The following is a 53,261-nucleotide window of genomic DNA, read 5'->3' as shown; positions in this document are numbered from 1 at the left end:
GTGCGCGCAGCAGACTGGTGAAGGAATCCGACAGGCGCTTGCGGGTGCGGGCGCCGCTCGAATTGGCCAACTCGAACTGGGCCAGGTCCCAGGCCGATTGCAGCGCCTGCAAACGACGCTGTCCGATTTGCAGCAGTGTGACACTGCGCTTGAACAACTGTTCGGCCAACGCCGCCACCGCCGGTTCGGCCACGATGGCACGCGTTTCGGGCCAATTCAAAAGCGCCACCGATGCCTTCGACAGAGGCCACAGGGTAACGCCGCCGGCGCTGCTGAAGACCAGTTGCGCCTGCTCGCTCTCACCCATGACGTAGAGCGCATCGCCAAGCGTGTCGGGCGCAAACTCCGGCACGATCCGGCTGACCGGCCGGCCGGCTTGCTCCAGCACCTGCAAGGCCGCGCGCAACCAGGCCTGGTCGCACACCGCCACCCAGACCGGCGCCGCGTCACTGGCCTGCGGCTCCAGCGCAAAATGCAGTTGCGCCGTCTCGTCCAGCAGTTGTTCTTCCAGCAGACCCTCCAGCACGGAGCGCAAACGCGGCGGTCCGCCGTCCTGAAAAAGACGCTTGCCCAGGCTGCCCTTGGGCAACTGGACCCGGTGCCAGGACAACTTGTGCGCTGGCACCAGCACCACCACCTCGCCGCTATTGCCGACCTGCGGCAATAGCGCCAGCGGGGCGCGCGACTGATCGGCCACACTGTTGCCGTCAACGGTCAACAGATAGTCGTACAAGGCCGTCGCATCGGCCGGCTCTGAAGAAAGGGTGACGATTAAGGTGGTCATGCGCGGGTCTATTTACTCATTGTAAAGGGCTGCCAGACGGCGCCACGCCGCGTTTGCGCCAAAGCGTTTTCACCACCATGGCGTCGCGCTGCACCACCGATTGCTCCTGCACCGTGGTGGTGTCGACCTGCAGGCTGCCGCGCACTTCGAAGAAGCGCGTCTTCACGTCGTGCTGCGCCTCATTGAAGCGCGCCGCCGCGCCGCCGGCCGCTTTGCTGGCATCATTCAACGAGCTCAGGTGCGACAGGTTACGGGCACGCACAAAGTTGGCGGCGTCAGCCAGCTCGAAGGCCTCGACACAGGCATAGATCACCTCGACCGGGGCGGTATTGAGATTGACCGGTGTGCGTACCGGCAAAATAGTGACGTAGGGGCGCAGTTGGACGATGCTGGGCGCCGACAGGCCCAGCCAGGCCAACTCATCGAGTTCCTGCGGCCACAGCGGTACCGCCTTGTTGGCGCGACCCTCGGCGCTGCTGTCCTGCATCAGGCGCAAATTGTCGACCAGCGCCGCCAGTTCGCTGGCCGGCAGATCCAGCAGTTCGAACAGCCGCGTAAAAGCCAGCCGGCTCGGCTCATCGATCTTTCCGCTCTGCACCAGGTTGGTCACGTTCAGCCTGGATTGCAGATCAATGATCTGCCCTGACAGAAAAGCGTCCTGGGCATCGTCGGCAGCCAGCGCGTCGCTGCGGTCGGCGGCCAGAAAAGTCGACAGGCGCGCCTGCTCCAGAGGCACCGCCCAGGGTTCCGCCAAATGGTCCACGCCGCCCTGGTTGCGTCCGTCTTCGCGCAAAATCAGGCGCGCCCAATCGAGTGCGCCGCTGAGCACCCAGCCGGACTGCGTGCGGCCGCGCTCGGCCGCCTCGACCTCCACGCCGCGCCATTGCTGCCACAGCGTGCTGGCGGCCAGGCTGGCCACCAGCACCACGGTGAGCATGGCGGTCAGGAGGGCGGCGCCGCGTTGCGTCCGATCAACGAGGTGGCTTGCCGGTGGCCTCATTTGCCGCCTCCGACGGTGGGCCGGACCCAGTCGCGCGTCACGACGCCGCTGATGGCCTGGCCGGCCGACAGTGTCAGCACCAGACGGACACCGTCCGGAATGACGGCCGTGCTGGGTGCCTGCCCGGCGCCGGCGGCACCTTCGCTGGACAGCGGGTTGCTCCAGGCGTCGCCGCGGTAATAAAAAATTTGCCACTGATCGAGCGGCGCAATGCGAACCTCGCGCTGGCGCTCCTCGTCGCCCGGATTCTGCGCCCAGGCGGCGGCTGTTTGCCACGCCAACTCCAATTCGCCCCGCGTGCGCAGGGGCGGCGACTGCCAGCGCAGCCACTGGCCGACGCCGTCGACATTGCGCCGCGACCAGGCCACCACGCTCAAGCCGGCGCCGGGCGTTGCCGTGCCACGGCGCAGGATGCGCAGGGCGCGCCCGTCCCAGTCCAGACTGGGCGTATTGGGTTGCAGCGCCAGCGCATCCAGGTCGGCGCCCCACTGCGCCAGCCCGGCCTGCAAGGCCAGCACTTCGTCGGAATGCTGGCGCATCTGTGCCTGGGCCCGCGTCATGCCGTCCAGACCGCGCCAACTCAAGGCCGCCATCAGCGCCAGCAGGCCGATCGCCACCAGCAGTTCGATCAGGGTGAAACCGCGCAGCCGGGCGCGCATCAGTAACGCCCCACCACGGTGGACAGACGCAGCACCGAGGCCTCGTCCCGGCTCACCTGGGCATCGATGCGCAGAAAGTTGGGATTGGGCGTGGGCCGCACCGCCAGCGCCACGTCAAAGACCAACCCAGCTTGTTCGCAACGGATGCTGGCATCACCGACGCCGGGCATCTGCTTGGCCAGGCGCACTTTGATGAGTTCGTTTTCGGCACACATCTGGGCCAGCAAGACATCCGACTGGCGCTGTGCATTGCGCGTCAGGGCGGCCGTGGCCTGCAAACCGGCGGTCAGGGCAATCGCCACAATGCCCAGCGCCACCAGCACCTCGATCAGGGTAAAACCGCGCTGCTTCGGAAGCCACTTCACGGCGCTGCTGCCAGTACGGAAAAAGGACGCACGCCATCGGTCGCCAGGCGCAGGTTTTTATCCGGGTGACTGCGCGACACCAGCAGCAGTTGCTGCGGCTCGATGATCGGCTCCGGCCCCAGCAGCAGCGTTACCGTGTCGCTGGCGCCGTCGGCGCCGGCGACGCTGGTATCGGGGTCCAGCCACTGCTCCGGCAGGTCGGACGCCGCCAGTCCTTCAAAGTGAAAGCCCTGCGCGCTGGCCTGCCAGCGCACCGGCACCCCACTGACCCTGGAGCGGGCCCGGGCGGCCTCCAGCAGGGCGGCCAGGCGCTGGGCGTCACGCTCGAGTTGCACCATGGAGGAGTCGCGCATGGCAAAACCGACGCCGACCGAGGCCATGGCCACAATGGCGAGCACCACCAGCAACTCCAGTAAGGTGAACCCGACGCTGCGGCGGCTAGCAGCCTGTCGGGCTTGGAACGTGGGTGCGCGTTCCAAGCCCGACAGGCTGCTAGGGCTGCCAGCTACCGATATCTGCATTTTTACCCTCGCCACCGGCCTGACCGTCGGCACCGAAGGACATCACATCGACTTCCCCCTTGACGCCGGGATTGAGGTAGACATAGGGCTTGCCCCAGGGGTCGTTGGGCAGCAGGTCAAGATAAGACTTCCAGTTGGGCGGTACCGGGGCGGTGGTCGGCTTGGTCAACAAGGCCTGCAAGCCCTGCTCGGCGGTCGGATAGCGCTGGTTGTCGAGCTTATAGAGCTTGAGCGCCTGCATCAGGTTGTTGACGTCGGTCTTGGCCGCCGTGACGCGCGCGTCATCGGCCCGGTCCAGCACGTTGGGCACAATCAGGGCCGCCAACACGCCTATGATCAGCAGCACCACCATCAGTTCGATCAGCGTGAAGCCATCCTGAATTCGGTGGCGCATTGTTGCGGGAATTGCTTTCATGGGCTTGCATCACTTTAAAATCGTTACCGCTTCAATGATAATCGTTCTATGAAGACACACTCGTTAAGCCTCTGGTGGCTGCGGATCGCTACCTTTTTGCTGGCCGCCCTGGCCGCCGCCAGTGCCGCCTATTGGGTGCTGAAGTGGAGCGCCGCAGTCCCATCGGCACCTGCGCCGACGGCCGCACCCTCTTTCTCGCGCCAGGTCCAGACCGACCCGCAAGTGGTGGCGCGGCTGCTGGGTGGCGGTCAAAAAGCCATCACAGCCACCTTGGTTGACAGCGCCGCCAGCCACTTCAAGTTGATCGGGGTGGTGGCCAACCGGGCCAAAAGCGGCTATGCCCTGATTTCGATCGACGGCAAGCCGGCCAAACCGTACCGGGTCGGCAGCGCGGTCAACGACAGCCTGCTGCTGCACTCGGTCGCCGCCCGCAGCGCGGCCCTGGCCGCCAGTGCCGACGGACCGGTATCTTTTACGCTGGAACTGCCAGCGCTGGTGTCCAGTGAAGGCAAGCCGATCCGAACCAAGTCAAGTTCTGAATGACGGCTCCAGGCGTCTTGTTGTGCGGTGGCCCGCACCCCACAACCGGCAGCGCCGCTAGGGCGTGAGTTCAGCCCGCATCGCCGCCACCACCGCCCGGTAATCGGGCTTGCCGAAAATGGCGCTGCCGGCGACAAAGGTGTCGGCCCCGGCATCGGCGACGCGGCGGATGTTGTCGACCTTGATGCCGCCATCGACTTCCAGCCGGATGTCCTTGCCACAAGCAGTGATGCGGCGGCGCGCGTCCTCGATCTTGCGCAGCGCCGAGTCAATGAAACTCTGGCCGCCAAAGCCGGGGTTGACGCTCATGATGAGGATCAGGTCGAGGTCCTCGATCACCCAGTCCAGAACGTCCAGCGGCGCGGCCGGGTTGAACACCAGCCCGGCCTTGCAACCCCTGGCCTTGATGGCCTGAATGCTGCGGTGCACGTGGCCCGAGGCATCGGGGTGAAAGCTGATCAGGTCGGCGCCGGCGTCGGCAAAAGCGCTGGCCAGGGCATCGACCGGCTGCACCATCAAATGCACGTCGATCGGCACCGCCACGCCGGCCGCCGTCTTGGCGTGCGGCTTGAGCGCGCTGCAAATCATCGGGCCGAAGGTCAGATTCGGGACGTAGTGGTTGTCCATCACGTCGAAATGAATCCAGTCGCAGCCGGCGGCAATGACGTTTTTCAGTTCCTCGCCCAGGCGGGCAAAGTCGGCCGAGAGAAGGGAGGGAGCAATGCGGTAGGTCATGACGGGAGTTTAATCAGTTGTTCTGCACCGTTGGGAACAGGGCTTGCTCCTTGAACAGTTGAGGACAGAGCTTGCCCACTGCGTGTGGCTGCGGCCTGTCCCGCAATGTTTCAGTATAGGATGACGCCATGTCCAAGTACCAATTTCGAGTTCAGGTTTCGCCCCAGTATCTGGCCGGGCAATCGGACCCGCAGCAGGAGCTGTATGTGTTTGCCTACACCATCACCATCACCAATGTGGGTGAAGTCAGCGCTCAGCTGATCTCGCGCACCTGGAACGTCAATGACGCCAAGGGCCACACCGAGCGCGTCAAGGGCCTGGGCGTGGTCGGCCAGCAGCCGCTGCTGAAACCCGGCGAAGCCTTCGAATACACCAGCGGCACGCGCCTGCGCACGCCCACCGGCACCATGCACGGCAGTTTCTTTTGTGTCGCCGAGGACGGTGAAAAATTTGACACCGACATCCCCATGTTTGTGCTGGACGCCTTGAGCGCCAGCGGCGGCACCCGCACTTTGCATTGATGTCGCGCCGCATGAAACCGCTGCACGATCTGCCAGAACTGCTGGAAGCCCTGAACCCGCAAGCCGAATTGGTGCACCGACACCTGTGGCTGATCGCACTGTTTGAATGGCTGCGCGGCGACTGTGGTTCAGTGCCGACCACGCTGGCACGAATTGAACTGTTGCTGGACGCCGTGCAAGCCCGTCCCGAGCTGGAGGCGCGCTGGCGGGCCTGGTGGCGGACACTGGTTGACACCATCGATTGCACGCCCCTGCTGGCCGACTACGGATTTTCCTCGCTCAGTTCCTTTATCACCGAGTTTTTTGAACGTGTTCGTCAAAAACTGCTGCCGGGCACACCCGAAACCGCGGACGCCTCCGCGCTGTTTGATCTGGTGCTGTTCCATGGTTTCGATGCCCAGTGGCTGGCGGCGCTCGATGAGCCCACGCTGGGCCGGATCGCGGTTTTACTACAGCCGCCGACAACGCCGCAAGCTGATGCTTCACGACCGGTCATCTCGCAATGGCAGGCCACGGTGGTGGAGGCCATCACGTTTTGCACCAGCCAGGTCCGTGCCACCGGCTTTTCGCCCGAATTGCGCCTGCGCATGAGTACGCCGGCGCGCGAGGCGGCACCTTTTCATTGCCTGGTGCAGGACTTTGAAACCCTGCGTGACGTCTATCTGGCAGCACCCACCCAGGACAGCGAGCAACGCCAGGCCGCACTGCAACAATTTCGTGAGCGATTGGAGGCCTGCCGCAGTGCGGCAGCCACTGTCTACACCCATCTGGACGCGCATGGCATTTCAGTCAACCTGGTGTTCCAACTACGCCAGTTGCGCGTGCGGGTGCTGCGCATTCGTGCCCTGATGGACTGTCTGCTCTCCGGCCACCCGGGGACCAGCACGGCCCGGCTGCTGTCGCATCTGGTCACCGTGGGCCAGGAGCGACGCAGCCTGCGCGCACTGCTGACCTCCAGCACTTCGCTGCTGGCGGCCAAGGTGGCCGAGCGCAGTTCCGAGACCGGCGAGCACTACATCACCCGCACCGTCGCGGAATACCGCGACATGCTGCGCCAGGCGGCCGGTGGCGGTGCCATCACCGCGCTGACCACCTGGTTGAAATTTTCAGTGCTGGCGATCGGACTGTCGGCGTTCTGGAGCGGTTTCTGGGCTGGCGCGGTCTATGCGGTGAGCTTTGTCGTCATCCAGTTGCTGCACTTCACGCTGGCCACCAAGCAACCGGCCATGACGGCACCGGCGATGGCGGCCAAACTCAAGGATCTCGGCGAGCCCTCTGCGCTGGACGCTTTTGCCGACGAAGTCACGCATCTGGTGCGCTCACAGGTGGCGGCGGTGCTGGGCAATGTCCTGCTGGTGTTCCCGGTAGTGCTGCTGATTTCCGCCGCCCTGCAACTGGCCATCGGCCACACCATGATTGACGCCAAGCAAGCCGAGCACGTTTTCCAATCACTCACCCTGCTGGGGCCGACCGCCTTCTTTGCCGCAGTCACCGGCGTGCTGCTATTTGCCTCCAGCATCATCGCCGGCTGGGCCGAGAACTGGTTTGTGCTGCACCGGCTCGACTCCGCCATGCGCTACAACCCACGCATCACGACCCTGTTGGGGCCCAAGCGTGCACAGCACTGGGCGAGCTTCACACGGACCCATATTTCGGGCTTTGCCGCCAATATTTCACTGGGCTTCATGCTGGGGCTGATTCCTTCCTTTACCGGTTTTTTTGGACTGGAACTGGAGGTGCGCCACGTCACCCTGTCGGCTGGACAACTGGCCGCGGCCTGCGCGGCGCTGGGCTGGGACGTGCTGCGCGAGCCCGCCCTGTGGTGGTGCGTGGCGGCCCTGCCGGTGATGGCGGCGATGAACCTGGGGGTGAGTTTTTACCTGGCCTTTCTGCTCGCATTGCGCGCCCACAACGTCAGCGGCGTCGACCGGGTGCACGTCAGCGAGGTTATTGGGCGGCGCTGGCGCCATGCACCCTTGAGCTTTTTCTGGCCACCGCGAAACGCTATTTCACCGACCAGCAAACAGGACTGACCAAAGTGGGCGAATTTGACTTGATAGAGCGCTATTTCAAGCGGCCGGCACGCCAGGCCGTGCTGGGTGTCGGCGACGACTGCGCGCTGTTGCAGCCGGCCCCCGGCACGCAGTTGGCGATCTCCTGCGACATGCTGGTCGAGGGGCGCCATTTCCTCTCGACGGTGGACCCCTTGCGGCTGGGCCACAAGGCGCTGGCCGTGAACCTGAGCGACCTGGCCGCCTGTGGCGCCAAGCCGCTGGCCTTTACCCTGGCGCTGGCGCTGCCGCGCGCCGAAGAATCCTGGGCGGCGCCGTTTGCGCAAGGCCTGTTCGCGCTGGCCGACGCGCATGGTTGCGAGCTGATCGGCGGCGACACGACGCGCGGACCGCTCAACATCTGCATCACGGTGTTTGGCGAGGTGCCGGTGCTGGCCGGGCGCTCGCAAGCCTTGCTGCGCTCCGGCGCACAAGCCGGCGACGAGCTCTATGTCAGCGGCAACCTGGGCGATGCCCGCCTGGCCCTGGAAGTGTTTCGCGGCACCTTGTCGGTGCCGGCGCCGGTATTCGAGGCGGCCCGCTTGCGCATGGAAATGCCGACCCCGCGCGTCGCGCTGGGCCTGGCCTTGCGCGGCATCGCGACGGCGGCGATCGATGTCAGCGACGGCCTGCTGGGCGATCTGGGCCACATCCTGAAGCAGTCCGGCATCGGCGCCACGGTCAATGCCGATATCTGCGCCACGCTGGTTGCGGCCCGCGCCGGTTGCGCGCCGGAGCCGGGCCAGCCCGGCGCCGAAATAGGCCCCGACCAGTGGCGCAGCCTGGCCCTGGCCGGCGGCGACGACTACGAATTGCTGTTCACGGCGCCGGCATCCCAACGCGAGGCCGTGGCCGCCGCCGCCCGAAACAGCCAGACGCCGGTCACCCGGATCGGCCAGATTGATCAGCAGCTGGGCCTGCGGCTGATTAATGGCAAGGGCCAGACACTGCCCAACAACTACACCTCGTTTGACCACTTCGTCTGACGCGGCGACCTTATCACGACATAAAGCGAACCATTTATCCTTGCATATTGATCGTACAACAGGCAAAATGCAAGGATGATAGCCAACAAACCAGCCCCCCCTGAAAGACCGGAATTTCCTCGCGTGCTGCTTCAAGCAGCGCAGGAGCAGTTGGCTTTTTCACCCGCCGTGGTACTGCTGGGTCCACGGCAAGTTGGCAAGACAACTCTCGCACGCATGATTGCATCGACCTACCCGGGCGCCATCAGCCTTGACCTGCAATTGGCGGGCGACCGCGAAAAACTCGCCAGCGGCAGTGGCTTTTTGCAAGCCAACCGGGACCAACTGATGGTGTTGGACGAGGTGCAGTATGTACCCGAGGTATTTGCCCAATTGCGACCGGAAATTGACGCACAGCGCCGACCGGGGCGATTTCTGTTGCTGGGCTCGGCATCCGGCAAGTTGCTGCAGCAAAGCTCTGAATCATTGGCCGGGCGCGTCAGCTACCTGGAACTGACGCCCTTGCAGGTGCGAGAGGTGATGGCACCAGACACCGATCCGCAGGCGGCTTTGCTCACATTGCAAAAGCTCTGGTTGCGCGGCGGCTTTCCGGTGAGCTACACAGCCCCCACCGATGCCTATTCTTTCAGTTGGCGCAGCGATTTCATTGCCACTTTTTTGAATCGCGACATCCGTGAATTCGGGGTCAATGTGCCGGCCCAGACCTTGCACCGCTTTTGGCGCATGACGGCGCATTTGCACGGGCAATTGTTCAATGCGTCAAACATTGCCGCGTCACTGGGTGGCATCTCGCACACCACGGTGGCGCGCTACCTCGACTCGCTGGTGGACACCATGATGCTGCGCCGTCTGGAACCGCATTTCGTCAACGTCGGGAAACGGCTGGTGAAATCCCCCAAGGTGTATGTGCGCGATTGTGGCTTGCTGCACGCCTTGCTGAACCTGCCCGATGTCAACAGTTTGATCGGGCACCCGATGGCGGGCCCTTCGTGGGAAGGTCTGATGGTGGAACAAATTTGCGCCCTCGTCCCCAAGGGCGCCGATGTGAGTTTTTATCGCACGGCGGCGGGTGCCGAATTGGACGTGGTGGTGGAGCTGGGCAGCAAGAAGTATGGTTTCGAAATCAAATTTTCCGGCGCTCCCACCGTCACCAAGGGCTTTTGGCAGGCCTGCCAGGATGTGGGCGTGCAGCACGCCTACGTGGTAGCACCCGTGCAACAGGGTTGGCCCATGAAGTCGACGGCAGCGCACACGGTGGATGTGATTTCGCCCCTGCAGCTGCCTTGGGCTCTGGCGCGGTAGATGCAAAACAACGGCTACCCAATTTGCCTGACTTTTTTATACAAACTGCCATTTGCTTCTTCAGATTGTATAAATTCAACTCCTCTGGACTTGCTTTGACGAGGCACAGCAGAGGTAGGGCGCGTCGCTCGGCGCCCATCACCCGGCGAGCCTTCGGCAAAGCGCTGCCAGACGCGCCGGAAATCGCGCGCCGAGGCAAAGCCGCATTGCTCCGCCACCTGTTCCACCGTCCTGGGCGGCAGCGCCGCCAGCAATTCCTTGGCCCGCGCAATCCGCAATTGCTGCTGGTAGGCCAGCACGCCAATGCCGGCGTGCTGGGCAAACAAGCGGCTCAGGTGGCGCGGGCTTACATGCGCCGCCTTGGCCAGCGCGGCCAGCGTCCAGAGCCGCGCCGGATCGCGGGCGATGGCGTCCTGGGCCCGGTGCACCGCCGGGTGCATGTGGTTGCGCCAGGCCAGCCAGGGCGAGGTTTGCGGGTCAAGCGGACCGCGCCGCTGGTACATCACCAGGCGGCGGGCGACGCGCGAGGCCAGTTCGGGCCCGGCGTGCTGCTCCACGATGTAGAGCGCCAGGTCGATGCCGGTGCTGATGCCGGCACTGGTCAGCACCCGGCCATCGTCGACAAAAATGCGGTCGTCGGCCACCGCGGCGCTGGGCTCCATGGCCTGCAGCATTTCAAGCAGGCTGTGGTGGGTGGTGCAGTGGCGCCCGGCCAGCCAACCGGCTTGCGCCAGCAGCAAGGCGCCGGAACAAATACTGGCCAGCCGGGTATCGGCCCGCGGTGCCGTCCGCAGCCAGCGCACCACTTGCCGCGCCGCCGGCGTGGCGTAATCCTTGGCGTCATTGCTGTTGCCCACCACCAGCACCAGGCTGTGGGGCGGCAGGGTTTCGGGCAAGGGTTCCAGCCCGCCCAGGCTGGGACCCAGCGAGGTGGCGACCGACGGCTGCGGTGCGCAGCTGTGCAGCACCAGTGCGGCGCCCATGTCGCGTGCCATGCGCAGCGTCTCGGCCGGGCCGGCGTAGTCCAGCAACAGCACGTTGGGCGTCAGCACCAACCAGACCGAGAGCTTCAGCTCTTCCATTGCAGGCGGGTCAACAAGGGGGCGCCGAACAGGTTGACCAGCAGCCCCAGCATGAGCAAGGCGCCGCCAGCGAAGTGAATTGGTTTGAGCGACTCGCCGAACACCAGCCAGCCGGTGCAGAGGCCCACCAGCGGCACCAGCAGGGTAAATGGGGCGACGCGGTTGACCGGATAGCGCGACAGCAGAAAGTTCCACACCGCGTAGCCCAGCAGCGTCGAGGCCCAGGCGATGTAGGCCACCGCGGCGAAGGTCTGGAGACTGAAGTTCTGTAGCGCAGTGGTCATGGCGGCCGGGCCTTCGATCAGCCAGGATAGCGCCAGAAACGGCAGCGGCGGCACCAGGCTGGCCCACACTACGAAGGCCAACTGGTTCATCGGGCCGTGGCGGCCGACGGCCCGGCTGACGATATTGCCGCAGGCCCACATGGCGGCCGCTGCCACGGTCAGCAGGAAGCCGGTCAAGGGCATGGCGGCGCCGTGCGCGCTGCCGATCAGCGTCAGCCCGCCGGCGGCCAGCAGCAGGCCGGCCAGTTGGTTGGCGTGCCACTTTTCCTTCAGCCACAAGGCGGTGAACAGCAGCGTGAAAATGGACTGCGATTGCAGCACCAGCGAGGCCAGCCCGGACGGCATGCCGACATGAATCGCCGTGAACAAAAACGCAAACTGCCCGACCGACATCGTCAAGCCAAACGCCAGGTACAGGCGCAGCGGCACCTTGGGCGGTCGCAGAAACAGCAGGGCCGGAAACGCCGCCAACATGAAGCGCAGCGCCGCCAGCAGCAGCGGCGGCAGCCCCACCAGCCCGATCTTGATGACCGCAAAGTTGACGCCCCAGACCACGATCACCAGCAGTGCCAACGCCAGGTCGCGCGGGCGCATGGCGGCCCAGGTCATGCCTGCGGGCTCAGGCTGGCCAGGCAGGTGGCTACATCGACGATGCGGGCAAAGCGGTCGGCCAGCACCAGCTCGGTTCTGGCCTTGATCTCCTCGGCCGAATAGCTGCGGCCGCTGCCGGCGTGGGTCATGGGGAAAGTCAGCGTCGCCTCGGAGACGAAGTCGACGGCGTAACCGATGTCGGAGCCGACGCGCGCCGTGGTCTCGCAGCACTGCTCGGTGCGCATGCCGGTGATGATCAGCTTGCCAATGCCGCGCCGGCGCAACCACAGATCCAGCCCGGTGTCGGTGAAAGCGTTGTGCGTGTGCTTGTCGAAGCGCACCGCGGGCGCGCCGGTGAGCCAGGGCAGAGGCTTGACGAAGCCCGACTCCAGCGTGAACGGCCCGCCCTGCCCCACGTGGAAGATATGCACCACCGGCACCCCCTTGGCCCGGCAACCCGCCTCCAGGCGCAGCAAGGCGCTCTGGAACGCCGGCAGATCATCCTGCGCCCAGAACGGCATCTGGGCAAAAGACTGTTGCACATCGATGATGACGAGGGCCGCTTTGGCTGGTGTCGTGGGGGACATTTTGTGTTTCCATGAAAAAGAAGATGCCTCATCTTATCGCTGGAAAAATATCCGCACCAGAGCCATTCAAGACAGCAATGGGACAAAACACGCCATTCATGAGGAACCTCTGTCAGAGCGCCGGCGGCAGTCCGCCAACGCCGAACCCGGCTAGCGCCCGGCGCGGCAGGCCGCAGTGTTGGCGACCGCTTTGAGGTAGGCAATCAAATCGCGCCGCTCGCTGGCCAGCGGCACGCCGTCGTAGGTCATGCTGCTGCCCGGCACCAAGTCCAGCGGTTTGCGCAAAAACCGGTCCAGCGTTTTTTCATCCCACACCAGGCCGGACTTCTTCATGGCGGCCGAATAGTCGAACCCCGCCACGCTGCCGGCGCGCCGGCCCAGCAGGCCGCAATGCCGGGGGCCGACCCGGTCAGTGGCCAGCGCGTGACAGGCGAGGCAGCGCCCATACAGTTGCTCGCCGCGCAACGCATCCGCGCTCGCCGCCAGACCGGCGCCGGCGGCAGCCCAGAGCGCGCAAGCTGCCAGCAGCGCGGCACGACGGCGCAGTTTCATGCCACGAAGGCCTGCGGCACGGGCGCCTCGCCGATGGCCTGGCGCAGGATCGCCCAGTGCATCGCCTCATCGCCCAAAATGCTGGCCGCCGCCTTCGAGAGATCGCGGTTGCTAAACAGCGGCACGGCCCCCAGGTAGGCGCTCACGGCGCCCTGCTCCAGTTGCGCGGCGAACTTGAGCACGTCGAGCTGCGCCTTCAGTTGCGCCACCGGAAAGTCGTATCTGGCCTTGGCCGTGACGGCTTTGCCGCCCAGCTTTTCCACCGTTCCGGCAAGCAGTGCGACATGCTCTTTGTGGTGCGCCTGGAAAGTCAGCGCCAGCTCCAGCACCGGTTTGCTGAGCAAGTTGCTTTCGGCGCCCAATTGGTAGGCGGCGATGGCCTCCAGCTCGGCGCCGATGGCGGTATTGAGGATTTGCACGTCACCGGCTTTGGTGTCGCCGGATTGGGCGGCCAGCGCGTCCTTGCCGGCCAGCAGCGCCACGGCGGCGCCCGACAACAGCAGGCCGCCGGAGCGGCCCAGAAACAGGCGCCGGGCGGCCAGCGGTGTGGACATTTGAAAAAACGACATGGCAATCTCCATTCAAGAACACAGGGGACCTCACAGATCACGGGCGGGAGGACTCCCGCTCGTGGACAATCCTTGCCAGCACCGCCTCGACAATCCGGTCGCAGCGCGGGCCGGCAAATGAGAACGCGTCACCGATCGCCAGGTCGATGTCACGCGACAAGCCCTCGCGCAAAATGGCGCGCGCCCGAAAAAAACGGGACCGCACCGTGGCCGGCGGGATACCCAGCGCCGCCGCCACCTCTTCCACGCTCAATTCCTCCACCCCGCGCAGCATGAACACGCTACGAAACGAATCGGGCAAGGTGTCGATGCGGGCCTCGATCTGCCGGCGCACCTGCGAGCGCATGGCCAGGTGATCCGGCTGCTGGTCGGGATGGGCGTGCATTTGCAACTCCGGGGTTTCGTCATCGGCATCGACAGAGGCATTCAGCGGCAGCACCTGGGCGCCGCTGCGGCGCAGCCGCCCCAGCGCTTCGTTGACCACGATGCGGGCCAGCCAGGTCGACAGTTTGGCGTCCGCACGAAACGTGGCCAGCGCACGCCAAGCACGCAGGTAGGCTTCCTGCAGTGCCTCCTGCGTGTCGTCGTCGTTTTTGAGAATGCTGCGCGCCGTGCGAAACAGCAGCCGGTTGTAGCGTCGCATGATCTGCGCAAACGCGCCGTCGTTACCGCCCAGCGCCAGAGTGACCAGTTCGGCATCCGGGCTGGCATCCGACGGCTTGGCAACAATTGTTTTCAGGGTGTTCATGGGTAGTCCTGTCCATTAGATGGTCCGTCCGGTGCCGGCGTTCCGGATTTTTTTCGAATCGCTGCCGCAAGCGCGTACCGCAGCGCAAAAAAGGAAGCCGTGGCCCTACAACTCGCTCCACCAGGTCGCCGGCACACCGGGCGGCAACATCGCACGAAAATAGTCGGCCAGGGTTTTGCCGGGCTCGTCCCGAAACTGACCGGCCGGGCCTTCGACCAGTTGCACCTTGTCCATCCGATCGAGGCGGAAGTTTCTGAAATCGCTGCGGCTCTCGCACCAAGCCGCCAGGGTCCAGACCTTGCCCCAGTAAAAACAACCCAGCGGCCGCAAGGTGCGCTGCGTCAGTTGGTCGCCGGCATCGCGGTAGTCCAGCCGCAGCTTGCGCCGTGCCGGCACCGCCTCGCGCAGGGTTTGCAGGGTGGCCTGCAGTGTCGGCGCCAAACCGATGGGCGGCGCATAGACCGCCATGCTTTGCGCCGCCGCCCGCGCCGCCGTCGGCAGCACCGACAGGATTTTCCCCAGCGCCACGTTGGAGGCCTGCGCCAGCGCCGGGTCTTGCCAGACCTGCGCCATGCGCACCGAGGCCACCAGAGCCCGCGCTTCGTCGTGGCTGAACATCAGCGGCGGCAAGTCGAAGCCGGCGCCCAGCCGGTAGCCGACGCCGGCCTCGCCCTCGATCGGCACCCCCTGGTGTTGCAGGTCGGCGATGTCGCGGTAGATGGTGCGCTCCGACACTTCAAGGCGCTGCGCCAGATGCGCCGCCGTGGTCAGGCGCCGCCCGCGAATCAGCTGGACGATTTGAAACAGGCGGTCGGCGCGGCGCATGCCGGTTTATACCAGTGCGTGCAGCCCCACCCGGTTGCCGTCCAGGTCGATGAAGTGGGCAAAGAAGCCCAGGCCGGGCGGCAGCGCCTGGCGCGGCAGCGCAATGGCGCCACCGGCCGCCACCACGCGCGCCAGGGCCGCGTCCAGCGACGGCGAGGCATCCAGATAGACCAGCGTGCCGCTGCCGCCAGGTGCCGTTGCAGTGGGGCCCATCATCAGGGCGCCGCCGACGCCGTCACTCGCCTTGTCGTAGGCAAAGATAGCCCCTTCGGACGGCCCCATCGACTCGCGGCGCATTTTGCTGCCCAGCACGGCCTCGTAAAAAGCTTGCGCGCGATCGAGTTGGGTGGTGGAGATTTCGAACCAGTTGATGGCATTTTTCATGGATATTTCCTGAGTTGTTGAAGAAGCCCTGATGCTGCGCCAGGGCTACTGACAACGGGGTGTCAGGAGGCTTGCGCCTGCTCAGCGCGGGCCAATTTGCGCGCCGCCTGGGTCTGGCCGCCATAGCCCCAGTCGGAGGCCGGGTGTTCGCACCGGGGAGTCGGGCAGACCTTTCAGTTGCAATGCGAGCAGAGTGCGGTTTCTGAGACAGAAGCGGCACGCGTGCTGCGGTCCCGCGCACGGCGGGCCAGCCTGTAGGCCAGGCGCTGCGCACTGCGGCGCGCATGGTCTGCCGTGGTCCCCAGCACGGCATCGGCGCCGCGCCAGAAGTCACCGACCGCTTCGCCGCGCAAGCGAACGGCCTCGCATTTGGCCAGGTCATGCAGACGGGCCTGCGTAGCGGCATCGGGAAAGTCTGTAACCATGGTGGGCTCCTGTGAATTGACGATGGTTTGAACTTTATTGAATTAGCCAAGCATCGGAAACGACAAAAAAACCATATTGGTTTTGCACTTTCTGCAAAACCACGCCACAATTCCGCCATGCAACTCCAGCTTGACGACGTCGCTCTGTTCACCCGCATTGCCGAACTGGGCTCCCTGTCGGCCGCGGCCCGCGAGCGCGACGTGCCGGTCAGTCAGGTGACACGCTCGCTGGCCCGGCTGGAGGCGGCCGTCAAGGTGCGGCTGCTGCATCGCAGCACCCACGGCCTGAGCCTGACCGACGAGGGCGACACCTTTTTGAGCTATGGCCGGCGCCTGCTGGAGACCGCGGCCGAGCTGGGCAGCGAACTCAGCGGCAAGCTCGCCGGCCCCAGCGGCTGGGTGCGCGTCAGCGTCAGCCCGCTGCTGGCCGAAGGCCTGCTGGCGCCCAGCCTGTGCGCCCTGTACCAACGCCATCCGCAACTGCACATCGACATCAACGCCGATGACCGCATGGCAGACATGGCGCGCGAAGGCATAGACATCGCCATTCGCACCGGCACCCCGCACAGCGAAACCCTGGTGGCGCGCCGGATCGGCGACTACAGCCGCTCGCTCTATGCGGCACCGGCCTACCTGGCGCGACGTGGCACACCGCTGCACCCGGATGAATTGCAGCGGCACCATTTGATCGCCAGCAGCGCCAGCCCCACGCTCAACCGCTGGCTACTCAGTGCTGATACTCAAGGCAAAACGGGCGGCGAACTGGTGGTATCGGGGCAGACCCGCACCGACAACTCGGCGGTCATGCTGGCGCTGGTGCAGCAAGGCGTCGGCATCGGGCGGCTGATGGACCAGCTGGCGCGTCCGCTGGTCGCCAGCGGCGCCCTGGTGACGCTGCTGCAGGACTACTTTGCCAGTCCCCCGGTACCGATTTACGCCGTGATGCTGCAGGAACGCCAGCGCCTGCCGAAAATCCGCGCCTGCATCGATTTCTGGGCCGACTGGCTGGCGCGGATCGCCGGCGCGCAAAGTTCTCCTCCGCGATAATCGGACCATGCCACAGAACGAATTTCCGACCGCACCCCAGCAGCCCAGCGCCCGCTTCATGCTGGACCGGCCGGCGCATTTCGTGGCCATGGGTTTCGGTTCCGGCCTGAGCCCGATCGCGCCCGGCACGGCCGGTACTTTATGGGCCTGGCTGGCATTCTGGGTGCTGCAACCCTGGATGAACGACACGCGCTGGGCCTGGCTGATTGCCGCCTCGCTGCCCCTGGGCTGGTGGGCTTGCAGCGTCACCGCCAAAAACATGCGTGTACTGGATCCCAGCAGCGTGGTGTGGGACGAGATTGCGGCCTTCTGGCTGGTGCTGTGGCTGGTGACGCCGGCCGGATTCTGGGGGCAACTGGTGGCGTTTGGCCTGTTCCGCTTCTTCGATGCCGTCAAGCCCGGACCGGTGGCTTGGGCCGATCAAATGTTCCACGATATCGATCTGGCGAACGACCCCGGCGCCTGGCGCAAGGCCGGATTCGGCATCATGCTCGATGACCTGGTGGCGGCCGGTTGCGCCTTGTTCGTCATCGCCGGCTGGAGATTTTTTCAATGACCGCAACGCTGTCGAAAACAGAACCCTCGGTACCTCAACTGTGCCAACGCTTGGCCGACTTGCTGTTGAAGCAGGAGCTGAAACTGGTCACGGCCGAAAGCTGCACCGGCGGTCTGATTGCTGGCGCCTGCACCGATCTGGCCGGATCGAGCGCCTGGTTCGAACGCGGCTTTGTTACCTACTCCAACGAAGCCAAAACCGAGTTGCTGGGCGTCGAAGAGCGGCGACTCCAACGCACCGGCGCCGTCTGCGAAGGCGTCGCGCGTGCCATGGCGACGGGCGCCCTGGCCCACTCGCGGGCCCAAGTGGCGGTGGCCGTCACCGGCGTCGCCGGCCCCACTGGCGGCAGCCCGGCCAAACCGGTGGGCACGGTCTGGTTCGGCTTCGCCGTGCCGGGCCAGATCGTCACCGAGAAATGCCACTTTGATGGCGACCGCGCCGCAGTGCGCGCCGCCACCGTGCGGCACGCCTTCACCCGGCTGGTGGAACTGCTGGACCACGCCGCCTGATGCCGGCGGATTTCTGGACCGGCTTTGCCACCGGCCTGTCGCTGATCGTGGCCATCGGCTCGCAAAACGCCTTCGTGCTGCGCCAGGGTATCCGGCGCGAACATGTGCTGCCGCTGGTATTGTTCTGCGCCCTGTCCGACGCGCTGCTGATCATGGGCGGCATCGGCGGCGCCGGTGTCGTGATCCACGGCAACGACATGCTGTTGACGGTGACCCGCTTTGGCGGCGCGCTCTTTCTGGCCGGCTACGGCGCGCTGGCGGCACGCCGCGCCTGGCGTGGTAGCCAGTTGCACGTGAAAGACGATGGCGGCACCACCCTCCTGCGCGCACTGACGATCTGCTTCGGCTTCACCTTCCTGAACCCGCACGTCTATCTGGACACCGTGGTCCTGCTGGGCGCGCTCGCCAACCAGCGACCCGACCCGGGGCGCTGGACCTTCGGCTGGGGCGCCTGCGCCGCCAGCCTGTGCTGGTTTTCAGCCCTGGGTTTTGGTGCCCGGCTGTTGGGGCCAGTGTTCGAGCACGTGAGCGCGTGGCGCGTACTCGACAGCAGCATCGCGCTGGTGATGTTTCTGATGGCGGGACTGCTGGTGGCCGGGTGAATTGGCGCTGTGCGAGCTGCTACGGTGCAGCATGCCTTCACCAGGCGGTAGACCTGCTGGGATGAATCGGTAGTTGTCATTGCGGACTTGATCCGCAATCCATGGAGTCCGGATGGGTCGCGCACTGCGTGACCCATCTCCAGCACATCGGATTCATCACGCAGAGCGTATTGTTTTGCCAGAAGCCCGTATTCCAACGGCAAATTTCCGTGACAGTGTCTCGGAATTTGATGGCGTTGAATTCTCGGCGATCTCTGTCTTTCAATTGGGGCAGATGATGGTCGGTTCGCTCATTTTGAAATTCTCCTTTTTGCGCCGGCGCCGGTGAGTTGTTTCAATGCGTCCAGGCCAATCAACGAGCGCATTTGCGTGATGGCGATGGCATTGAGTTGCAGCAGGCGGTCTTTGGCTACAAGGCCCTGGTGAATCAATACCGCGTTGATGCTTTCCAGATTGGAGAGCACCACCAGTTGCTCCAGCGTGGCGGCGTCGCGCATATTGCCCGGCTGGCGCGGGTTGAGTTGCCGCCATTGGGCGGCAGTGATGCCAAACAGGGCAACGTTGAGCAAGTCGGCTTCACTGGCGTAGATGACACTGGTTTGCGCGACGGTCAGGCGTGGCGGTAGCAGCCGCTCCTTGATGGCATCGGTGTGAATTTTGTAATTCACCTTGGACAAGGTCCGCTGAAAACTCCATTCCAGCGAGGTGGCGCGCGACTCCTCGTCCTTGAGTCGCTGGAATTCCTTGATCAGGTAGAGCTTGAACTCGGGGCTGAGCCAGGAACCGAATTCGAAGGCAATGTCTTTGTGGGCAAAGGTGCCACCGCCGCGCCCCGACTTGGCGTAGATGCCGATGGCACTCGTGGCTTCAATCCATTTCTTGGGCGATAAAGTAAAACTGTTCAACCCCGCCTGCGCTCTAAACCTGTCGAATTCGAGGGGTTTAAATACGGGGTTGTAGATTTGCTCCCAGATACCCAGAAACTCGATGGTGTTGCGGTTGCGTAGCCAGTTGTACAGAACGCTCTCATCGCCGAAGCGCTTCACCATGTCAGTCAGTGAGATGTAGTCCTGCTCGTGACGGCTGACCACGGTCACTTCCGACCCTTTGACGTGAATGACACGGTTCTTCATTCGAGGCTCCCCTAGACGGTACTGCTCGGATTATGAGGCCGTGCCGTGCCGTGGCGTCTCGGCTTTCCCACGCGCTACACCGTGTAGCGACGGCTTCAAGCGTGGATGAAATCCTGCAGCCGCCGGCGCGGCGCGGGCTCGACCGGCGGCGCATAGCCGACGCGGGCCCACATCTGCACCGTCTGGCCGGCTCGCGTGGCACCACACAGCGCATGGATGTCGGCATAGGGCTGGGCCTGCTCGGCGTATTCCTGCAAGGCTTGCGACAGCGGTTGCAGCGACAGGCCTTGCGCCGTGGCTGCCAGTTGTACCCGGGCATAGGCGCGGCCGGCGTTGATCTGCGTGACGCGCTCATTGCCCTCGCTCACCAGCCACAAAAAGCCGGGTGTGGAATCCAGCTTCTTTGCAAAATCCTTGATCTGGCTGGTGCTGGCGTAGTCGTCGGGTGCCGGCGCATTGCTGCGGTCGAACAGGCCTACGCGATCCAGCAGTTCCACCGTCGGATCGAGCAGCGTCAGGCCGTCGCGGTGCGCCGCAATCTCGGCGGCGCCGACGCGCAGCACCTTGTAGGACTCCATCACGGTGCGCGGGGTGGTCAGCTCGATGCGCCAGGCCTCGGCCGCAATGCGACGGTGAACGGCCAAGCCTTCGGCCTGCCCGGCACCGACAAAGCCGAAGCGCAGTGCATGGGCTTGTACCGCCGCCCGCATCGCCTGCCAGGCCTCGGGCGGCACGGCGCGCTTAGGATCGTAGGCGTTGCGGTTGGTATGGCGCCGCAGAATCTGCGCAAACAGGGGGTCTTTGCGCACTGCGACGTCGGGCGACAAACGGATGCGCGCCACCGCCCGGTTGTCCAGCTTTTCGGGACCGAACTGGCCTTCGGGAAACAGTGCAATGTCGGCGCGCAGGCCGCGCTCGCGGGCCGACAGATCCAGCAACTCCAGAAAAGTGCCGTGGCTCATCATGATCTGGCGCGACAGCGGATCGGTCTGCGGCAGCAGGCGTTGCAGGTCGCAGCGCAGCGTGATCTGGCCGGGCGTGCCCAGGTCGGCGATCCAGGATTGCAGGTTGTGCGAGTGCGGCGCCAGAATGGCATGGCTCAGCAGCCAGCGCCGGACATCCGGGTCGGCGGCCACGTCGCGGCCAGGCCCCTGCCAGGCCTCGATCGCCTCGGGCGGCAGGCCGGAACTGCAGGCTGCCAGCCCGCTCGTGGACAGCGTGGCGGCGGCAACCACGCCACCGCCCGCGATACGGATGAAATTGCGGCGTTGCATGGTGTTTGCTCAGTCGATGCGATTCAGGGCCAGCCTGTCCATGCCCTGCGGGCTTGGCACCGATGCTGGCACCCAACCCAGATCGGCCAGCGCCGCCCTGGCCGCCTGCGCCAGCGGTGTATGCGGCTCCGCCCCGATCAAGGCAGTGAGCTTGTCATTGGCCAGCGTGTGCGGGGTGTCCCACAAGTAGCGCATTTCCGCCAGCGCCGCAAAAGTCGGCACCAGGAGCGCGCCGATGCGCATCAGCGGCCAGGGCAGGCGCTTGAAGCGCACATGACCCTGCGGCTCGACCCAGCCCTGGGCGCGTGCCAGCGGGTCCAGCACATCCAGCCAGCGCTGGCCGGTGATGCTGTAGCCCTTGAAGTGCAACACCTCGAACGGTGGCAGTTGCGCGCGCTTCGCCGCCACCGCGACAAAGGTTCGCGCCAGGTCCGGCAGATAGGCCCAGGCGGTCGCCACATCGCGCGCGCCGGGATAGGTGAACTTGCCCTTTTGCAGGTCTTTGACGATGATCTGGTCGAACCAGGTGCCGCGCCCGCTGCCGAAGAAATCACCGGCGCGAATCACCACGCCGCGCACCCCGGAGCGCTTGAGTTGCGCCTCCATGGCAATGCGGATCTGGCCCTTGACGGTCTGCGCCGCCTGCGGCGTGTCCTCGCGCAGCACGGTGGGCATGGCGGCGCCGAAGTTGTACACATTGCCGGGCAGCATCAAGCTGGCATTCAAGGCCCGCGTGACGGCCGTGGCTGCCTCCAGCATGGGCAACACCTGGGCGCGCCAGGCCTTGTGGGTGTAGGCCGGGTTGAGCGCATGCACCACCACGGTGGCGCCTTGCGCCGCCGCCGTCAACGCCTGGGTGTCGTGCAAATCGATGGCCAGCCACTCGATGCGCGCTTCCGCCGGCAGTTCGGCAGCGGGGCGGGTTTGCCCCAGCACGCGCCAACCGGCGTCGGCGAAGGCACGGGCGGCGGCCAGGCCGAAACGGCCGCGAGCGCCCAGGATGAGAACAGTGGATGGCATGGTTTTTCCTCTTTTGATATCTTCGAAATTCACGACTTTGCTGCACAGGAGAGGATGCGGCGTTGTCATTGCGGGCTTGACCCGCAATCCATGGATGCCGGATCAAGTCCGGCATGACAGCGTCTCCCCTTGCGCGCGTCATGATTTTTGAAAATTTCAATGATCAGTTGCGAACAGAGCCGGTGAATAGGCGGAATTGTGAAATCAAACGGCTTGCGCCACAATTGCATAAATAGCCATAGCAGACATGCATTTATGAATACCTCCCTGCCGCACGGTTTCGACTGGCGCCTGGTGCGCTCCTTCCTAGCGGCGCTGGACCACGGCAGCCTGCTAGGGGCCGCGCGGACCCTGAAAATGAGCCAGCCGACGCTGGGGCGCCACATTGCCGAGCTGGAGAGCCAGTTGGGCGTGCTGCTGTTCGAACGCACCGGGCGTGGCCTGCTGCCCACCGCGACGGCGTTGCACCTGAGCGAGGCAGCGCGCAGCATGGAAGCCGGCGCCCTGCAACTGGAGCGCACCCTGTCGGGCGTGCAAACGCAGACCGCCGGCACGGTGCGCATCACCGCCAGCGTGCCAGTGGCGGTGCACATGCTACCGCCGCTGCTGGCCAGCCTGCGCCAGGCGCTGCCCGACATCCAGATCGAGCTGGTATCGAGCAACCAGGTCAGCAACCTGCTGCGCCGCGAGGCCGACATTGCCATTCGCATGGTGCGGCCCGACCAGTCATCCCTGATCGCAAAAAAAATCGGCACGGTGGGCCTGGGCGCTTACGCCCATCGCAACTACCTGGCACGCCGCGGGGTACCGCGCAAAGCCACCGATCTGCTGCTGCACGAACTGATCGGCAGCGACGCCGATACCGGCATCCTGCTGGGCTTTCAGGCCATGGGCTACCCGGTCACGCGCGAGTCCTTTGCCCTGCGCACCGACGATTTCATCGTCCAGTGGCAGGCCGTGCGCGCTGGGTTGGGCGTCGGTTTTGTGGCCGATTACGTGGCCCGCAGCGACCCGGAGGTGGTACGGGTACTGCCCGGTCTGCTGAAGATTCCGTCACTGCCGATGTGGCTGGCGGTGCACCGCGAGATCCGCGGCAACCGCCGCATCCGCGCCGTCTATGATTTTCTGGCGCAGGCCCTGCCGCCGGTCATTTAAAGACTGGCCGCAGGCGTCCCCGGCGCCACCGGTCCAGCCTCAACCGGCCAGGCCGGCAAACACATTCTGCACGTCGTCATGGGCATCGATGGCGGCCAGGAAGCTTTCCACTTCTTCCAACTGCTCGGCGCTCAGGCTGGCCGGGTTGACCGGGTTCTTGGCCTTGTAACCCAGCTTGGCGGACAAGACGGTGAAACCCTGGGCCGGCAGCGCGCGGCTCACCAGATCGAGATCGGCGGGGTCGGTCAGGAACAGCGTCGTGCCGTCCTCGTCGCCCGGCTCCAGGTCTTGCGCGCCGGCCTCGATGGCGGCCAGTTCGGCATCGGCGCCCTTGACTGTCGGCTCGGCTTCAATCATGCCCACATGGTCGAAATCCCAGGCCACCGAGCCGGAGGTGCCCAGTTGCCCCTTGCGGAACAGCACCCGCATCTCAGGCGCCGTGCGGTTCACGTTGTCGGTCAGGCATTCGACCATCAGCGGCACGCGGTGCGGCGCAAAGCCTTCGTAAATCACGTGCTCGAAATTGACCGCCTCGCCGGTCAGGCCGGCGCCTTTCTTGATGGCCCGGTCCAGCGTGTCCTTGGGCATGGAGGCCTTGCGGGCCTGCTCCACCAGCAAGCGCAGGCGCGCATTGCCGGCCGGGTCGGCGCCGCTACGCGCCGCCAGCATGATGTCCTTGGACAATTTTCCGAAGACGCGGCCCCTGGCGTTTGCCGCCAGTTCCTTGCCTTTTGCTTTCCACTGCGCGCCCATAGCTAGGTTTCCTTCTTGTCATGGCGCTGCCAGGCGCCTGGTTTGATTCGGGGTGATTGCGACCGGCGCGCCAGATTCAAGGATGTAGCGCTGGGCCGAAGGGACGTAGGTTAACACCCGCCGGTTGACGCATGCGCCGCGGCCAACCGCGCGCAGTCCTCAGCCCTCATACAGGCAGATCGAATTGGTGCCGGCGTCCTTCGCCCGGTACATGGCCGTATCGGCCCATTTCAGAACCTCTTCCTCGCTGGCTTGGTGGCCCACGAACAGCACCACGCCGAAGCTTGCCGTGCAGCCATACTCCATCGTGAATTCGGTTTGCCCCTCTTTTTTCAGGGTCAGCGAATAAGGCTGCGCCAGCAGGGCCCGAATCTTTTCCGCAATCGCCTGCGCCTGCAGCGTCGATTTGGCTTGGTCGCCGTCAAATTCCGCCAGCATCACGACAAATTCGTCACCGCCAAAGCGGGCCACGGTGTCGCGCTGGCGCACGCAACTGAGCAGGCGCCTGGCAACCTCCATCAAAACCAGATCACCGGCACCATGCCCCAGCGTGTCGTTGATCGGTTTGAAGTTGTCCAGGTCCAGAAACATCAAGGCGCCATAGCGTCCACTGCGTTGGCTGGCCGCCATGGTTTGACTCAATCGGTCGTTCAGCATGCGCCGGTTGGGCAGCTTCGTCAGCGGGTCGTAAAAGGCAAGTTGCCGCACCTGCTCTTCCATCCGCTTCTGCGCGGTGATGTCCTTCACCAGCAACACCCGCTCGTCATTGGGACTGCCGGGCATCACCTGGGAGACGGAGACCTTGACGATGATCCCCGGATTGCTTTCGCCGCGCAGGCTGCTTTCGAAGGACTGGGGCGTCCGCGGATCGCCCGCCAGGGCTTGCCCAATGGCTTCGTTGGCAAACACCTCCCCCAGCGCGCGGCTCAGGATCGGCCCGGTGATCACGCTGTTCCAAATCTGCTGCATGGCCGAGTTGCAGCGCACGATGCGGCCGGCCTTGTCCACCACGATGACGCCGTCGGTGAGGGATTCGAGGATCAGTTCGACATAGTCACGGGTAACCAGGGTGCTGGAGAGATCGGAGGCCATCTGGTTGAACGTTTGTGCCAGTTCTCCAATCTCGTTTTTTGACTGCACTTCGGCGCGGCTCTCCAGATGCCCGCTGCCCAGCCGCAAAGCCGCCAGGCGCAGCACATTGATGGGTTGGGCAATGCGCCTGGCGAACAAGGCGCCGCCACCGATGGCGGCCAGTATCGACAGCACACAGGCACCCAGCAGCAAAGTCAGATGACGCCTCAATTCAGAACCAACACTTGCCTGGTGTTTCTGAAACTCCGTCTCCTCGTCGGCGGCCGCCTCGGCCACCAAGTCCAGCAAGCTCTTGAGACCGACTCTAACCTGGGCCAGTTGCACATGAAAAGCACGATCGTCCAGCGCATCGCCGTAGCGATCGAGTTGCTCCACCGCGCGCCCAAAGTCCTTGACCGCCTGTTCCACCGCCTTCACGGTGGTCAACTCGTCCGGAAAGTATTGCTCGACCAAGGCGCGGTATTCCGAAGTCGCCGCCATCAGTGCAGCAACAGACGGTTCGACTTTCTTGTCCGAGGCTTCACCGGCGTGCGCAGCTCTGTCGGGTATCAATTCGGAAGCCACGGAAAACGCCTGCCGGGTCGCCAGGAAGCGGATGCGGTTGAGCGCCCTCAGTACCGGTTGGGTGCGGTTGATGGCGCCGTCAAAGTCCTCGGCAATGGCGTTCAGACTCAGGTATCCGGTCAGGCCCACCAGCAGCACCAGCATGGCCAGCAGGATGTAGCCGGAAAATATCTGGCTGCGAAGTTTCATACAAGGAAAGCCGCCGCCCGTTTTGCCTGGGAGTCACGGTGCGTCAAGCGCGCACAGCAGACTCCCGGCGGCGCCAGGCCGTGAAGCCCATCAGACCCAGACCGGCCAACAACATGGCATAGCTTTCCGGCTCCGGCACGGCCGCAACGGTGGCACCGATGGTGCCGGTATTGCCCGCCAGATTGATCACGTCGGCGGCAAAGTAAGCGGCGGTTCCGCTGCCGGTGGAGAGTTGTCCAAATTCAGCCAGCGACGCGTTCTTGACGGTGAAGTTCAGCGGATCGACATAACCGCCAGCCGAGCCGCCGGCGCTGCAGTTGCTGACGCAGTTGATCTCGTAGCTGAAGGTGCTGAAAGGCGAATTGCTGGTACCGCTGGCGACGGCAAAGACGTTATGGAGTCCATTCGCGAAACTGATGCCGGTAACGTCGCTGGCGGACGAAGCACCGCCCAGGTTGAAAGAAAAGGCCGAGTGCGCTCCGGTGTCGACAAAGTTGAGATCGCTGCGCAAGGAGACACTGACCAGCACATCGCTGAAGCTCTGCGTCAGGGTGACCGATCCATAGGCGCCCGAGCCAAACTGGCTGACGCCGGTGGCGTTGAGCGAATAGCTTGCCGTCTGCGCCGCGGCGGAAAAAGCAAAACAGGACGCGGCAATCGCCAGGCAGACATTCAGCAGTGGTTTAAGCGATTTCATGCAAGCTCCCGGATCGGTTTCAGTGTTGAGGAAATTCTGAAACCGACCGGCGAGATTGCAAATGACGCTTGGGAACCTTTAGGCTAGTAGCTTGCTATCAAGACTCTGTTGCGACCAAGTAGTAGATCGGCGCTAATCCCTCTGGTACTCAGCTACAGAGGTACTGGGTGGGCCTTTGAGTTCCACCACGTTGCCTTCCGGGTCGGTGAGGTAGATCGAGGAGCCTTCACCCTCCGCGCCATAGCGTGAAGCCACGGGGCCGACCGCTATGCCCCGCGCCTCCAGCTGGCGGCGAATGGCCGGTTCGTCGAAAGGCTCCACCCGCAGACAGAAGTGATCCATGTTGCGAGCCTCCTTTCCGGGCGCCGCGCCACCGGCGCGCCCGAGCTTGCCATCGACCGGTACCAGATCGACGATGGACCGGCCGGCGCGCAACTGCACCAGCCCAATTTCGTCCTGCCGCCGCTCCACCGTGCACCCCAGCGCGCCACAGTAGAAGCGCAGCATGCGATCCAGGTCGACAACGCGCAGGACAAGATGATCGATTTCGCGAATACGGAACATGGTGGGTAGCCTTCTGGTGGATGGTTGGGGCATCTTAGCGATGCGGCATTTCACAGCGGAGCGGTGGGGTTTTGCTTGCGAGGAATCATGCGCAGGACCACCAGGCCGGGTCTCGCCCCGGCGGGCGACCGACACCCTGGCAACGACTGCAATGGCTGGGCTATAGTGGCACGTTGTTGTCTATCCAGCTTGCTGCTTTTTCTGGAGTTGTTATGGTGACTTACTTGCCTTCTGAATGTCGTGGAACCCCAGATGCATGCGGCTTGGCAAAGGAATTGGGAACCGATGTTCAGGCGACAGAAACCTGTCTCCCTGTATTGAGTTAGCCGATGCACAGACCTATTGCCGCTATCCGCAACGGACTCATGAGAGGGCTGTCTTACGTTCGCGTTTGGGTATCGCTTTTCCTCGGCTTGTTTTTCGTGTGTGCTGCATACTGGCTCGCTTTTCCGCGCCTTGAGCCGATGTTCGTGTGGCCAGCGACGACCTTTGTCCTGCTTTCGGGCGCCATTGGCGCGGTGTTTGAGTGGCATGCGAGAGCATTCGGAACAAACACCAGGGCCACTGGGTCGCTAACGCCAGGCAAGAGTTTTGCTGTTGTTTTCCTTATCCTCGCAGCATCCAGCGCGCTATCAACAGTTATTGGATGGTTCAACAGTGTCGATGTCAAAGGATGGTGGCCATTCGTCATGGCGGTTTCTCTTTTCCTTGATTGCGTCTACAGCCTGATATTTGTCGCCCTTTCGCGGCTTGGACGGCCATTCGGCTTGCGATTTGTAATTGTCTACAACGCTGCATTGGGCCTGCTTGTTGTGGTTCAGACCATTCTTTTTTACACAAGCAAGGCTGGCACCATTGACTCGCGGAGCTATTTCTTGCAACTGGCCCGTAGCGACAGCTGCGTCCCTGGGCTCTATGGGCTGTTCCTGCTTTGCACGGCAGTCTTGGCGCTTACGAGACGGGGGCGGCCTGGCTAAAAGTCCGTCAACCAGACGCTGGTAACGTTCAACGTTCAGCATGGCACATAACTCTCACCCCATGACCGCACCCGCCCTGGAAATCTGCCGCGCCGCGCCGCAAGATCGACTCCCGATTCTCCGGATGCTGGAGTTGTACCAGTACGAACTGTCTGACATCTGGGACCAGGACCTTGATGCCCATGGCGAATACGGCTACGCGCTGGATCGCTATTGGACGGATGCCCGTTGTCATCCGTTTGTCGCCAAGGTCGGTGGTCACTACGCCGGCTTTGCCCTGGTTGACGCGGCGGTCAAGGTCAACAACGTGGGCCGCTGGATGGACCAGTTCTTCGTGCTGAAAAAATATCGCCGCGCCGGCGTTGGCAAAGCCATGGCCCTGCGCGTGTTTGCCGAGCTACCGGGGCAGTGGGAAGTCGGGCAAATGGCCAGCAATCTGGCCGCCCAAGCGTTCTGGCGCCGCGTGATCGGCGACTGCACCGGCGGCAACTTCGTCGAGCACGCGCTGGCCGGCGACTGGTGGGAGGGCTATGTTCAGTGCTTCAGCAACGCTGCGCAAGCTTGAGGCTCAAGCCTTCGTTCGGTCGCCGAAAATCTGGCCATTTCCTCTGCGCATTCTTTCCTTCCACGCCATAACCATTTCATGCATATCAAAGTCGACGATCTGAGAGGTCCTGAAATCCACCAACTGCTGCAGGAACATCTGCAGAGCATGGCGCAGCATTCGCCGCCAGAGAGCATTCATGCGCTGGACATCAAGGCCTTGCGCCAGCCGGAAATCACCTTCTGGACCGCCTGGGAAGGCGCCGAGTTGCTGGGTTGCGGCGCGCTCAAGGAACTGGACGCGCAGCACGCCGAAATCAAATCCATGCGCACGTCCACCTCGCATCTCAGAAAAGGCGTGGCGCGGAAGATACTTGCCCACATCGTTGACGAAGCTCAGCGTCGCGCCTACCGCCGGCTGAGCCTGGAAACCGGATCGGCAAACGCCTTCGCGCCGGCGCGAAACCTTTACGAAAGTTTCGGCTTTTCCTACTGCGGACCCTTTGCCACCTACGTGGAGGATCCGTACAGCGTTTTCATGACCAGAAAGTTGTGAGTCCACATGAATCCAAACAAAGTCGACCGAACTCGCCTGGCAACGCTCACCGATCTGCCGAATGTCGGGCCGGCGATCGCCGAAGATTTGCGGCTGCTGGGTATTCACCAGCCAAGCCAGTTGCTGGGCCAGGACCCGATCCAGATGTACCGCAGGCTGTGCGAAAAAACGGGCTTGCGCCAGGACCCCTGCGTGCTGGACGTCTTCGTCTCGGTGACGCGCTTCATGGCTGGCGAGGAAGCGCGCCCCTGGTGGGCCTACACACGGGAGCGCAAGTGATTTAAGATTTGTCGCCGTGCCGCGGCAAACCGAACACACCAGCAACTGCCCCGGCGCGCAACCAGGGAGGCCCCATGAGCGACAGTATTCCGCATCCGCGCGACACCGCACCGTACCTCGGCGGCGATGTCGAGGCCCGGCTGCTGTACACCGCTTACGCGCGCAAACCGCTGAACCTGCTGATCACCGCCAGCGCGGCGCTGCTGATCGGCGGCCTCTTGGGGCGGTTCTTTCCGGCGCCCGAAATGACACTCTGGACGGCAGCGCTGCTGGTCGATGTGGCCATCGGTTGCCTGGAATACAGCGCTTTCCAGCGTGCCGCGCCCCAGCCGCCGGCCATCGCGCGCTGGCGCAAGATTTTCCTGGCCGGCGCGCTGGTGGCGGGCGCGGCCTGGGCGCTGGGCCCCTGCCTGCTGATAGGCCAGGCCCGCGGTGCCGAGTTGACCTTGCTGGTCACCCTGCTGCTGGCGGTCTGCACGGTGGCCATGATTTCGCTGGCGGAACAACGCACCGCCATGCTGAGCTTTGTGGCTGCCGTGGCCGCGCCACCGGCACTGGTGCTCTGCTACAGCGGCGCTGCCTGGGAAGGTCTGGTGGCCCTGGCACTGGTCTGCGGCACGCTGCTGATGATGCTGGTGGGCTATCGACTCAACCAGACGATGCGCGAGCTGCTGGAGAACCAGGGCCGCACGCGCGCCATTCTCGACACCGCGCTGGACGCCATCATCGAGATCGACGCCCAGGGCCGGATCACAGACTGGAGCCGGCGCGCCGAAACGATCTTCGGCTGGCGCAAGAGCGAGGCGCTGGGACGGCCGCTGGATGAGACCATTCTTGCGCCGGCGCAGCGCGACGCCTTTCGCGGCAGCCTCGTCGGTGCCGTACCCGGACAGGTGTTGACCCAACGCATCGAAAGAGTCGCCCTGCGCCAGGACGGCTCGGAGTTCCCGGTGGAAATGAGCCTCACGCCGCTACAGCGCGGGCTGCTGGGGCACTTCACCGTCTTCATTGCGGACATTACCGAGCGCAAACTGGCGCAAGCCAGGATCATCGACAGCGAAGAGCGTTTTCGCACCCTGATCGAGTGGACGCGCGAAGCCATTGCGGTGCATCGCAACGGGCTGCTGATCTATGTCAATCCAGCCGCCATCGCCATGTTCGGCGCCAGCTCCGGGCAAGACCTGCTGGGCCGCCCGGTGCTTGATTTTGTGCATCCGGATTTTCTGGCCATCGTGCAAACACGGATGAAGAACACGCCGGTCGATCAAGTCGTCACGCCGATGGTCGAGCAGAAGTTCGTCAAACTCGACGGCACGGCGATGGACGTGGAAATCCAGGCCACGCGGATCAGCTACGCCGGCGCGCCGGCCGTTCAGGTGGCCATGCGCGACGTCACGGAGCACAAGCAGAATGTGGTCAAGCTGGCGCTCACCAACAAGCGCCTGGGGGCTCTCATCGAGGCCATCCCGGACGCCATTTTTTTCAAGGACCCCGAGAGCCGCTGGCAAATCACCAACGAACCGGCCAAGCGTTTGTTCCACCTGCACGGTCTGGCCTGGCAGGACAAGACGGAGATGGAGCTGGCGCAATTGCACCCGGAGTTCCGGGCCGCCCACGAGGCCTGTCTGGTGGACGACGAAAAAGCCTGGCAAGCCGGCAAGCTGGCCCTGTTCTTCGAAACCATGGTGGACGAGGACGGCACAGCGCACGAGTTCGAGGTGCGCAAGATGCCGGTCTTTGACGAGCAAGGCCAGCGCCAGGCGCTGGTGATCATCGGGCGCGACGTCACGGAACGCAAAAAAGCGGAAGAAGCGCTGGAAGAGAACCGCCAAAAATACCAGGCCTTGAGCGAAGCGGCGTCGGAAGCCATTTTCATCTCGGAGCAAGGCCAATGCCTGGAACAAAACAGCCGGGCGCAAGAGCTGTTCGGCTACACCTCGCAAGAGGCGGTGGGCCGCTCCGACACCGAGTGGATTGCGCCGCGGGACCGGGACCGGGTGCTGAAAAACATGCTGGCCGACTATGAATTGCCCTACGAAGCCACCGGCTTGCGCAAGGACGGCTCCACCTTTCCGGTCCTGCTGCGCGGCAAGCGGATGCACTACAAGGGCAAAGTGGTTCGGGTGCTGACGATGGACGACATCACCGAGCGCAAGCAGGCCGAGGAAGCGCAGCGCATTGCCGCCACCGCTTTCGATTCGCAGCAGGGCATGATGGTCACCGACGCACAGCGCCAGATCCTGCGGGTCAACAAGGCCTTCAGCGCGATCACCGGCTACGAGGCACTGGAAGCGGTCGGCCAGACGCCCCAACTGCTGGCCTCCGGCCGCCACGATGCGGACTTTTTTGCCGCCATGTGGGGCGCCATTGCACGCAGCGGCTCCTGGCAGGGCGAAATCTGGAACCGGCGCAAAAACGGCGAGCTGTTCCCGGCCTGGTTCACCATCAGCGCCGTCACCGACGAGACCGGGCAGACCAGCCACTACGTGGGCGCCTTCGCCGATCTGAGCTCGCGCAAGACGGCCGAGGACCAGATCAGAAACCTGGCTTTCTACGACACCTTGACCGGCTTGCCCAACCGCCGACTCCTGATCGACCGGCTGGAGCAGGCGCTGCTGGGCGGCGGCCGGCCGTTGCGCAAGGGGGCGCTGCTGTTCGTCGACATCGACAACTTCAAGACCTTGAACGACACCCTGGGCCATTCCCAGGGTGACCTGCTGTTGCAGCAAGTGGCCCGGCGTCTGAGCAACTGCACGCGCGAGGGCGACACCGTGGCGCGGCTCAGCGGCGACGAATTCGTGGTGCTGCTGGAAAACCTGAGCCGCAGCGACCGGGAGGCCGCCCGACAGGCCGAAACCGTGGGCGAAAAGATTCTGCTGGCCCTGCACCAGCCCTACCAGCTCGACAACGGCGAGCATCACAGCACCTCCAGCATCGGCATCACCTTGTTGAGCAGCCAGCAGCAGGGCAGCACCGACGAACCGCTGAAACGCGCCGAACTGGCGATGTACCAGGCCAAGGCGGCCGGCCGCAATGCCTTGCGCTTCTTCGACCCGCAGATGCAGGCCGAGGTCACTACACGCGCCACGCTCGAAGCGGATTTGCGCGAGGCGATTCTGAAAGACCAGTTCGTCCTGTACTACCAGCCGCAGGTGGTGGGCAAGGACCGCCTGACCGGCGTCGAAGCCTTGCTGCGCTGGCAGCATCCAGAGCGCGGGCTGGTGCTGCCGGCCGAGTTCATTCCCCTGGCCGAGGACAGCGACCTGATTCTTGCCTTGGGCCAATGGGTGCTGGAGACGGCTTGCGCGCAGTTGAAGCGCTGGGCCGGCCAGCCGGCGCTGGCGCAACTCAGCATCGCGGTGAATGTCAGCGCCCGCCAGTTCCACCGCGAGGATTTCGTCACTCAGGTGCTGACGGTACTGGAGCGCAGCGGCGCCAACCCGAAGCTGCTCAAACTGGAACTGACCGAGAGTCTGCTGGTGGACGATGTGGAAGGCGTCATCGCCAAGATGAGTGCCCTCAAGACTCGGGGCGTCGGCTTTTCGCTGGATGATTTCGGCACCGGCTATTCGTCGCTCTCGTACCTCAAGCGCCTGCCGCTGGACCAGCTCAAGATCGACCAGGGCTTCGTCCGCAATATCCTGACCGACCCCAACGACGCGGCCATCGCCAAGATGGTGATCGCCCTGGCCGACAGCATGGGACTGGCGGTCCTCGCCGAGGGGGTTGAAATCGAAGCCCAGCGGGACTTTCTGGCACACCAGGGTTGCCATGCCTACCAGGGTTATTTGTTCAGCCGGCCGCTGCCGGTCGACGAGTTCGAAGCGTTTGCGCGGCGCTGAGCCCACCTTGCCACCCCCTTGAGCACTGCACGGAGAGACCCATGAACGCAACAGTCGAAAGTCTCTCCCGGCGCGCGGCGCGCCGTTTCTGGGGCTGGGGCGCCGCCGACACGGTGCTCGATGCGCGCGAGCAGGCCACGGTGCAATTCATGGTGGAGCAGTTGGGCGGACAATTTGCCGCTGTGGCGCCGCCGGCCGTTGCAGACTTTGACCTGCCGCCGCCCAGGATCGCGCCACCGGCGGCGCTGGCGACCATGTTCTCGGCAACGCCGCTGGACCGGCTCAATCATGCCTACGGCAAGAGCTACGCCGATTGCGCCCGCATGTGGCTGCGCCAGGTACCCCATCCGCCGGACTGGGTCGCCTTCCCGGACCACGAGCAAGCGGTCGTCGACATCCTCGACTGGGCGGCACGCAGCAAGGTGGCGGTGATTCCCTTTGGTGGCGGCAGCAGCGTCTGCGGCGGCGTCGAAGCGGCCATCGGCAATGATTTTGCCGGCGCCATTGCGCTCGACATGGAGCGCCTGGGGCGGGTGCTGGAGATCGACACGGTGAGCCGCGCGGCACGCATCCAGGCCGGCGCCTTCGGGCCCGACATCGAGTCGCAATTGCGCCCGCACGGTCTGACCTTGCGCCATTTCCCGCAGAGCTTCGAGTTCTCGACTTTGGGCGGCTGGATCGCCACCCGCGCCGGCGGACATTACGCCAGCCAGTACACGCATATCGACGACTTGGTCGAAGCCACGCGCATGGTGACGCCGGCCGGGGTGCTGCAAACGCGGCGTCTGCCCGCCTCCGGCGCCGGCCCGGCACCGGACCGGCTGGTGCTGGGCAGCGAAGGCACGCTGGGCGTCATCACCGAAGCCTGGATGCGGCTGCAAGACAAGCCGAAATTTCGGGCCTCGGCCTCGATTAAATTTGCCGACTACTTCAGTGCCGCGCGCTGCCTGCGCGCGCTGGCGCAGTCGGGCCTGAACCCCAGCAACTGCCGCCTGCTCGATCCCATGGAAACCGTCTTCGCGGGCGTTGGCGATGGGCGCCATGCGGTGCTGGTGCTGGGCTTCGAGTCGGCCGACCATCCCTTGCAGCCCTGGATGGCGCGCGCCCTGGAACTGGTGCGCGATCACGCCGGCCAATACGACACCGACGCGGTGGCGCGCTCCATGGCCAACGAGGGCAGCCAGGAACACCGGCAAGGCGCCGCCGGCGCCTGGCGCCGGGCCTTCATTCGCATGCCCTACTGGCGCGACCCGGCGGTGGGACTTGGCATCATCATGGACACTTTCGAGAGCGCCATCACCTGGGACCGGTTCGAGAGTTTCTACCAAAACGTGAAGCATGAGGTGCAGTCCGTCATCGAGCGTGTGACGGGTCAGGGGAGCCTGCTTTCCTGCCGCATCACGCACCTTTACCCGGACGGCGTAGCGCCCTATTTCACCATCGCCGTGCTGGGTTCGCCCAACGGCGACGTCGCCAGTGCGCTAGCAGCCTGGCGCGAGATCAAACTGGCGGCCAACGCGGCGGTGGTGGCGCAGGGCGGCAGCATCACGCACCACCATGCGGTCGGTCGCGACCACCGCAGCGGCTACGAGATCGAGGTGCCGGACCTGTTCCGCCAGATGCTCAGCGCCGCCAAGGCGGTGGCCGATCCGGCCGGCATCCTCAACCCGGGCGTGCTGATAGCCACCCGGCAGCGGCCCGCCGGACCTGGCGGCGTGCTGGCGAACTGAGAGCCATCGCCCGCCACTTCAGGCCGACCCCAGCGGCTTCACCTCATACCGGCTGCCCAGTCGGAACAGACGAACCGCCACATTGCGGATCTCCTGCTGCAAGGCCAGCAGCTCCAGCACTTCGAAATCGAACGACAGCCGCGCCAGTTGCCGGGCGTACCACGCCAGATCATCGACCTGGCTGTGCAGCAGCACGGCGTCGCCCATCGGCACCAGCAAGCCGATGGCGGCGAACAGCTCGGCGCGCGCCGTCGCCATGTCGGTCTTCAGCAGCACGCGCACCGCTTGCGCCCGCGGCAAGGTGGCCAGGCCCAGCGCCAGATGGCGCACCGCATCGAAATCGGCGGGCGCCGCAAACGATTGCGGGCGTGGCGCCACGGCTTGGATGCGGTCCAGCCGGAACGAGCGCAAACCATTTCTGAGGTGGCAGTAGCCGACGGCGTACCAACGGCCACCGCGCCAGGCCAGGCCGTAGCAGTCGAACTCCCGCTCGCTGGCGGCACCGTTGGCAGCGCAGTACTGGAGCCAGACCCGGTGCCGCACATGCGCGGCGGCGCTGAGTTCCAGCAGCGCGGCGCTCTGCACCGGAGCCACCGGTTGCGACAGATCAAGCTGCATGGTCGCCGACAAGGCCCGCAGTTTGGCGCGCAAGCCCTGGGGCATGACACGCTCCAGCTTGCTTTGCGCACTGCGGGCACCGGTCTCGCTGCCCTCCAGCCCGAGGCCGGCGGCAAACAGCAGCCCCAAAGACATGGCCAGCGCCTCGTCGTCGCTGAACATCAGGGGCGGCAGCTTGAAGCCGGGCGTCAAGCGGTAAGCGCCGTAGCGTCCGCGGTCGGATTGCACCGGGATGCCCAGGCCCTGCAACTTGGTGACATAGCGCCTGAGCGTGCGCTCATCGACCTGGAGCCGGCGCGCCAACTCGCTGCCGCTGAGCTCATCGAAGTTCTGCAGCAGTTCCAGCAGCGCCAGCACGCGGGTGGTGGGGGAAGCCATGGCGCGAGTTTATGACGGCCAGCGATGAATCAGGACAGATAGTGTCCGGATGGCGCCCTACAGTCCTCTCCACCCCCCCAACAAGGAAGTGAACGCCATGTATTTATTGACCGAAACCAGCCACCTCTGGCTGTTTGCCCTGATGGTTCTGGGCATCATCGCGCTGCCCGGCATGGACATGGCTTACGTGATGGCCAGTTCCCTGGCCGGTGGCCGCAAGCTGGGCCTGGCGGCCGTGGCCGGCATTGCCGGCGGCGGCGTGCTGCACGTGGTAATGGCGACGCTGGGCGTCGGCCTGCTGCTGAGCGTTTACCCGCTGGCCTTCAACGCCTTGCTGCTGGCCGGCTCCCTCTACATCGCCTACATCGGCTGGAGCTTGTGGCGTGGTGCCGCGGCGCTGGGCGAGGTCGGCGCTGTGCCGCGGCTGACGGTGGCGCGGACTGTTTCCCGCGGTGCCCTGTCCTGCCTGATGAATCCCAAGGCCTATGTCTTCATGGTGGCGGTCTTTCCGCAATTCGTGCGGCCCGAGTACGGACCGCTGGCCGTGCAGGCGAGCGTCATGAGCTTGATCATCGCGCTGACCCAGTTCCTGGTCTACGGCGCCATGGCCTGGGGCGCCGGAAGCCTGCGCCTGTGGCTGCGCAACAATCCGCGCCAGCAGATCGCCATCGGGCGCGGCGTCGGCTTGTTTCTGATATTCGCGGCGGCCTGGACCGGCTGGCAAGGCTGGCGCTGAAGCCCTGCCCCGCTATGTCAATCAGCCATTGGCGCGGTCTTTGCCGGCTCCGCCACATAGTCGTGACCCCAGGTCTTCCAGTCGTCGCCGAACAGTTCAACCGGGTGCTGGGTGCGCTCCGAGCCATTGCCGCACAACAGCGCATCGGCCGCGCAGTACTTGTCGCAGCCCCAGCAAAGTCGCTCGGGGTGCTCGGGATGGATCGGAAATTTCTTTGCCATGACGGTGCGGCTGCGCCGTTCCCGGACGCAGCCGTCTGATTCTATTCAGCCCGCGCAGCCACAGCCATTGCCGCTGCTTTGGCTGGGCTCGAACTGCGGAAAAAGCACATTGTTTTCGAGGTGAATGTGGTTGATCAGGTCGTCGTTCAGTTGCCTGATCCCCAGGTACAGAGCCTGCCAGGTGTTGCAGGCGTCTGCCGGCGGCGTGGCGTCGTGGGTCATGGCAGCCAGGCGCTCCAGCAGCTCGCCATGACCGGTGTGTTCGCTGCGCAGCACGCCAATTGGATGCACCACAAACGGATTGCCGCCGGCCTTGAGCATCGGAAAGAGAATGGCTTCCTCTTTTTCCATGTGGCTCAACAACTCGCGTTCCATGGCCTCCAGCAATTGCGCCAGGCCAGCCGGCAAATCGGGATGCTCACGGTGCACCGCCTCGACGCGCCGCGCCATCCGGATCAACTCGGGCAGTTGGACGCGGTGCAGCGCGTGGTAGCGCTCCAGAATGTGGTCGATCAAGGCCGCCGGCGCCGTGCTGTGGGGCAAGTCACTGCCGCGCTGCAAGCCGGCCAGTTCCTCCAGCACGGCTGCCAGGTCCAGTTTGCGGTCCTGGGCGGCCTGGCGCAGGCTGATCTGGCCACCGCAACAGAAGTCGAGCTTGAGGCGCCGAAAGACGGCGGTGGCACCGGCCAATTGCACCGCGATCTGGCCCAGTGCCTGGTCGGCGCGGTTGAGGAAGAGCTGCGGTTCCGGCAATTCGATTCGAGCGTTCATTGAGGTTTCCTTTCAAAGATTCATACGGTGTGCATATTTTATCCGATAAAATGCATTACTTGTTCATCTTTTAAGACGCTGCCTGGCTTTCGGACTTCCCAGAGCGGCGCCATTGGCCACCCAGAGGATCTTGCGATGAAACTTACCAGTTGGACCGACTACAGCCTGCGCGTGCTGATGTATTGCGCCGCCAGCGAGGGGCGCGCCGAGCCGGTGACGATCACCGAGATCGCCGACGCGCACGACATCTCGCGCAGCCACCTGACCAAAATCGTGGTGGAACTCTCCAACCAGGGTTTGCTGGAAACGACGCGTGGCCGCGGCGGCGGCCTGCGCCTGCTGAAATCGGCCAAGGACATCGCGCTGGGCGCCGTGGTGCGCCATACCGAGACCGACTTCACCATGGTGGAGTGCTTCGACTCGGCCAGTGGCAGTTGCCGGCTGACCGGGCATTGCGGCCTGAAGAGTGTTCTGCACCAGGCCTTGCAGAGCTATATGCAGGTGCTCGACGGCGTCACGCTGGCCGATCTGGTGCCCTCGTCCGGCGCCGGGCTGCCCAATTTGCCGAAACGCCGCGCGGCGGTCAAGTTGACGACGTCCAGGTAGGCGGGCGCGGCAAAACCGGGTGGCGCGGCGGGCGCCCCCGGTCGGTTCAAGTCCGTGGGGCATGGCCCCGAAATCAGGCGCTCTTGTTTCCCACCAGCGGCACCGCCGCCTGGAGTGAGCGCTTGCCGCCGGTCAGCAAACGCAGGGCGAACCAGGCCAGGAACACAGTGCCCAGGGCAAACACCAGGTCGCCCGGCACGCGCAGCCAGACCAGTGTTTCCATCAGCTTGGAGTGAACCACCTCGGGTGAGCGCGCAAACCACATGCCCTGGGTGATGCTGGCCCAGGCCTGGTAAATGCCGGCCGGCACCAGCGAGATGAACACCATCATGGCCAGGCCGATGTTGAGCGACCAGAACATGGGGGCCAGCAGCCGATCCGACCAGGCGGCGCGATCCGACAAGCCGCGCAGACAGAACAGCAGCAAGCCTATGCCCAGCATGCCGTAGACGCCGAACAGCGCGGCGTGGCCGTGCGCCGCCGTCATGTTGAGGCCTTGCATGTAGTACAGCGCGATCGGCGTGTTGATCGAGAAGCCCAGCAGGCCGGCGCCCACCACGTTCCAGAAGCCGACGGCGATGAAACACAGAATGGACCATTTATAGGTCTGCACCCAGGGCGCCGCCTTGGAACGCTGGTAGTTGCGATAGGCTTCCACCCCTATCATCGCCAGCGGCACTACCTCCAGCGCCGAGAACATGGCCCCGATGGCAATCACAAAGGTCGGCGTGCCGGTGAAGTACAGGTGATGCAAGGTGCCCAGGATGCCGCCGAACAGGAAGACGATGGTTTCCAGCACGATCGCGCTGTTGGCCGTGCTGGCGCGGATCAGGCCCAGGCGGGTGAACAACAAGGCGATCACGGCGGTGGCAAACACTTCGAAGAAGCCTTCCACCCACAGGTGGACCAGCCACCAGCGCCAGTATTCGATCATGGAGTAATGCGTATGCGGCCCCCAGGTCAGCGAGGTGGCATAGAAGCCGCCGATGCACAGCGCGGCCAGGAACACCATGGCAATCAGGCCGCGGCTCTCGGACGGCGTCTTCAGGGCCGGCCACAGGCCACGCCCCAGCAAGGTGACCCAGAACAGCAGGCCGACAAACAGCAGCACTTGCCAGACGCGTCCCATGCTGGTGAATTCCAGGCCTTGGTTGCCGACCCAGAAGCTGAAACCATTGCCCAGGTGCTGCAGTGAGCCCAGCCAGCCAAAAGCGGTGGAGCCGACGACGATGAACAGCAGGGCGTAGAACAGCAGGTCGACACCCAGCTTCTGGTATTTGGGCTCGTGCCCCGAGATCGCCGGCGCGATGTACAGGCCGGTGGCCAGCCAGGCGGTGGCGATCCACAGCACGGCGAACTGGGTGTGGATGGTGCGGCTCACCGTATAGGGCAGGATCTGCGCCAGCGGGAAGCCGAAGAAGCTGTGCCCCTCCACCGCGTAGTGCGCGGTGAGGGCGCCCATGGCGACCTGGGCCAGGATCAGGCCGATCACGACGTAGAAGTATTTGCGCGTCGCCTTCATCGACGGCGTCGGTTTCAGGTCGAACAGCGGATCGGTCTTGGGTGGCGTCGGATCGCCCTCCTCCCGGGTCGTCGAGTGGTACAGGATCATGCCGGCGATGGCGGCGATCATCAAGATGATGCTGGCGATGGACCAGATGCCGGCACCGGCCGTTGGCACGTTGTCGACCAGCGCTTCGTGCGGCCAGTTGCTGGTGTAGCTCAGGTCGGTCTGGCCCGGTCGGTCGGTGGCGGCCGACCAAGCCGCCCAGAACATGAAGGCCGGCAGCGCCTGCAGGTCAAGCGGGTCGGGCAGGGAGCCGGCGTTCATGGCGTACTGCTCGCGCAGCTTGTCCAGGGAGGGGTCGTTGCCGAACAAGCCCGTGTAATGCTGCCTGACTTGTTCTATCGCTTCGGCACGGTCCGCCGAAACGGCGATGCTGTCGGTCGTGGCGTCATAAGTGTTGCGCCGCATTTCGTGCTTCAGCCGGCCATTGAGTTCGGCTTGCTGGCCAATGCTCAGTTGCTCGAAGGATTTGCCGAAATCGCGTTGCGACCAGATCGCGCGCAAGGCCAGCGCTTCACGGTGCAGCCAGTCGGCCGACCAGTCCGGCGCGACATAGCTGCCGTGGCCCCAGACGGTGCCCAGTTGCTGGCCGCCGGCCGACAGCCAGGCTTCCTGCCCGCGCTGGATCTGTCCCTCGGAGAACAGCACCGTTCCGTTGCTGCTGATGACTTGTTTGGGAATGGGCGGCGCCGTCAGGTAGATCTCGGTCCCGACCCAGCCTAAAACGGCAAAAGACAGTACACAGATGACGGCCAGCCAGGTCCAGAGTTTGCGCGTTGCGTGCATGGCGAGGATTCCTTATCGGTAGCGTTGAAACAGACGTGGATGTAAGTTCGAATCGAAGCTTACTAATGATGCATCTTACATGAATCTTTGAAAAGATTCAATATAAATGCATCTTTATAGTGATGTCTGTCTGCTAGCGGACACAGAGGGATTTATTCAGCAGTTGCCCACGGCGTGCCATCGGCGGCCAGGGTCAGGCCTTTGCGTTGGACGATCATGGCGTAGGCCTCGGGGCGGCGGTGCAGGTCGAAATTGAAAGTGGTTTTCTGGTAGACCGCGCAAAAGTCCAGGTCGCTACGCGCCAGCGCCATCTCGTCGTCTTTGCTCAGGCAACGCGCCACCAGCTCGCCGGAGGGCGCGATGATGCAACTGCCGCCGATGCTGTCGACCCCTTCCTCCACCCCGGCCTTGGCCACGCCCACCACCCAGCAGCCGTTCTGGTAAGCGCCGGCCTGCATCGCCAACTGGTTGTGAAACAGCGACAAGTCGTCGTGCTGCGGCGCCGGCGCGTTGTGCACCGGCGTGTTGTAGCCGATCAGCACCATCTCCACGCCTTGCAGCCCCATCACGCGGTAGGTCTCGGCCCAGCGCCGGTCGTTGCACAAGGCCATGCCGACCACGCCGCCAAAGGCCGGCGTCACGTCAAAACGCCGACCTGGTGTGAAATAGCGTTTTTCCAGGTGCTGGAAGCGCCGCCAGGGCTCATGTTCGCGGTGGCCCGGCAGGTGGACCTTGCGGTACTTGGCGATGATGGTTCCGCTGCGGTCGACCAGGATCGAGGAGTTGTAGCGCACCTTGTTGCCCTGTTCCTGCGCCAGTTCGGCGTAGCCCAGGTAAAAGCCCACGCCCAGCTTGTGCGCCAGTTCAAACAGGGGTAGCGTGGCGGCGCTGGGCATCTCGCGCTCGAAGAAGCTGTCGATCTCGTCCTCGTCCTGCATGTACCAGCGCGGAAAGAAAGTGGTCAGCGCCAGCTCGGGGTAGACGATCAGCTGCGCGCCGACCGCGTGCGCCTCGCGCATCAGGGCGCACAGCCGGGCCACCACCTGGGTTCGGCTGTGCTGGCGCTGGATCGGGCCCAGTTGGCCCAGCGCGACGTTCACATAACGGGGCATGACAAATTCCAATCCGGTTTAAAAATCAAGAGCACTCTGTGGGCGGTTGGCCAGCTTCAGCACCACTTGCAGCAGCACCTGGGCACCCTGCGCCAAGTGCTCTGGCGTGGTGAACTCGCGCACGTTGTGGCTCAGGCCGTCGACGCTGGGCACAAAGATCATGGCCGTCGGGCAGACGCGCGACAGCATCTGCGCGTCGTGGCCGGCGCCGCTGGGCAGGCGCAGCGTGGCCAGGCCCAGGGCACGGGCTTGCTGCTCCACCAGGTTCACCAGCGCCGGGTCGAAGGCCACCGGCTCAAAGCGTGCCAGTGTTCGCTGGCGGCAAGTCACGCCCTGGGCGGCGGCCGTCTGTTGCGCATAGGCCAGCACCTCCAGTTCGGCGCGCGCCAGCATGGCCTCATCGGTGTTGCGCAAGTCCACCGTCAGCACGGCGCGCTGGGCAATCACGTTGATCAGGTTGGGCGTGAGCTGAATCGAGCCGACAGTGGCGATCTGACGCCCGCCGTAGCGCAGCGCCAGGTCATGCACGAAGGTGGTGATGCAGGCTGCCGCGTACGCCGCGTCGCGGCGCAGCGCCATGGGCGTGGTGCCGGCGTGGTTGGCGTTGCCCTCCAGGGTGAACTCGGTCCACGAGATGCCTTGCACGCCCTCCACCACGCCGATCGGCAAGCCTTGCTGGTGCAGCACCGGGCCCTGCTCGATGTGCAGCTCGATAAAACTGTCGACCTGCGGTTGGCCTACCGGCGCCGTGCCCCGGTAGCCGATGCGTTGCAGTTCGTCGCCGACGGTAGCGCCATCGATGCCCGACGTGTCCAGCGCCTGCGCCAGCGGCAGCGCGCCGACATAGACCAGGCTGCCCATCATGTCGGGCTGAAAGCGCGCGCCCTCCTCGTTGCTGAAAAAGGCCACGGCCAGCGGGCGCCGGGTGCGCAGGCCCGCATCACGCAGGGTGGCAATCACTTCCAGGCCGGCCAGCACACCCAGGTTGCCGTCGTACAGGCCACCCGTGCGCACGGTGTCGATGTGCGATCCCATCATGACCGGGGGCAGTTCCTCGCTGCCCGGATAAACGGCCACGCCATTGCCGATGCCGTCCACGCTGACCGTCATGCCCAGCGCCCGCATGCGCGCCACGGTCCAGTCGCGGCCCAATCTGTCGGCGTCGCTGAAAGCCAGCCGATTGACGCCGCCGCCCGGCAAGGCGCCGCACGCACCTAACTCTTGCAGGCTGTCCAACAGTCGCTGTGCGTTGATTGCCGGAGCGCTCATGCCGCTGCGCCTTGCCGGATATCGTCCGCACTGGCGCCCACCAGTTGCTGGTACAGCGCCGGGTCGGTGTCGGCTTCGCTGCCGAAGAACAGGAGGCGGCTGCTGGCGTCCAGCGCCAGTGCGGCGCGGGCCGCCGGGTCGCGCAGCACGCCGATGGCTGCTGCCAAACCCGCCACAGCCGACTCGCCGGCCACGATCGCGGGGTCCGCCCCCAGCGGGTGCGCCAGCAGGCGCATGGTGGCCACCGCCGCCTGGTCATCAACGCTGCAAAACGCATCGGCGCCCTGCGCCAGGATGTCCCAGGCCAGCAGGGACACCTCGCCGCAAGCCAGCCCCGCCATCAAGGTGTCCAGCTCACCCGTCACGGCGGTAACCCGGCCGTTGCGCGCACTTTGCATCAGGCAGTCGGCCGCGCTCGGCTCCACCACCCCGAAGAAGGGGCGCCGGGCGGCATCGCGCTCCCAGAAATAGGCGCAAACGGCGGCGGCAAAACCGCCCACGCCGGCCTGCACAAAAACGTGGGTGGGCCACTGGTCCAACTGCCGGACCGCCTCGGCCACCATCAGCTGATAGCCTTGCATGACATCGCGCGGCACGTCCATATAGCCGGGGTAGGAGGTGTCGGAAATCACGAACCAGCCGTTGGCGCGAGCGTCGCGGTCGGCCTGGCGCACCGCCTCGTCGTAGTTGCCGGCGGTGCGAACCACTTGCGCGCCGTAACGCGCTATGGCTTGCTTGCGCCCCTCGCTCACCGTGGCGTGGATGTAGATGACACAGCGGCAGCCGAACAACTGCGCGCCCCAGGCCACCGAGCGGCCGTGGTTGCCGTCGGTGGCGCAGCTGACGGTGATGCCGGCGCAGGCCTGGCGCACTTGCGGCAGCAACAGGTCGGCGCTGCCCAGGCTGCGGCCCAGGCGTGGCCCCAGCTCGCGGCACAGCAAGCGGGCCACGGCATAGGCGCCGCCCAGTGCCTTGAAGCTGCCCAGACCGAAGCGCGAGCCTTCGTCCTTGTAATGGATGGCGGCCACGCCCAGCGCGCCGGCCAGCTGTGGCAGGGCGTGCAAAGGCGTGACTCGGTAGCCGGGCCAGGCCGTGATCGCCTGTTCTGCTTGCGCCAGCGCCGCGGCCCGGAGGATTTGAGCGCGCTGCGCGCCATAGGGCTGGCTGCGCTGGCGCGCCGGATTCAGGAAAACCGTGCTGGCGATGCTGGGAAGTTCGGACATGAGGAAAAGACCCAAGGGTTAAGAATCGGTTTCAAGATCGTGCAGCAGCGTATGCAAGTCCTCGATGCGGGCCATGCGGCTGCGCGCCTGTTTGCGCGTCCGGGCGGCGACGGCGCCGGCCAGGTAGTTCACCAGACTGACCGCCGCCACATAGGAGTCGAAGATCTGCTGCATTGGCGTTGCACCGGGGCTGGGGCAATGCAGGACCACCGCGGCTTGCGAGGTCAGCGCCGACAACTGGGCATCGGTCAGCAGCAGCAGGCGGACCTTGGCGCTGCGCGCCGCCGCCACCAGGGGTGCCAGGCGGCGCGTGCGGCGTCTGAAGTCCAGCACCAGCAGGACGTCGGTGGCGTCCAGGTCGGCCAGCATTTCGGCGGCCTGGCCGGCCATGTCGTTGAGCAACTGCACACCGGGCCGCACTTGCGACAGCAGGGCATGCGCATGGAAGGCCGTCATCGCGCTGTTGCGGTAGCCCACCACCAGGATGCGGCGGGCCTGCGTCAACAGCGCCAGGGCACGCTCCAGCGTGTCGTCACTGGCGCCGTCGAGCAGGGCGCGCAGGCGCAGCGCATCCTGCTGCACGTGCTGCTCCAGCCGGCTGAGGGCGCTTTGCCGGGTCCGGCTGAGGTCCATGCGAAACAGCGGCGATTGCTGCGACACCTGGCTGCGCACATGCTGCCGGAAGGCATGGAAATCGGCGAAACCCAGGCGCCTGAAAAAGCGCGCGGCGCTGGCCTTGGAGACGCCGGCCAGCTTCGCCAGTTCGGTCGCCGAGTAGCTCAGCAAATCCTTTTGCCGGGTCAGCACCACGTCGGCCAGCTTGCGCTCGGTGACGGACAGTGCGTCGTAGGCCTGGCGGATTTTGGCGGCCAGGGATTCGCAGGGTTGGGTCATTTTTGGGCTATCGCGGAGGGACGGGTATTCAACTTCGGTGCGGACCTCACCAATTTGAGGCATGGCCCGCACCAGCATGAAACTTCTGTTTCATATCAATATTCTATGAAACCTCAATTTCATGGCTCGCAGCCCATCATGCAAATTCGATGCCCGCCAGCGTCCGTCGTTTTGCGGCAGAGGGCGCATCGGCGTTGACGGCACCCCGCGGCAGGCGCGTGGCACGCAACTTGCCTAGCCAGCGCATGTTCAACTTTTGCCATCGCTACGCCATGAAATCCAGATTCCTCTCCTGCGTCACCGGCCTGCTGGCCGGTCTTGTGCTGCTGTCGGCTCCGGCCCATGCCGATGATTCGCTCAGCAAGGTGCTGGCGAAGAAGTCGATTGCCCTGGGCATTCCGACCGACTTTCCGCCTTACGGTTTCATGGGTCCGGACTTCAAGCCGCAGGGGCTCGATGTCGCCGTGGCGCAGCTGATTGCCGACAAGCTGGGCGTCAAGGCGGAACTGGTGCCGGTCAGCACGCCCAACCGCATTCCCTATCTGCAAACCAAAAAGATCGACCTGATCGTCTCGGCCCTGGGCAAGAACGCCGAGCGCCAGAAGGTGATCGACTTCACGATCGCCTACGCGCCGTTCTACCAGGCGGTGTTCGGGCCGAAAGCGCTGACCATCAAGAACTTTGCCGATCTGGGCGGCAAGACCATTGCCGTGACGCGCGGCACGATCCAGGACGACGTGCTGCAGCAAGTGGCGCCGCCCACCTTGAAGATCCAGCGCTTTGAAGACGACAACTCGACCGTCGCCGCCTTCGTCTCGCAGCAGACTCAGTTGATCGCCACCGGCGCCGCCGTGGCCGCGCTGGCGGTGCAAAAAAATCCGCAGATCGAGGCCGAGTACAAGCTGCTGCTGAAGGATTCGCCCAACTTCATCGGTGTGCGCAAGGGCGAGCAGGCCTTGCTGGACAAGGTCAACGCCATCATCAAGCAGGCCAAGACCGACGGCACGCTGGAAGCCTATGCGCAGCGCTGGCTGGGCCGCGGCACCGGCAACCTGCCGGAATAGGGCGCAATGGCGCGTTGACTGCAATTCCTTAGAGCGCAGGTCGCATGACGTTTGATTTCCTGGTGGTGCTGGCGCAGTGGCCCATGCTGCTCAAGGGGCTGACGCTGACCAGCCTGCTGAGCCTGGCGGCAGCGCTGCTGGGCACGCTGCTGGGCATTGCCTGCGCCTGGTCACGCGGGCACGGCGGGGCCGGCTTGCGGGCGCTGGTGGGCGGCTATGTGGAGCTGATCCGCAACACGCCCTTCATCATCCAGCTGTTCTTTGTCTTCTTTGGCCTGCCGGCGGCCGGCGTGCGGCTCTCGCCCGAGGTCGCCAGTATTTTGGCCATGGTGCTCAATCTGGGCGCCTACGCCAGTGAAATCATCCGCGCCGGCATCGAGGCGACGTCGCGCGGCCAGCTGGAGGCGGCGCAAAGCCTGGCGCTCAACGGCTGGCAGACATTCAGCCGCGTGGTGCTGCCGCCGGCACTCGCGCGCGTCTGGCCGGCGCTGGTCAGCCAGATCATCATCGTGATGCTGGGCTCGGCGGTGTGCAGCCAGATCTCGACCGAGGAAGCCTCTTACGCCGCGAACCTGATCTCCAGCCGCACCTTCCGCAGCTTCGAGGCCTACATCATCGTCACCGCCGAGTACCTGCTGCTGGCCGTGCTGCTGCGCCAGGCGCTGAACTGGCTGGGGCCGCGCTTCATCTTCGGCCGCTGAGGGCACGGTAATAGCAAGATGGTCGAATTCACACTTTGGGACATCGTGCACCAGCTGCTGCTGGCTCTGCGCTGGACCGTGGGCCTGTCCATGATCGCCTTTGTCGGCGGCGGCCTGGTCGGCCTGGCGTTGCTGCTGGCCCGGCTGGCCGGCTGGCCCGGGGCCCGGCGCGGCGTCGCGCTGTACGTGCAACTGTTTCAGGGCACGCCGCTGCTGATGCAGATCTTTCTGACCTACTTCGGCCTGGCCCTGCTGGGTGTCGACACCTCGCCGCTGCTGGCCGCCGCGGTCTGCCTGACGCTCTACACCAGTGCCTACCTGACCGAGATCTGGCGCGGCTGCGTCGACGCCGTGCCGCGCGGCCAGTGGGAGGCCAGCAGCAGCCTGGCGCTGAATCTGCGCGAGCAGTTGCGCCACGTGATTTTTCCGCAGGCCAGCCGCCTCGCCGTGGCACCCACGGTGGGTTTCCTGGTGCAGGTCATCAAGGGCACGGCGCTGACTTCCGTGATCGGCTTCGTCGAGATCACCAAGGCCGGCCAGTTGATTGCCAACGCCACCTACAAGCCGTTTCTGGTGTACGGCTGCGTCGGCTTGATGTATTTCGCGCTGTGCCTGCCGCTGTCGATGTGGAGCCGGCGCATCGAGCAAAAACTCCGACCCCAACCATGACCTCAACTTCCGAATCCGCACCGTCTTTTCCGCTGGTCGATATCCGCGGCCTGCGCAAGCGCTATGGCACCCACGAAGTGCTCAAGGGCATCGATCTGCAGGTCGGGCGGCGCGAGGTGGTGTGCGTCATCGGCAAGAGCGGCTCCGGCAAAAGTACACTGCTGCGCTGCATCAACGGACTGGAAGACTTTCAGCAGGGCGAGCTGCGGGTCGACGGCCAGGCCTTGCAGCCCGGCAACCCGCGGGCCATGCGCGAACTGCGCCAGAACGTGGGCATGATTTTTCAGAGCTTCAACCTGTTCCCGCACTTGAGCGCCGGACGCAACGTGATGCTGGCGCCGACCCTGGTCAAAGCTCTGCCCAAGATGGAGGCCCGCCAGCGCGCCGAGCAGTTGCTGGAGCGCGTCGGGCTGGCCGACAAGTTCGACAGCCTGCCGGATCGCCTGTCGGGCGGGCAGCAGCAGCGGGTGGCGATTGCGCGTGCGCTGGCGATGAACCCGGAAGTCTTGCTGTGCGACGAAATCACCTCGGCGCTGGACCCCGAGCTGGTGGGCGAGGTGCTGCAGGTGGTGGAGCGGCTGGCGCTGGAGGGCATGACCCTGATCATCGTGACCCACGAGATGAGTTTTGCGCGCAAGGTCAGCGACCGCGTGGTCTTCATGCACCAGGGCAAGGTGCATGAAATGGGCGCGCCCGAGACCTTGTTCACGCAGCCCCGCACGCCCGAGCTGCAACAGTTTCTGTCGGCGCTCAAGTAGACGCCGCGACGCTGTTTTCCGGGCGCGGGCGCTGGCGCACGTGATTGGAGAATTTACGGTAACCTTCGCGCTCGCGCAGCACCCTCATTTCTTGCCGGAGCCCCCATGAATGCCAACCAACAAACCGTGACCAAGTTCTATCGCGCCTTTCAGGCGCTGGACGCCGACAACATGGTCAGTTGCTACGCGCCGGACGTGCGCTTTGACGACCCGGTGTTCTCGCTGCGCGGACGGCGCGAGGCCGGCGGCATGTGGCGCATGCTGTGCGCCGCCACCCAGGCCAAGGGGCGCGAGGAGTGGAAACTGGAGTTCAGCGCCGTCCAGGCCGATGGCCGCAGCGCCAGCGCGCACTGGGAAGCGCATTACCGCTTCAGCGCCACCGGCCGGCTGGTGCACAACATCATCGATGCCCAGTTCACCTTCACCCCGGAGGGCCTGATTGCCAGCCACAGGGACCGCTTCAGCTTCTGGCGCTGGTCGCGCCAGGCCCTGGGGGCGCCGGGCCTGCTGCTGAGCTGGACGCCCATGCTGCGCGCCAAGGTGCAGGCGCAAGCCGGCGCCAACCTGAAAAAATTCCTGGCCGGCCAGCCCTGAGGCAGCCGCTGCCGGACACGACAAAAAATCCCCTGAACACGAGAACGCCTGATGCACTGGTTTGAAGATTTTGAGACGCGCTACTTCGACTTCAATGACCAGCATATCCAGGCCCGGGTCTCGCGCGGCTTGCCGGCCGGCCGGCCGGCGTTGCTGTTGCTGCACGGTTTTCCGCAAACCCATGTGATGTGGCACCGGGTGGCACGCCAGCTGAAGCACGATTTCTATCTGGTGCTGCCGGACTTGCGCGGCTACGGCGACTCGTCCAAGGCACCGGGCCTGGCCGACCACAGCAACTACAGCAAACGTGCCATGGCGCAGGACATGGTGGCGCTGATGGACGCGCTGGACGTGGCTTCTTTTGATGTCTGCGGCCACGACCGCGGCGCCCGCGTGGCGCACCGGCTGGCGCTGGACCACCCGCGGCGGGTGCGACGGCTGTGCCTGATCGACATCGCACCGACGCTGGACATGTACGCCGCCACCGACTTTGAATTTGCGTGCGCCTACGACCACTGGTTTCACCTGATCCAGCCGGCGCCCCTGCCCGAGACCATGATCATGGGCAGCGCGCTGGCCTATCTGCACGCCAAACTGGGCGGCTGGGGCGCGCAAGGCCTGGACCACATCGAGCCGGCGGCGCTGGCCGAGTACGAACGCTGTTTCGGCAACCCGGCCACCCTTCACGCCGTCTGCGAAGACTACCGGGCCAGCGCCGGCATCGACCTGGAACACGACCGCGCCAGCCGCGCCCAAGGCGACAAGATCGCCTGCGACACGCTGCTGCTGTGGGGCCAGCGCGGCGTGGTGCACCGGTTGTTCAAGCCGCTGGAACTCTGGCAGGCGCAATGCGCCGGCAGCGTGACCGGGCAAGCCCTGCCGGCCGGGCATTTCATTCCGGAGGAGTTGCCGCAGCAGACGGCGGCGGCGCTGCTGGCGTTTTTTGGGCAAGGCCGGTAGGCGTTTGCTCAGCGTCCACCTTCAGGACACGGCTGAGCGAACAGTGTTGGCAAGCTGCCACGATTGAGACTTGGTTTGCCCTGGCATCCACAACTCCGCGCCAACCCGCATCGCGCCCGGTCATAATTTGCTCCAACAAAAGAGGGACCTCTTCAAACCCCCAGCGTGATCGCCTGTGCCGGCGGTCCGGTCCAACATGGTCTATCTTGCGTGGGAGGCATCTATGACGGAGACAAGCCATCAACTCGGCCGCATGAATAAGTTCGCCAGCTTCTTTCGTGGCTATATGGGCTCGGCACCGGTCATTGCCGCGGCGCTTCCTATTCCGGTAACCGCTGGAAAAGTAATCCCGACCTACCAGGAACACACATTATTTTTGACCGCCTATTGTTCGATGTTTTGCTTTCTCATAGTGGCGTTCGTGTTTTATCGGCGGCACCGAATCGGCACGTACCTGCGCCCCGAAAGCTGGGGCAAACGCAGCCGGATCGTCGGGCGTTTTATGGTGTCGTGGCTGCCACTGGTCGCCATCATCCTCACTGCGGCGAGCATTGTCGGCTACCACTCCGCGCTATACGCCAGCCTGGATGCGCAGGTATTCCCGCCGAATAGCACGCTGGCTGAAATGCTGGCGAAAGGAACCACTCGGAACTTGTCGTTTGCTTCGCAAGCGTGCTTCTTTGCGTCGTATTTGGGGATTTTTGGATTTTCCACATTCGCCTTTTCCTTGATGGCAGTTCGCGAGTACATGCAAACGGAACTGGGCTTGAGTGAAGTGGCCTTGGTCGATAGGGCCGGTGATCCCGCGGTGGAGAAGGTACAAGGGGTCAAGCCGGCAACCAACACGGACACTGCGCGATAAGGGCAAGACGCAAACGGAGGCGGCGATGGATCGGTCGGTCAAATTTTGGGACAGAATCGCGGCGCGCTATTCGAGGCAACCCGTTGCCGATGAGGCGGCTTACGAAAAGAAGCTGCAGGTCACGCGCGAATATTTCCGGCCGGACATGGAGCTGCTGGAGTTTGGCTGCGGAACCGGGTCGACCGCCATGGCCCATGCGCCTTATGTGAAACATATTCTGGCGACGGATATCTCATCCAAGATGATTGAAATCGCCCAAGCCAAAGCGGACGCGGGACATATCAAAAACATCACTTTCAAGTGCTCGGCCATAGCTGATTTCAGCGCTCCCGATCGAACCCTGGATGCCGTGTTGGGGCTCAACATCTTGCACCTGCTGGACAACAAGGAGGAGGTCATCGCCAGGGTGCACCAAATGCTCAAACCCGGCGGCATTTTCGTCACCAGCACGGCCTGCCTGGGAGACACCATGAAGTTTCTGAAGCTTGTCGCGCCCATTGGAAGATTTTTAGGTTTTCTGCCCTTGGTCAAGGTCTTTACCACAGGAGAATTGGTAACCCGTTTGACCGAAGCCGGTTTCGGGATCGACTACCAATGGCAACCGGGCAAAAACAAGGCTGTGTTCATTGTGGCGAAGAAGGCGCAATAGGAGCGGTGCATGGAGAAGATCCTGCTCCGGACATGACGCCAGACGCCAAGGGCTCCTCCCGACGAAACGATCCACGACATGCCCATGAAGCGCCACTTTCTGACAATTGCATCTCCTGAAAGCCGCATCATGAACATCCGCGGTCCACTCACCGGCATCGAGGACGAATGCGAACGCGTGCTGCGCACGCTCCCGCTCTGGTTCGGCCACGAGGAGTCGGCGAGTGCACCGTTGTCGTCCGTTCATCGTCAGCGTCAGGCGGCACAAAACGATTTACCGTGCCCACCGGACTGACTCCAGTCACGCTCCGCCTGATGACGGAGCCGGACATTCCACTGCTGCACGAATGGCTGCAACGGCCACACGTCCTTGAGTGGTGGGGCGATAGGGATGAGCGGCTCACGCCCGCGCAAACCAGGGCCAAGTACCTGCCAAGAGTCATGGCAGAAGAGCGGGTCACGCCCTACATCGCCATGCTTCACGGGCAGGCGATTGCCTATGCCCAGTCATACGTGCCAATCGGATGCGGCGGCGGCTGGTGGGAGGAGGAAACCGATCCCGGCGTTCGCGGAATCGATCAGTTCTTATCCGAGGACACCCACCTTGGAAGAGGGCTCGGAACTCAGGTAGTCATCGCTATGGTCAAGTTGCTCTTCCAAGACCCGGCAGTAACCAAAATCCAGACCGATCCGGACCCCGCCAACCTGAGAGCAATACGCTGCTACGAGAAGTCGGGCTTTCGGCGTGTCAAGATCGTCGTGACACCTGATGGGCCGGCCCAGTACATGCTGCAAGAAAGGCCTTTGCCGACCTGAGCGCGCCGGGGTTCCGGATTTCAGCGAAAACTTCAAGTTGCCGTTAACCGCAACCCCGACCGGTCGCGGCTCGCTTGGGACGGGGAAGTCCGCTTCTTTCGTTAAACCTTCCCCTTCGATCTCACGCCAAACACCGCTTGATTTGTAACTACGTTGTAGTTATCATTCGCCCATGAGAAGTCTGAGCTTTGAATGGGATGAGCGCAAAGCTGCGGCAAACGCAAAGAAACATGGGGTCAGTTTTGATGAGGCCAAATCCGTCTTCGTTGACGAGCGGGCCAAGCTGATTGACGACCCAGACCACTCCGAAAACGAAGACCGTTTCGTTTTGCTTGGTTTGAGCAGCGCGCTGCGCTTGCTTCTGGTGTGTCATTGCTATCGTGTCGAGGGCAACGTCATACGAATCATCTCAGCCCGCAAAGCAAGTGCCAAAGAATCAAAGTCTTACCCGTGAAGGTGACCCATGCGCAAAGAATATGATTTCACCGCTGCGAGGAAAAACCCGTATGCGGCCCAGCTTAAAAAGCAAATTACCATTCGCCTTGACGAAGAATCAATCGATTACTTCAAGTCGATATCGCAAGAAGCCGGCATTCCGTACCAGAGCCTCATCAATTTGTATTTGCGAGACTGTGCCGCTTCCCATCGCAAGCTCAATTTGAACTGGTCGTAAGTGCTTGCTCCGACGGGCCGGGTTAACAACGTTGGCGGCTCAATCACGCTGGCAAATTGACATTGAACCGCAGTGACGTTCGCAACAGCTTTGTCATGAATCAGCCGCAATTCAGTCCTCCCAACAGCGAGCGCTCCGCGCTTCCGGCAGCGGCTGGCTGCGGTGTTCGACGCTCTTGGAAATATATGCATCCGTCCATTGAGAGTAACCATCCCCCGGCAAAGCCGGGGGCTTTCAAATTGTGAGCCGCTCAAAGCGGCAAAACGGGGTCGCTAACGCGGCCCCAACCCTTGGTGCCACCGTTTCGGTGGCCGTTTATCTCCACAG

At 64.2% G+C, this 53,261-nt stretch carries 62 protein-coding genes (1 of these 62 running past the window's edge); 31 read left to right on the top strand and 31 right to left on the bottom strand.

Annotation, left to right across the window (positions count from 1 at the left end; translation table 11 throughout):
• The 6 genes in view from gspL to gspG are tightly spaced (at most 16 nt apart) and all read right to left on the bottom strand, a layout consistent with a single transcriptional unit that may run on beyond the window.
• A protein-coding gene (gene gspL, locus PHS32_RS12940) for a type II secretion system protein GspL (RefSeq protein ID WP_301079417.1) crosses the window boundary here: on the bottom strand, positions 1–784 show its 5' portion. It extends 443 nt beyond the left edge of the window; only the first 784 of its 1,227 coding nucleotides appear in the window; the start codon lies at positions 782–784; the stop codon falls past the left edge of the window.
• 16 nt (positions 785–800) lie between these two features.
• Complete coding sequence (gspK, locus tag PHS32_RS12935; protein WP_301079416.1) at positions 801–1,784, bottom strand: type II secretion system minor pseudopilin GspK; 984 nt, start codon at positions 1,782–1,784, stop codon at positions 801–803.
• Entirely contained in the window at positions 1,781–2,443 is a 663-nt protein-coding gene (locus tag PHS32_RS12930) for a prepilin-type N-terminal cleavage/methylation domain-containing protein (RefSeq protein ID WP_301079415.1), read from the bottom strand. Before PHS32_RS12930 ends, gspK begins: the two co-directional genes overlap by 4 nt.
• On the bottom strand, positions 2,443–2,808 hold the full coding sequence (gene gspI / locus PHS32_RS12925; RefSeq protein WP_301079414.1) for a type II secretion system minor pseudopilin GspI: 366 nt from the start codon (positions 2,806–2,808) through the stop codon (positions 2,443–2,445). The genes PHS32_RS12930 and gspI overlap by 1 nt, the downstream gene beginning before the upstream one ends.
• On the bottom strand, positions 2,805–3,329 hold the full coding sequence (locus PHS32_RS12920; RefSeq protein WP_301079413.1) for a prepilin-type N-terminal cleavage/methylation domain-containing protein: 525 nt from the start codon (positions 3,327–3,329) through the stop codon (positions 2,805–2,807). Before PHS32_RS12920 ends, gspI begins: the two co-directional genes overlap by 4 nt.
• On the bottom strand, positions 3,301–3,744 hold the full coding sequence (gene gspG / locus PHS32_RS12915) for a type II secretion system major pseudopilin GspG (protein WP_301079412.1): 444 nt from the start codon (positions 3,742–3,744) through the stop codon (positions 3,301–3,303). Before gspG ends, PHS32_RS12920 begins: the two co-directional genes overlap by 29 nt.
• Before the next feature lie 48 nt (positions 3,745–3,792).
• Here gspG and PHS32_RS12910 point away from each other — a divergent pair, with 48 nt between their 5' ends.
• Entirely contained in the window at positions 3,793–4,287 is a 495-nt protein-coding gene (locus tag PHS32_RS12910) for a general secretion pathway protein C (protein ID WP_301079411.1), read from the top strand.
• A 54-nt stretch (positions 4,288–4,341) separates the two neighbouring features.
• Here PHS32_RS12910 and rpe read toward each other — a convergent pair whose 3' ends face one another.
• Positions 4,342–5,019, bottom strand: a complete 678-nt coding sequence (gene rpe, locus PHS32_RS12905; protein ID WP_301079410.1) for a ribulose-phosphate 3-epimerase — start codon at positions 5,017–5,019, stop codon at positions 4,342–4,344.
• Positions 5,020–5,147: 128 nt separating this feature from the next.
• Between rpe and apaG the strand changes: the two genes are divergently transcribed.
• From apaG to PHS32_RS12885, 4 genes are all read left to right on the top strand, one after another.
• A complete protein-coding gene (apaG, locus tag PHS32_RS12900) occupies positions 5,148–5,540 on the top strand; it encodes a Co2+/Mg2+ efflux protein ApaG (protein ID WP_301079409.1) in 393 nt (130 codons plus the stop codon).
• Positions 5,541–5,551: 11 nt separating this feature from the next.
• The gene (locus PHS32_RS12895; protein ID WP_301079408.1) at positions 5,552–7,573 is read left to right on the top strand and encodes a site-specific recombinase; all 2,022 of its coding nucleotides are present in this window, start codon (positions 5,552–5,554) and stop codon (positions 7,571–7,573) included.
• Between the two features lie 5 nt (positions 7,574–7,578).
• On the top strand, positions 7,579–8,577 hold the full coding sequence (gene thiL, locus PHS32_RS12890) for a thiamine-phosphate kinase (RefSeq protein WP_301079407.1): 999 nt from the start codon (positions 7,579–7,581) through the stop codon (positions 8,575–8,577).
• Between the two features lie 123 nt (positions 8,578–8,700).
• Entirely contained in the window at positions 8,701–9,879 is a 1,179-nt protein-coding gene (locus tag PHS32_RS12885; protein WP_301079406.1) for an ATP-binding protein, read from the top strand.
• Between the two features lie 14 nt (positions 9,880–9,893).
• Here the strand turns inward: PHS32_RS12885 and PHS32_RS12880 are convergent, their stop codons facing one another.
• From PHS32_RS12880 to PHS32_RS12840, 9 genes are all read right to left on the bottom strand, one after another.
• Positions 9,894–10,961, bottom strand: a complete 1,068-nt coding sequence (locus PHS32_RS12880; RefSeq protein ID WP_301079405.1) for a helix-turn-helix domain-containing protein — start codon at positions 10,959–10,961, stop codon at positions 9,894–9,896.
• On the bottom strand, positions 10,949–11,854 hold the full coding sequence (locus PHS32_RS12875) for an EamA family transporter (RefSeq protein WP_301079403.1): 906 nt from the start codon (positions 11,852–11,854) through the stop codon (positions 10,949–10,951). The genes PHS32_RS12880 and PHS32_RS12875 overlap by 13 nt, the downstream gene beginning before the upstream one ends.
• Positions 11,851–12,423, bottom strand: a complete 573-nt coding sequence (locus PHS32_RS12870) for an isochorismatase family protein (protein ID WP_301079402.1) — start codon at positions 12,421–12,423, stop codon at positions 11,851–11,853. The genes PHS32_RS12875 and PHS32_RS12870 overlap by 4 nt, the downstream gene beginning before the upstream one ends.
• Positions 12,424–12,573: 150 nt before the next feature.
• A complete protein-coding gene (locus PHS32_RS12865; RefSeq protein ID WP_301079401.1) occupies positions 12,574–12,975 on the bottom strand; it encodes a cytochrome c family protein in 402 nt (133 codons plus the stop codon).
• Entirely contained in the window at positions 12,972–13,544 is a 573-nt protein-coding gene (locus PHS32_RS12860) for a ferritin-like domain-containing protein (protein WP_301079400.1), read from the bottom strand. The genes PHS32_RS12865 and PHS32_RS12860 overlap by 4 nt, the downstream gene beginning before the upstream one ends.
• A gap of 37 nt (positions 13,545–13,581) precedes the next feature.
• Positions 13,582–14,292: an RNA polymerase sigma factor gene (locus tag PHS32_RS12855; RefSeq protein ID WP_301079399.1), complete on the bottom strand. Its 711-nt coding sequence runs from the start codon at positions 14,290–14,292 to the stop codon at positions 13,582–13,584.
• A 105-nt stretch (positions 14,293–14,397) separates the two neighbouring features.
• A complete protein-coding gene (locus PHS32_RS12850) occupies positions 14,398–15,117 on the bottom strand; it encodes a YafY family protein (RefSeq protein WP_301079397.1) in 720 nt (239 codons plus the stop codon).
• A 6-nt stretch (positions 15,118–15,123) separates the two neighbouring features.
• Positions 15,124–15,501 carry a VOC family protein gene (locus tag PHS32_RS12845; RefSeq protein ID WP_301079396.1) on the bottom strand — a complete coding sequence of 126 codons (378 nt, stop codon included), beginning with the start codon at positions 15,499–15,501 and terminating at the stop codon, positions 15,124–15,126.
• 173 nt (positions 15,502–15,674) lie between these two features.
• The gene (locus tag PHS32_RS12840; protein ID WP_301079395.1) at positions 15,675–15,926 is read right to left on the bottom strand and encodes a hypothetical protein; all 252 of its coding nucleotides are present in this window, start codon (positions 15,924–15,926) and stop codon (positions 15,675–15,677) included.
• Positions 15,927–16,043: 117 nt separating this feature from the next.
• Here PHS32_RS12840 and PHS32_RS12835 point away from each other — a divergent pair, with 117 nt between their 5' ends.
• From PHS32_RS12835 to PHS32_RS12815, 5 genes are all read left to right on the top strand, one after another.
• Positions 16,044–16,973, top strand: a complete 930-nt coding sequence (locus tag PHS32_RS12835) for a LysR family transcriptional regulator (protein ID WP_301079394.1) — start codon at positions 16,044–16,046, stop codon at positions 16,971–16,973.
• 7 nt (positions 16,974–16,980) lie between these two features.
• A complete protein-coding gene (locus tag PHS32_RS12830; protein WP_301079393.1) occupies positions 16,981–17,529 on the top strand; it encodes a phosphatidylglycerophosphatase A in 549 nt (182 codons plus the stop codon).
• Positions 17,526–18,038 (top strand): nicotinamide-nucleotide amidohydrolase family protein, encoded by a 513-nt coding sequence (locus PHS32_RS12825; RefSeq protein ID WP_301079392.1) that lies wholly within the window; start codon positions 17,526–17,528, stop codon positions 18,036–18,038. The genes PHS32_RS12830 and PHS32_RS12825 overlap by 4 nt, the downstream gene beginning before the upstream one ends.
• Positions 18,038–18,640: a LysE/ArgO family amino acid transporter gene (locus tag PHS32_RS12820; protein ID WP_301079391.1), complete on the top strand. Its 603-nt coding sequence runs from the start codon at positions 18,038–18,040 to the stop codon at positions 18,638–18,640. The genes PHS32_RS12825 and PHS32_RS12820 overlap by 1 nt, the downstream gene beginning before the upstream one ends.
• Positions 18,641–18,752: 112 nt before the next feature.
• Entirely contained in the window at positions 18,753–18,968 is a 216-nt protein-coding gene (locus PHS32_RS12815) for a hypothetical protein (protein ID WP_301079390.1), read from the top strand.
• On the opposite strand, the gene PHS32_RS12810 is transcribed toward PHS32_RS12815, so the two are convergent.
• The 3 genes from PHS32_RS12810 to PHS32_RS12800 form a co-directional block, all read right to left on the bottom strand.
• Positions 18,931–19,773, bottom strand: a complete 843-nt coding sequence (locus PHS32_RS12810; RefSeq protein WP_301079389.1) for a KilA-N domain-containing protein — start codon at positions 19,771–19,773, stop codon at positions 18,931–18,933. The two genes, PHS32_RS12815 and PHS32_RS12810, sit on opposite strands and share 38 nt — an antisense overlap.
• A 95-nt stretch (positions 19,774–19,868) precedes the next feature.
• Entirely contained in the window at positions 19,869–21,047 is a 1,179-nt protein-coding gene (locus PHS32_RS12805; protein WP_301079388.1) for a twin-arginine translocation pathway signal protein, read from the bottom strand.
• A 9-nt stretch (positions 21,048–21,056) separates the two neighbouring features.
• Complete coding sequence (locus PHS32_RS12800; RefSeq protein WP_301079387.1) at positions 21,057–22,067, bottom strand: NAD-dependent epimerase/dehydratase family protein; 1,011 nt, start codon at positions 22,065–22,067, stop codon at positions 21,057–21,059.
• A 255-nt stretch (positions 22,068–22,322) separates the two neighbouring features.
• Here PHS32_RS12800 and PHS32_RS12795 point away from each other — a divergent pair, with 255 nt between their 5' ends.
• Entirely contained in the window at positions 22,323–23,222 is a 900-nt protein-coding gene (locus PHS32_RS12795) for a LysR family transcriptional regulator (protein WP_301079386.1), read from the top strand.
• 39 nt (positions 23,223–23,261) lie between these two features.
• Here PHS32_RS12795 and PHS32_RS12790 read toward each other — a convergent pair whose 3' ends face one another.
• From PHS32_RS12790 to PHS32_RS12775, 4 genes are all read right to left on the bottom strand, one after another.
• Positions 23,262–23,975, bottom strand: a complete 714-nt coding sequence (locus PHS32_RS12790) for a YebC/PmpR family DNA-binding transcriptional regulator (protein ID WP_301079385.1) — start codon at positions 23,973–23,975, stop codon at positions 23,262–23,264.
• 159 nt (positions 23,976–24,134) lie between these two features.
• Positions 24,135–25,820 (bottom strand): diguanylate cyclase, encoded by a 1,686-nt coding sequence (locus PHS32_RS12785; protein WP_301079384.1) that lies wholly within the window; start codon positions 25,818–25,820, stop codon positions 24,135–24,137.
• Positions 25,821–25,863: 43 nt separating this feature from the next.
• Positions 25,864–26,517: a PEP-CTERM sorting domain-containing protein gene (locus tag PHS32_RS12780; protein ID WP_301079383.1), complete on the bottom strand. Its 654-nt coding sequence runs from the start codon at positions 26,515–26,517 to the stop codon at positions 25,864–25,866.
• 132 nt (positions 26,518–26,649) lie between these two features.
• Positions 26,650–27,081 (bottom strand): VOC family protein, encoded by a 432-nt coding sequence (locus PHS32_RS12775; protein ID WP_301079382.1) that lies wholly within the window; start codon positions 27,079–27,081, stop codon positions 26,650–26,652.
• A 329-nt stretch (positions 27,082–27,410) separates the two neighbouring features.
• Here PHS32_RS12775 and PHS32_RS12770 point away from each other — a divergent pair, with 329 nt between their 5' ends.
• The 6 genes from PHS32_RS12770 to PHS32_RS12745 all read left to right on the top strand — a co-directional run bounded on the left by PHS32_RS12770 (position 27,411) and on the right by PHS32_RS12745 (position 35,008).
• Positions 27,411–28,058, top strand: a complete 648-nt coding sequence (locus PHS32_RS12770; RefSeq protein WP_301079381.1) for a hypothetical protein — start codon at positions 27,411–27,413, stop codon at positions 28,056–28,058.
• 61 nt (positions 28,059–28,119) lie between these two features.
• Complete coding sequence (locus PHS32_RS12765) at positions 28,120–28,623, top strand: GNAT family N-acetyltransferase (protein ID WP_301079380.1); 504 nt, start codon at positions 28,120–28,122, stop codon at positions 28,621–28,623.
• Between the two features lie 78 nt (positions 28,624–28,701).
• Complete coding sequence (locus PHS32_RS12760) at positions 28,702–29,157, top strand: GNAT family N-acetyltransferase (protein ID WP_301079379.1); 456 nt, start codon at positions 28,702–28,704, stop codon at positions 29,155–29,157.
• Between the two features lie 6 nt (positions 29,158–29,163).
• Positions 29,164–29,436 (top strand): helix-hairpin-helix domain-containing protein, encoded by a 273-nt coding sequence (locus PHS32_RS12755; RefSeq protein ID WP_301079378.1) that lies wholly within the window; start codon positions 29,164–29,166, stop codon positions 29,434–29,436.
• 74 nt (positions 29,437–29,510) lie between these two features.
• Positions 29,511–33,278 (top strand): PAS domain S-box protein, encoded by a 3,768-nt coding sequence (locus tag PHS32_RS12750; RefSeq protein ID WP_301079377.1) that lies wholly within the window; start codon positions 29,511–29,513, stop codon positions 33,276–33,278.
• 41 nt (positions 33,279–33,319) lie between these two features.
• Positions 33,320–35,008, top strand: a complete 1,689-nt coding sequence (locus PHS32_RS12745) for an FAD-binding oxidoreductase (protein ID WP_301079376.1) — start codon at positions 33,320–33,322, stop codon at positions 35,006–35,008.
• An 18-nt stretch (positions 35,009–35,026) separates the two neighbouring features.
• Here PHS32_RS12745 and PHS32_RS12740 read toward each other — a convergent pair whose 3' ends face one another.
• Positions 35,027–36,004 (bottom strand): YafY family protein, encoded by a 978-nt coding sequence (locus PHS32_RS12740; RefSeq protein ID WP_301079375.1) that lies wholly within the window; start codon positions 36,002–36,004, stop codon positions 35,027–35,029.
• A 97-nt stretch (positions 36,005–36,101) separates the two neighbouring features.
• Here PHS32_RS12740 and PHS32_RS12735 point away from each other — a divergent pair, with 97 nt between their 5' ends.
• Complete coding sequence (locus PHS32_RS12735) at positions 36,102–36,740, top strand: LysE family translocator (protein WP_301079374.1); 639 nt, start codon at positions 36,102–36,104, stop codon at positions 36,738–36,740.
• A 17-nt stretch (positions 36,741–36,757) separates the two neighbouring features.
• On the opposite strand, the gene PHS32_RS12730 is transcribed toward PHS32_RS12735, so the two are convergent.
• Both PHS32_RS12730 and ytfE read right to left on the bottom strand, forming a co-directional pair.
• A complete protein-coding gene (locus tag PHS32_RS12730) occupies positions 36,758–36,961 on the bottom strand; it encodes a DUF3079 domain-containing protein (RefSeq protein ID WP_301079373.1) in 204 nt (67 codons plus the stop codon).
• A gap of 45 nt (positions 36,962–37,006) precedes the next feature.
• Positions 37,007–37,732, bottom strand: coding sequence for an iron-sulfur cluster repair protein YtfE (gene ytfE / locus PHS32_RS12725; protein WP_301079372.1), 726 nt, complete (start codon positions 37,730–37,732; stop codon positions 37,007–37,009).
• A 135-nt stretch (positions 37,733–37,867) separates the two neighbouring features.
• On the opposite strand from ytfE, the gene PHS32_RS12720 reads away from it, so the two are divergent.
• Positions 37,868–38,338, top strand: a complete 471-nt coding sequence (locus PHS32_RS12720) for an Rrf2 family transcriptional regulator (protein ID WP_301079371.1) — start codon at positions 37,868–37,870, stop codon at positions 38,336–38,338.
• 73 nt (positions 38,339–38,411) lie between these two features.
• Here the strand turns inward: PHS32_RS12720 and PHS32_RS12715 are convergent, their stop codons facing one another.
• The 5 genes from PHS32_RS12715 to PHS32_RS12695 form a co-directional block, all read right to left on the bottom strand.
• Positions 38,412–40,691 carry a nitric-oxide reductase large subunit gene (locus PHS32_RS12715; protein ID WP_301079370.1) on the bottom strand — a complete coding sequence of 760 codons (2,280 nt, stop codon included), beginning with the start codon at positions 40,689–40,691 and terminating at the stop codon, positions 38,412–38,414.
• Between the two features lie 152 nt (positions 40,692–40,843).
• Positions 40,844–41,803, bottom strand: coding sequence for an N-carbamoyl-D-amino-acid hydrolase (locus PHS32_RS12710; protein WP_301079369.1), 960 nt, complete (start codon positions 41,801–41,803; stop codon positions 40,844–40,846).
• Between the two features lie 18 nt (positions 41,804–41,821).
• Positions 41,822–43,072: a Zn-dependent hydrolase gene (locus PHS32_RS12705; RefSeq protein WP_301079368.1), complete on the bottom strand. Its 1,251-nt coding sequence runs from the start codon at positions 43,070–43,072 to the stop codon at positions 41,822–41,824.
• Positions 43,069–44,295 carry a diaminopropionate ammonia-lyase gene (locus tag PHS32_RS12700; protein WP_301079367.1) on the bottom strand — a complete coding sequence of 409 codons (1,227 nt, stop codon included), beginning with the start codon at positions 44,293–44,295 and terminating at the stop codon, positions 43,069–43,071. The genes PHS32_RS12705 and PHS32_RS12700 overlap by 4 nt, the downstream gene beginning before the upstream one ends.
• Before the next feature lie 18 nt (positions 44,296–44,313).
• Positions 44,314–45,189, bottom strand: coding sequence for a MurR/RpiR family transcriptional regulator (locus PHS32_RS12695; RefSeq protein WP_301079366.1), 876 nt, complete (start codon positions 45,187–45,189; stop codon positions 44,314–44,316).
• Between the two features lie 272 nt (positions 45,190–45,461).
• Here PHS32_RS12695 and PHS32_RS12690 point away from each other — a divergent pair, with 272 nt between their 5' ends.
• From PHS32_RS12690 to PHS32_RS12635, 12 genes are all read left to right on the top strand, one after another.
• Complete coding sequence (locus PHS32_RS12690; RefSeq protein ID WP_301079435.1) at positions 45,462–46,253, top strand: transporter substrate-binding domain-containing protein; 792 nt, start codon at positions 45,462–45,464, stop codon at positions 46,251–46,253.
• Between the two features lie 44 nt (positions 46,254–46,297).
• Positions 46,298–46,954, top strand: a complete 657-nt coding sequence (locus PHS32_RS12685) for an amino acid ABC transporter permease (protein WP_301079365.1) — start codon at positions 46,298–46,300, stop codon at positions 46,952–46,954.
• A gap of 18 nt (positions 46,955–46,972) precedes the next feature.
• Positions 46,973–47,623: an amino acid ABC transporter permease gene (locus PHS32_RS12680; protein WP_301079364.1), complete on the top strand. Its 651-nt coding sequence runs from the start codon at positions 46,973–46,975 to the stop codon at positions 47,621–47,623.
• On the top strand, positions 47,620–48,381 hold the full coding sequence (locus PHS32_RS12675; protein WP_301079363.1) for an amino acid ABC transporter ATP-binding protein: 762 nt from the start codon (positions 47,620–47,622) through the stop codon (positions 48,379–48,381). Before PHS32_RS12680 ends, PHS32_RS12675 begins: the two co-directional genes overlap by 4 nt.
• A gap of 105 nt (positions 48,382–48,486) precedes the next feature.
• The gene (locus PHS32_RS12670; RefSeq protein WP_301079362.1) at positions 48,487–48,975 is read left to right on the top strand and encodes a nuclear transport factor 2 family protein; all 489 of its coding nucleotides are present in this window, start codon (positions 48,487–48,489) and stop codon (positions 48,973–48,975) included.
• A 51-nt stretch (positions 48,976–49,026) separates the two neighbouring features.
• Entirely contained in the window at positions 49,027–49,935 is a 909-nt protein-coding gene (locus PHS32_RS12665; RefSeq protein WP_301079361.1) for an alpha/beta hydrolase, read from the top strand.
• Positions 49,936–50,188: 253 nt separating this feature from the next.
• On the top strand, positions 50,189–50,797 hold the full coding sequence (locus tag PHS32_RS12660; protein ID WP_301079360.1) for a hypothetical protein: 609 nt from the start codon (positions 50,189–50,191) through the stop codon (positions 50,795–50,797).
• Between the two features lie 25 nt (positions 50,798–50,822).
• Positions 50,823–51,446: a class I SAM-dependent methyltransferase gene (locus tag PHS32_RS12655; protein WP_301079359.1), complete on the top strand. Its 624-nt coding sequence runs from the start codon at positions 50,823–50,825 to the stop codon at positions 51,444–51,446.
• An 84-nt stretch (positions 51,447–51,530) separates the two neighbouring features.
• Positions 51,531–51,740, top strand: coding sequence for a hypothetical protein (locus tag PHS32_RS12650; protein ID WP_301079358.1), 210 nt, complete (start codon positions 51,531–51,533; stop codon positions 51,738–51,740).
• Positions 51,725–52,261 (top strand): AacA4 family aminoglycoside N(6')-acetyltransferase, encoded by a 537-nt coding sequence (locus PHS32_RS12645; protein WP_301079357.1) that lies wholly within the window; start codon positions 51,725–51,727, stop codon positions 52,259–52,261. Before PHS32_RS12650 ends, PHS32_RS12645 begins: the two co-directional genes overlap by 16 nt.
• 172 nt (positions 52,262–52,433) lie before the next feature.
• Positions 52,434–52,715 carry a BrnT family toxin gene (locus PHS32_RS12640; RefSeq protein ID WP_301079356.1) on the top strand — a complete coding sequence of 94 codons (282 nt, stop codon included), beginning with the start codon at positions 52,434–52,436 and terminating at the stop codon, positions 52,713–52,715.
• Between the two features lie 9 nt (positions 52,716–52,724).
• Positions 52,725–52,934, top strand: a complete 210-nt coding sequence (locus tag PHS32_RS12635; RefSeq protein ID WP_301079355.1) for a BrnA antitoxin family protein — start codon at positions 52,725–52,727, stop codon at positions 52,932–52,934.
• The last annotated feature ends 327 nt before the right edge of the window (positions 52,935–53,261 follow it).

It is taken from the genome of Rhodoferax sp., assembly GCF_028714215.1.
Taxonomy (GTDB): Bacteria; Pseudomonadota; Gammaproteobacteria; order Burkholderiales; family Burkholderiaceae_C; genus Rhodoferax.
This window is presented reverse-complemented; position numbering and strand designations above follow the sequence as displayed.

What these genes read in the sequence shown, in the direction of transcription:
- rpe (WP_301079410.1), bottom strand. Translation starts at nt 5,019, where the DNA reads ATGACCTACCGCATTGCTCCCTCCCTTCTCTCGGCCGACTTTGCCCGC.
- PHS32_RS12670 (WP_301079362.1), top strand. Translation starts at nt 48,487, where the DNA reads ATGAATGCCAACCAACAAACCGTGACCAAGTTCTATCGCGCCTTTCAG.
- PHS32_RS12730 (WP_301079373.1), bottom strand. Translation starts at nt 36,961, where the DNA reads ATGGCAAAGAAATTTCCGATCCATCCCGAGCACCCCGAGCGACTTTGC.
- PHS32_RS12860 (WP_301079400.1), bottom strand. Translation starts at nt 13,544, where the DNA reads ATGTCGTTTTTTCAAATGTCCACACCGCTGGCCGCCCGGCGCCTGTTT.
- PHS32_RS12750 (WP_301079377.1), top strand. Translation starts at nt 29,511, where the DNA reads ATGAGCGACAGTATTCCGCATCCGCGCGACACCGCACCGTACCTCGGC.
- PHS32_RS12700 (WP_301079367.1), bottom strand. Translation starts at nt 44,295, where the DNA reads ATGTCCGAACTTCCCAGCATCGCCAGCACGGTTTTCCTGAATCCGGCG.
- PHS32_RS12710 (WP_301079369.1), bottom strand. Translation starts at nt 41,803, where the DNA reads ATGCCCCGTTATGTGAACGTCGCGCTGGGCCAACTGGGCCCGATCCAG.
- PHS32_RS12755 (WP_301079378.1), top strand. Translation starts at nt 29,164, where the DNA reads ATGAATCCAAACAAAGTCGACCGAACTCGCCTGGCAACGCTCACCGAT.
- PHS32_RS12745 (WP_301079376.1), top strand. Translation starts at nt 33,320, where the DNA reads ATGAACGCAACAGTCGAAAGTCTCTCCCGGCGCGCGGCGCGCCGTTTC.
- PHS32_RS12635 (WP_301079355.1), top strand. Translation starts at nt 52,725, where the DNA reads ATGCGCAAAGAATATGATTTCACCGCTGCGAGGAAAAACCCGTATGCG.
- PHS32_RS12770 (WP_301079381.1), top strand. Translation starts at nt 27,411, where the DNA reads ATGCACAGACCTATTGCCGCTATCCGCAACGGACTCATGAGAGGGCTG.
- PHS32_RS12850 (WP_301079397.1), bottom strand. Translation starts at nt 15,117, where the DNA reads ATGCGCCGCGCCGACCGCCTGTTTCAAATCGTCCAGCTGATTCGCGGG.
- PHS32_RS12705 (WP_301079368.1), bottom strand. Translation starts at nt 43,072, where the DNA reads ATGAGCGCTCCGGCAATCAACGCACAGCGACTGTTGGACAGCCTGCAA.
- PHS32_RS12675 (WP_301079363.1), top strand. Translation starts at nt 47,620, where the DNA reads ATGACCTCAACTTCCGAATCCGCACCGTCTTTTCCGCTGGTCGATATC.
- PHS32_RS12665 (WP_301079361.1), top strand. Translation starts at nt 49,027, where the DNA reads ATGCACTGGTTTGAAGATTTTGAGACGCGCTACTTCGACTTCAATGAC.
- PHS32_RS12655 (WP_301079359.1), top strand. Translation starts at nt 50,823, where the DNA reads ATGGATCGGTCGGTCAAATTTTGGGACAGAATCGCGGCGCGCTATTCG.
- PHS32_RS12800 (WP_301079387.1), bottom strand. Translation starts at nt 22,067, where the DNA reads ATGCCATCCACTGTTCTCATCCTGGGCGCTCGCGGCCGTTTCGGCCTG.
- PHS32_RS12785 (WP_301079384.1), bottom strand. Translation starts at nt 25,820, where the DNA reads ATGAAACTTCGCAGCCAGATATTTTCCGGCTACATCCTGCTGGCCATG.
- PHS32_RS12640 (WP_301079356.1), top strand. Translation starts at nt 52,434, where the DNA reads ATGAGAAGTCTGAGCTTTGAATGGGATGAGCGCAAAGCTGCGGCAAAC.
- PHS32_RS12895 (WP_301079408.1), top strand. Translation starts at nt 5,552, where the DNA reads ATGAAACCGCTGCACGATCTGCCAGAACTGCTGGAAGCCCTGAACCCG.
- PHS32_RS12775 (WP_301079382.1), bottom strand. Translation starts at nt 27,081, where the DNA reads ATGTTCCGTATTCGCGAAATCGATCATCTTGTCCTGCGCGTTGTCGAC.
- PHS32_RS12865 (WP_301079401.1), bottom strand. Translation starts at nt 12,975, where the DNA reads ATGAAACTGCGCCGTCGTGCCGCGCTGCTGGCAGCTTGCGCGCTCTGG.
- PHS32_RS12870 (WP_301079402.1), bottom strand. Translation starts at nt 12,423, where the DNA reads ATGTCCCCCACGACACCAGCCAAAGCGGCCCTCGTCATCATCGATGTG.
- PHS32_RS12875 (WP_301079403.1), bottom strand. Translation starts at nt 11,854, where the DNA reads ATGACCTGGGCCGCCATGCGCCCGCGCGACCTGGCGTTGGCACTGCTG.
- PHS32_RS12735 (WP_301079374.1), top strand. Translation starts at nt 36,102, where the DNA reads ATGTATTTATTGACCGAAACCAGCCACCTCTGGCTGTTTGCCCTGATG.
- PHS32_RS12680 (WP_301079364.1), top strand. Translation starts at nt 46,973, where the DNA reads ATGGTCGAATTCACACTTTGGGACATCGTGCACCAGCTGCTGCTGGCT.
- PHS32_RS12805 (WP_301079388.1), bottom strand. Translation starts at nt 21,047, where the DNA reads ATGCAACGCCGCAATTTCATCCGTATCGCGGGCGGTGGCGTGGTTGCC.
- PHS32_RS12825 (WP_301079392.1), top strand. Translation starts at nt 17,526, where the DNA reads ATGACCGCAACGCTGTCGAAAACAGAACCCTCGGTACCTCAACTGTGC.
- PHS32_RS12690 (WP_301079435.1), top strand. Translation starts at nt 45,462, where the DNA reads ATGAAATCCAGATTCCTCTCCTGCGTCACCGGCCTGCTGGCCGGTCTT.
- gspG (WP_301079412.1), bottom strand. Translation starts at nt 3,744, where the DNA reads ATGAAAGCAATTCCCGCAACAATGCGCCACCGAATTCAGGATGGCTTC.
- PHS32_RS12845 (WP_301079396.1), bottom strand. Translation starts at nt 15,501, where the DNA reads ATGAAAAATGCCATCAACTGGTTCGAAATCTCCACCACCCAACTCGAT.
- PHS32_RS12650 (WP_301079358.1), top strand. Translation starts at nt 51,531, where the DNA reads ATGAAGCGCCACTTTCTGACAATTGCATCTCCTGAAAGCCGCATCATG.
- PHS32_RS12720 (WP_301079371.1), top strand. Translation starts at nt 37,868, where the DNA reads ATGAAACTTACCAGTTGGACCGACTACAGCCTGCGCGTGCTGATGTAT.
- PHS32_RS12790 (WP_301079385.1), bottom strand. Translation starts at nt 23,975, where the DNA reads ATGGGCGCGCAGTGGAAAGCAAAAGGCAAGGAACTGGCGGCAAACGCC.
- PHS32_RS12660 (WP_301079360.1), top strand. Translation starts at nt 50,189, where the DNA reads ATGAATAAGTTCGCCAGCTTCTTTCGTGGCTATATGGGCTCGGCACCG.
- PHS32_RS12765 (WP_301079380.1), top strand. Translation starts at nt 28,120, where the DNA reads ATGACCGCACCCGCCCTGGAAATCTGCCGCGCCGCGCCGCAAGATCGA.
- PHS32_RS12740 (WP_301079375.1), bottom strand. Translation starts at nt 36,004, where the DNA reads ATGGCTTCCCCCACCACCCGCGTGCTGGCGCTGCTGGAACTGCTGCAG.
- PHS32_RS12920 (WP_301079413.1), bottom strand. Translation starts at nt 3,329, where the DNA reads ATGCAGATATCGGTAGCTGGCAGCCCTAGCAGCCTGTCGGGCTTGGAA.
- apaG (WP_301079409.1), top strand. Translation starts at nt 5,148, where the DNA reads ATGTCCAAGTACCAATTTCGAGTTCAGGTTTCGCCCCAGTATCTGGCC.
- PHS32_RS12760 (WP_301079379.1), top strand. Translation starts at nt 28,702, where the DNA reads ATGCATATCAAAGTCGACGATCTGAGAGGTCCTGAAATCCACCAACTG.
- PHS32_RS12830 (WP_301079393.1), top strand. Translation starts at nt 16,981, where the DNA reads ATGCCACAGAACGAATTTCCGACCGCACCCCAGCAGCCCAGCGCCCGC.
- PHS32_RS12910 (WP_301079411.1), top strand. Translation starts at nt 3,793, where the DNA reads ATGAAGACACACTCGTTAAGCCTCTGGTGGCTGCGGATCGCTACCTTT.
- PHS32_RS12795 (WP_301079386.1), top strand. Translation starts at nt 22,323, where the DNA reads ATGAATACCTCCCTGCCGCACGGTTTCGACTGGCGCCTGGTGCGCTCC.
- PHS32_RS12810 (WP_301079389.1), bottom strand. Translation starts at nt 19,773, where the DNA reads ATGAAGAACCGTGTCATTCACGTCAAAGGGTCGGAAGTGACCGTGGTC.
- PHS32_RS12715 (WP_301079370.1), bottom strand. Translation starts at nt 40,691, where the DNA reads ATGCACGCAACGCGCAAACTCTGGACCTGGCTGGCCGTCATCTGTGTA.
- PHS32_RS12695 (WP_301079366.1), bottom strand. Translation starts at nt 45,189, where the DNA reads ATGACCCAACCCTGCGAATCCCTGGCCGCCAAAATCCGCCAGGCCTAC.
- PHS32_RS12685 (WP_301079365.1), top strand. Translation starts at nt 46,298, where the DNA reads ATGACGTTTGATTTCCTGGTGGTGCTGGCGCAGTGGCCCATGCTGCTC.
- PHS32_RS12880 (WP_301079405.1), bottom strand. Translation starts at nt 10,961, where the DNA reads ATGGAAGAGCTGAAGCTCTCGGTCTGGTTGGTGCTGACGCCCAACGTG.
- PHS32_RS12835 (WP_301079394.1), top strand. Translation starts at nt 16,044, where the DNA reads ATGCAACTCCAGCTTGACGACGTCGCTCTGTTCACCCGCATTGCCGAA.
- PHS32_RS12815 (WP_301079390.1), top strand. Translation starts at nt 18,753, where the DNA reads ATGGGTCGCGCACTGCGTGACCCATCTCCAGCACATCGGATTCATCAC.
- PHS32_RS12930 (WP_301079415.1), bottom strand. Translation starts at nt 2,443, where the DNA reads ATGCGCGCCCGGCTGCGCGGTTTCACCCTGATCGAACTGCTGGTGGCG.
- PHS32_RS12840 (WP_301079395.1), bottom strand. Translation starts at nt 15,926, where the DNA reads ATGGTTACAGACTTTCCCGATGCCGCTACGCAGGCCCGTCTGCATGAC.
- ytfE (WP_301079372.1), bottom strand. Translation starts at nt 37,732, where the DNA reads ATGAACGCTCGAATCGAATTGCCGGAACCGCAGCTCTTCCTCAACCGC.
- gspK (WP_301079416.1), bottom strand. Translation starts at nt 1,784, where the DNA reads ATGAGGCCACCGGCAAGCCACCTCGTTGATCGGACGCAACGCGGCGCC.
- PHS32_RS12780 (WP_301079383.1), bottom strand. Translation starts at nt 26,517, where the DNA reads ATGAAATCGCTTAAACCACTGCTGAATGTCTGCCTGGCGATTGCCGCG.
- PHS32_RS12855 (WP_301079399.1), bottom strand. Translation starts at nt 14,292, where the DNA reads ATGAACACCCTGAAAACAATTGTTGCCAAGCCGTCGGATGCCAGCCCG.
- PHS32_RS12820 (WP_301079391.1), top strand. Translation starts at nt 18,038, where the DNA reads ATGCCGGCGGATTTCTGGACCGGCTTTGCCACCGGCCTGTCGCTGATC.